The organism is Bacillus sp. K2I17, assembly GCF_002209985.1.
Classification (GTDB): domain Bacteria; phylum Bacillota; class Bacilli; order Bacillales; family Bacillaceae_G; genus Bacillus_A; species Bacillus_A wiedmannii.
In genome coordinates this window covers 170,145-227,815 of the sequence record NZ_NJGF01000005.1, presented here as the reverse complement: position 1 = coordinate 227,815, position 57,671 = coordinate 170,145, and the positions used below count along the sequence as shown (strand labels likewise).

Here is a 57,671-nt window from a genome sequence, read left to right as displayed (position 1 = left end):
CGTGCTTACGGTCAAATTGATCCACTTCGTGAGTATCAAATGGAAGGATTCGCAATGTTCGAGTCAATGATTGCTTCTATTGAAGAGGAAATTTCTCGTTACATTATGAAAGCTGAAATTGAACAAAACTTAGAGCGTCAAGAAGTTGTTCAAGGTGAAGCTGTTCATCCATCTAGCGATGGCGAAGAAGCGAAGAAAAAACCAGTTGTAAAAGGTGACCAAGTAGGCCGCAACGATTTATGTAAATGTGGTAGCGGTAAAAAATATAAAAACTGCTGTGGTATCGGGAAGTAATACAGGGCGGTAGCCCAGATTGCTTTGCAAAATTTTACATCAAAAATGTATAATTAAGAAAGTTTAAACTCTCTCCGTCATAAGTGGAGAGAGTTTCCCTTGTTCTCATAAGAAAGTAACAGCAATTACATAGAGGTGAAGGAAATGGAATTAGTAGAAATTAGACAAGAATTAGAGAAAATGGCTAAGAGATTAGCGGCTTTTAGGGGGTCTCTTTGACCTTCCTACTAAGGAGAAACAAATTGCAGAGTTAGAAGAGACAATGATGGGTGCAGGATTTTGGGATGACCAACAAGGCGCACAAGCTGTAATTAACGAAGCTAATGCACTGAAAGAGATGGTTGGAAAGTTCCGTCAGTTAGATGAGACCTTCGAAAATTTAGAAATCACGCATGAGCTTTTAAAAGAAGAGTATGATGAAGATTTACATGAGGAGCTTGAATCAGAAGTGAAAGGCTTAATTCAAGAAATGAATGAGTATGAGCTTCAGCTACTACTAAGCGATCCTTATGATAAAAATAACGCTATTTTAGAATTACACCCAGGTGCTGGTGGAACAGAGTCACAAGACTGGGGTTCTATGTTATTACGTATGTACACACGTTGGGCTGAAAAACGTGGGTTTAAAGTAGAAACGGTTGACTACTTACCAGGTGATGAAGCTGGTATTAAGAGTGTTACTTTATTAATTAAAGGTCATAACGCTTACGGTTATTTAAAGGCAGAGAAAGGTGTACATCGTCTTGTACGTATCTCGCCATTCGATTCTTCAGGCCGTCGTCATACATCGTTCGTATCTTGTGAAGTCGTACCTGAGTTCAATGATGAAGTTGAAATCGAAATACGTTCAGAAGACTTAAAAGTTGATACGTACCGTGCAAGTGGTGCAGGTGGACAGCATATTAATACGACAGACTCAGCAGTTCGTATTACACATACACCAACAAACACAGTTGTAACATGTCAGTCAGAGCGTTCACAAATTAAAAACCGTGAGCACGCGATGAAAATGTTAAAAGCGAAATTATACCAAAAGAAATTAGAAGAGCAACAAGCGGAGTTAGATGAAATTCGCGGTGAACAAAAAGAAATCGGATGGGGTAGCCAAATTCGTTCTTACGTATTCCACCCGTATTCTCTTGTGAAAGACCACCGTACAAATACAGAGGTTGGTAACGTGCAAGCAGTTATGGATGGAGAAATTGATCCATTTATTGATGCTTACTTACGTTCTCGCATCTAATAAGCGAAAAAAAGCCAACAAAGTTGTCGGCGTATGCTGAGGATAATCGAGGATATAAAGAATTTGATTTTATTTCTATAGATGAAGTAAAGAGGAAGAGAAGTTGGAAACGACAACTTCTCTTTTTGATGAGATTATATGTAGCATACAATGTTGTATATTGTATTGTAAAAAGTAGAGAATAGTAAAACAGAGCGGCAATAGAGTAAGACTTGAACAGAACTTTTCTGATTTTCTGTTCAACAAGAATTCTTTATAGAAGTTTTTATGTTGTTCACAGAATTGAAACAACTTATGAAAGCTTTATATTATCAGGGTTTTTACTGTATTTTTGAAAAATATGAAATATACCTTAGTTTTTCTATATAAAGATAATGCTTATAATGAAAATGAGTGTGTTAGGAATGAAAAGAATATCAACAATGGGGAGCGATAGAAGTGAAAAAGAAATTGTTGGCTATTGCGTTAGGAACATCAGTCGTTTTTGCTTTAGGAGCATGTGGAAATAAAGAAGAGAGTAAGCCTTCGAAACAATCTGCAAGCACAGATAGCGCAGAGCAAATTTACCAAAAAAGTTGTATAGGCTGTCACGCGAAAGATTTATCGGGAGCAACTGGACCGGATTTACGAAAAGTGGGACAGAAATATGATGCAGCAGAGATTGAAAAGATTATTGAAAAAGGTCGCGGTTCCATGTCACCAGGAATTATTCAAGGTGAGGATGCGAAAAAAGTAGCTGAGTGGTTAGCTGAACATAAATAAAAAGGGTGAACTGGACGGGTTGGTTATATAATCTTATCCCAAAATGATTTTGGGTAAGAACTATGACGACTCGTTTCCTTTTTTTTGATGTAACATAACTGTAACAAAAATGTATCCGAACTGGAAACCGTTTGATGTTACAATGAGGTTTGTAGAATTTTGCTGAAATATATTACATAGAGTAGCGCTGCTAATAAAAAGCATGAATGGAAGCTACCTTCAACAAGAGTGGTTAAGCGAGAATAAAAGGTTATCTTTTATTTTCAGATGTACAGAAAAGTATTTCGAAAAAAATCATTAAGTATTGGGTGATAAATAATGATAAAAATGACGAATGTTTATAAGGAGTACCCGAATGGTATGAAAGCCATTGCTGGTCTCACAGTTAACATTAAACAAGGTGAGTTTGTATACGTAGTTGGACCGAGTGGAGCCGGGAAATCTACATTTATTAAAATGATGTATCGTGAAGAGAAGCCATCTACAGGATCAATTAATGTAAATGGACTTGTTATTGAAACATTAGCAGAAAGAGATGTTCCATATTTCCGTCGTCAATTAGGCGTAATTTTCCAAGATTTTAAATTACTACCTAAGTTAACGGTATATGAGAATGTTGCGTTTGCTTTAGAAGTAATTGAAGAAGAAAAAGAAGCCATTCGTGAGCGTGTAACAGAAGTTTTAGGTCTTGTAGGTCTTGAGGATCGTGCAGACGCACTACCAAGTGAACTTTCGGGCGGAGAGCAGCAACGTGTTGCGATTGCGAGAGCAATTGTTAATAGACCGAAGGTTGTAATTGCCGATGAGCCAACAGGTAACTTAGATATTGAAACAGCTCTTGATATTATGAAGATTTTTACGCGTATTAACGAGCGTGGTACAACGATTGTTATGGCGACACATAACTCAGATATCGTAAATACAATTCGTCATCGTGTAATCGCGATTGAAGGCGGAAAAATTGTTCGAGATGAGATTGAGGGAGGATACGGATATGAAGGCTAAGACCCTTAGTCGACATTTGCGAGAAGGTGTAAAGAATCTATCACGTAACGGATGGATGACATTTGCTTCTGTTAGTGCAGTAACAGTTACATTATTACTTGTAGGTGTCTTTTTAACAGCGATAATGAATATGAACCATTTTGCGACGAAAGTAGAGCAAGATGTAGAAATTCGTGTACACATTGATCCAGCAGCAAAAGAAGCTGATCAAAAGAAATTAGAAGATGATATGAGTAAGATTGCAAAAGTAGAATCTATTAAATATTCTTCTAAAGAAGAAGAGCTAAAACGCTTAATTAAAAGCTTAGGTGATAGCGGAAAAACGTTTGAGTTATTTGAACAAGATAACCCACTTAAAAACGTATTCATTGTAAAAGCAAAAGAACCAACAGATACAGCGACAATCGCGAAAAAGATTGAGAAAATGCAGTTTGTAAGTAATGTTCAATACGGTAAAGGTCAAGTTGAAAAATTATTTGATACTGTAAAAACAGGACGTAATATCGGGATTGCGTTAATTGCAGGTCTTTTATTCACAGCGATGTTCTTAATCTCTAATACAATTAAAATTACAATTTATGCTCGTAGTACAGAAATCGAAATTATGAAACTGGTAGGTGCAACAAACTGGTTTATTCGTTGGCCGTTCTTATTAGAGGGATTATTCCTAGGAGTATTAGGATCAATTATTCCAATTGGCTTAATTCTAGCTACGTATAATTCACTACAAAGTGTGTTTAACGAAAAACTTGGCGGAACAATTTTCGAACTTCTACCATACAGTCCTTTCGTATTCCAATTAGCTGGTTTACTAGTGTTAATCGGGGCTTTAATCGGTATGTGGGGAAGTGTAATGTCAATTCGTCGCTTCTTAAAAGTATAAAAAGTTGCAAACATAATTCGTACAAGCTTATCATATAGTAGAAATAGGTAAAGGCATCACACACTGTGTGATGCCTTTTGCTACACCACCTGTGTGTTTTGGAAAGGGGAATTCCGCATTGAAACGTAGAGTTGCAATTATTGGAATGGTTGTTGCATTTTTAATTGGTGCTGGCGGAATGTTTGCAGGTATGTCTTTATTTGGGGTTAACCCAGCAGAAGTAACGCAAACAATTTCGAGTGGAAACGCTAGCACCTCACAAGGGAATTTGGCAAAAATTAATGAGGCGTATGCACTAATTGATTCACGTTATGTGGAAGACGTGAAGGATGACAAGTTAGTCGAAGGTGCAATACAAGGCATGTTGTCTACGCTGAAGGACCCTTATTCCACGTATATGGATAAAGAAACGGCTAAACAGTTTAGTGAATCACTTGATCCTGAGCTAGAGGGGATCGGGGCTGAGGTGAACAAAACGGACGGTAAGCTCATTATCGTATCTCCAATTAAAGGCTCACCGGCAGAAAAGATTGGAATTAAACCGAATGACCAAATTTTATCTGTAGATGGAAATAGTGTGAAAGATTTATCACGTGAAGAAGCAGTATTAAAGATTCGTGGTAAAAAAGGAACGACTGTCGCGATTGAAATTAAGCGTGCAGGAGTAGCTGATCCGATTGTATTTAAAATTAAGCGTGAAAAAATTCCAATCTTCACGGTGTTTAGTTCTGTGAAACAAGAGAGCGGAAAAGATATCGGTTATATGCAAATCACTTCTTTTGCTGAAAATACAGCGAAAGAATTTAAGGATCAGTTAAAAGAGTTAGAGAAGAAAAACATAAAAGGCTTAGTTATTGACGTGCGTGGTAATCCTGGTGGCTACTTAAATAGTGTAGAAGAGATACTAGGGGAAATTATGACGGATAAAAAGCCGATGCTACAAGTAGAGCAACGAAATGGTGAGAAAAAGAAATTCTCTACGGAACTGAAAGAGAAAAAGCCATATCCAATTTCAGTATTAATTGATAACGGAAGTGCTTCTGCTTCAGAGATTTTAGCGGGTGCGCTAAAAGAGGGAGAAGGATACGATTTAATTGGTGAAAAAACGTTTGGTAAAGGTACTGTTCAGCAAGCCGTTCCATTTAAAGATGGCAGCAACATTAAATTAACGATGTTTAAATGGTTAACACCGGATGGAAACTGGATTCATAAAAAAGGAATCGCGCCAACAGTAGAAGTGAAGCAACCAGATTATTATCATGCGACACCAATTCAAATTGAAAAGACACTTTCATACAATTCAAATGATGTGCAAGTAAAACACGCGCAAGAAATGCTTAAGAGTTTAGGATATGTACCAGGGCGTGAAGATGGATACTTTAGTAAAGAGACAGAATCAGCGCTGAAAGCATTCCAAAATGCGAATGAGATGGAAGCGACGGGACAGCTTGATAAAAAGACAGCTGAGGCGATTCAAACTAAAATTATTGAAAAAATCCGTTCTGGAGAAAATGATCTACAATTACAGTCCGCATTAAAATTAATAGTGAAATAAAGTGAAACTTTAATCAGTGGGGGTTTTCTTCATCCCCACTAATTATTAGTTGAACCAATCGGACTTTTATGGGCAGTGGATCCCCCACCTAAATCCTTTGCTTTCGCTGAATTTTGAGGTGGGGGTCTTACTGCCCATTAAAGCGAAATAAAAAGAAATACAGGCAGTTTGCTGCCTGTATTTTTTTGTGTTAAACAAACGTTTGTCCAGTTATGATAATATAAAAAGAAAGAATGATATAAATGGTGGTGAATGAGTTCGTGGAGGCATGGATTTTTGAAATAATGCGGGCAGTTGGACGTTTTTTCTTACACCCTGCTGTCTATGTATTTTTAATAAGTAGTATCTTCGTTGGATACTTACGTATGTTACGAGAACGAAAGGATTTTTCCTTTAAAGTTTATGATATTTGGTTTGAACTGCGAACATCTCTATTTGCGGGAGTTGGATACGGATTAATCGTATCTATTCTTACAATTGGACTTGGCCTTGTCGTTTCCAAAGCGAGCTTATGGGTCATCTTACTTTGGACGTTATTATTTGGATTAACTGCTATGTATCGATATTTATCAGCAGCTTATACATTTAGTATCGCAATTGTATGCGTTCTAGTATCTTCTAAGCTACCAGTTTCCTTCTTACAGCTTGGAGAAGGGGAAGAGAGTACGATTGTATCTCTTGCTATTTTACTAGGTGTCATGCTCGTTGTAGAGGGCTTGTTGATTTCTAAAAATGCAGTAGGATATTCTACGCCGAAGATTAGGAAGGGTAAGCGTGGGCTAAAGATTGGTTTACACGAATCAAAGCGTTTATGGATCGTTCCTATTTTTATTCTTGTACCAGGTGATGCAGTAACGCAGTTTATTTCATGGTGGCCTGTCGTTTCAATCGGTTCACATACCTATTCTCTATTCCTCGTTCCATTTTTAATTGGATTTATGAGAAAGATTAGAAGTTATGAGCCAACGGAAGCTTTATTATTTACAGGAAGGCGTGTCTACGGATTAGCAGGAATTGTACTTGTTTTAGGAATCGCAAGTTATTGGTGGCACGTACTTGCCATTATCGCAATGGGAGTCGCAATGCTTGGGCGTTTCACAATTTCCATGCAAGAAAAAATTGCCGATGAGACGAGACCGGCGTATTTCGCTGCACGTAATGATGGACTTGTTGTATTAGATACAATCCCGAATACAATTGGGGCGGAGCTGAATTTACTGCCTGGAGAAGTGATTACGAAAGTAAATGGAGTCATTCCAAGAAGCGCTGAGGAATTTTATGATGCGCTTCAAACGAAGACGACAGGAGCATTTTGTAAATTAGAAGTATTAGATACAAATGGAGAGCTTCGCCTTGCCCAAACGGCATTATACGCCGGAGGACATCACGAATTAGGAATTGTGTTTGTTCAGCAGGAGCATGAGTGGGATTCGGAAGCGATGTAATAGAGGAAAGGGTATCACCTTGTGGTGATACCCTTTTTGGTTGTGGGGGCGGGATTAGTAGTAAATGAAATTTATATCGGTGATTATTCAAATATATCGAATTTATGGAAAAAACGACAACCATCGCAAACATTCTTTTTAGTTTCATAGACGGATAACTTGAATAATTATTTGATAATGGTTATCATTTAGTGAGTCTTTTTAATTTTGGAAAATGGAGGTAAGATATGCTACGTAAATTTTTTTCTTACTATAAACCGTATAAAGGTTTATTTATACTCGACTTTTCTTGCGCAGTTGTCGCAGGGTTACTAGAACTTGGCTTCCCGCTTATCGTAAATCAATTTATTGATAAGTTATTGCCAGGACAAAACTGGACGCTTATTTTATGGGCTTGTTTCGGTTTACTTGCAGTGTATATATTAAATGCAGGCTTACAATATGTCGTTACATATTGGGGACATATGCTTGGTGTTAACATTGAAACGGATATGAGACAGAAATTATTTGATCACATTCAAAAGCTATCATTCAGATTTTTTGACAATAATAAAACAGGTCATTTAATTTCACGTCTTACAAACGACTTAATGGAAATTGGGGAAATTGCTCACCATGGGCCAGAAGATTTATTTATCGCTGTTATGACTTTAGTTGGGGCATTCTCATTTATGATGATGATCAACTGGAAGTTAGCGTTATTAACGTTCTTCGTTATTCCATTCCTATTGTGGTTGGCACTTTACTTCAATAAAAAAATGACAGGTACGTTTAGACGTTTATTCTCAGACGTTGCTGATTTCAATGCATGTATTGAGAACAACGTTGGCGGTATCCGTGTTGTACAAGCATTCGGAAATGAAAAGTTTGAGAAAGAGCAATTTGCTGTAAACAATGCTCGTTTCCGTACAACGAAATTAATGGCGTATAAAATTATGGCGTTAAATTCATCGATTAGTTATATGCTCATGCGTCTCGTAACGCTCTTCGTCTTAATATGCGGTACATGGTTTGTTCTGCAAGGTGAATTAACGTACGGTGGATTTATCGGATTCGTTCTATTAACGAATATTTTCTTCCGCCCAATTGAAAAAATTAATGCGGTAATCGAAAGCTATCCGAAAGGGATCGCTGGTTTTAAGAGATATGTAGAGCTTCTTGAAACAGAGCCAGATATTGTAGACTCTAAAGATGCGATGGAAGTTAAACATGTACATGGTGATATTCAATATAGCAACATTACATTCGGATATGAAAATAAAGAACCGATTTTAAATGATATTAGTTTGAAAATACATGCAGGTGAAACAGTTGCTTTCGTAGGACCATCAGGAGCTGGAAAAACGACGTTATGTAGTCTATTACCACGTTTTTATGAACAACCGTCTGGATCGATTCAAATTGATGGTATTGATACGAAAGATATGACGTTATCTTCACTTCGTAAGCAAATTGGAATTGTGCAGCAAGATGTGTTCTTATTCTCAGGAACAATTCGTGAAAATATCGCTTACGGAAACTTAAAGGCGTCAGAAGCTGAAATTTGGCAGGCAGTAAAACGTGCGCAGTTAGAAGACTTAATTTACTCACAACCAGACGGTTTAGATACCGTTATCGGTGAGCGTGGGGTGAAACTTTCTGGTGGACAGAAGCAGCGTCTAGCGATTGCTCGTATGTTCTTGAAAAACCCGCCAATTTTAATATTAGATGAAGCGACTTCCGCATTAGATACAGAGACGGAACTGGCGATTCAAAAATCACTTGCTGAACTATCTGTGGGCCGTACAACATTAGTTATTGCTCACAGACTTGCAACGATTAAAAATGCAGATCGTATCGTCGTTGTAAATAAAGATGGTATTGCAGAACAAGGTTCACATGATGAATTAATTGAACAAGGCGGAGGATACAGCAGGTTATACGAAGCACAGTTCAGTTCGTAAATATAATTTCTGCTGAATTAGTGCACCATAAGTAAGTGAAAATCTTATATGGGAGGCTATGAAGCATGATTGTAACAACAACGTCTACAATTCAAGGAAAAGAAATTATTGAGTATATCGATATCGTCAATGGAGAAGCGATTATGGGCGCGAATATCGTTCGTGACCTTTTCGCCTCTGTCCGTGACGTTGTCGGCGGTCGTGCGGGCGCTTATGAAAGTAAATTAAAAGAAGCGCGCGACATTGCAATGGAAGAGATGAAAACTTTCGCAAGACAAAAAAATGCGAATGCAATTGTTGGTATCGACGTGGATTACGAAGTAGTTCGCGAAGGAATGCTAATGGTTGCAGTGAGCGGAACTGCTGTCCGTATTTAAAGTGAAAAAGCCGTGCTGATGCACGGCTTTTTCACTTTTATTAATGCTATTCTATGTCGAAGTTCCAATATTTCTTGGGAAATGCGGAAGGCCCTGTCGATATATAGGGAAGACATTAGAGCGCTTCTTTACATTTCTGGATTTGAACTAATAATGTTTCGTATTCTTGTTCGAGAGATGGGATATCATCGTGATGATTTGGCATGGAAATTCGGCCGATAATTTCTGTTAATTTTGTTTGTAATCGTAATAATTCTTGTTCAGTTACGTTTACAGAATCCCCGGTGGTTCTTTTTGTGTATTGCTCGTAATTACCGTGGAATATTCTTGGTTCACTCTCATCTACTTGTAGAATATGGTCTGCAACAGAGCGAATAAAGGCACGGTCATGGCTAATGAAAAGTATTGTGCCAGGATATTCTTGTAACATGATTTCTAATTCTTCTTGCGTCGCTAAGTCTAAATAGTTTGTCGGTTCATCGAGCAGAAGCATATTATAGTTTCCTAAAAATACTTTTGCGAGTGCGACCTTCATTCGTTCGCCGCCACTTAAGACATGTACAGGTTTATGAACATCTTCACGGCGGAATAAAAGCCGTGCGAGTATTGTTCGAACGAATGCTTCTGTATAGTTGGTTTCTTCTAGAACGTTCTCTAAAATGGTTTTATCTGTTTTTAAAATTGATAGTGTTTGTTCAAAGTATCCAATTTTACAACTTTTCGAAAGCTGAATGCCACGCTCGTTTGCGAGAAGCATGTTGAACAAAGTTGTTTTGCCGCTTCCGTTTGCACCTAAAATAGCAAGTTTTGCACCAGGGGCAATGGTTCCATTCATATTTTTAAATAGTGTGCGGTCGCCTATTTTCTTTGTTGCTTTATTGAACTGTACTGCCACTTTACTATGAATGGGTGTATGGTATTGCACGTCAAACTGAGTCTGAGAAAGTTCCTTTGGCTTTTCTTTCTTTTCTAGTTTTTCGAGACGTGTTTCTAATGCTTTCGCTGCTTTGCTAACCTGTTCTTGGCCATGAGCCCCGCTTAACTTATAAAGTTTAGATTCAGATGAACTGAATCGAGTTGGGATTTTTGTCATATTAGAAGCACGTTGCTTTTTTTGTGAAATTGATTGCTCTAAACGATTTTTTTCTTGTATATATTGATCATATTCTGCTTGTTTTTGTGTTCGTTCACGTTCTTTTTGCTTTCGATAGTTGGAATAGTTTCCTTTATACTCTTGAATCGTCCCGTCTTCAATTTCAATAATTTTTGTACATATATTATCTAGAAATTCACGATCATGCGATATTAAAACAAGTGACCCTTTATAAGATAAAAGTGCCTTTTCTAATTGCTCTGTACCAACCATATCTAAGTGGCTTGTTGGTTCATCAGCAAATAAAATTCCTGCATCTTGTTCGAGAGCATGAGCAATCTTTAGCCGCATTCGTTCACCACCGCTCATTGCATCTGTAACGTTTGAAATACTCCATTTTCCTTTTGCGAGAGCAGAAGTGGTTTCCGGTAGTTCCTCGCTAAGTTGAGGAATGATGCTGATAGAACTATGATGAGTTACTATGCCTTTGTCAGCTTCTATTTCTTTACTTAATATTTGTAATAACGTAGATTTACCAGCTCCGTTGACTCCGACAATTCCTATGCGATCCTGTGCTTGAATTTCCAGTGACGGTAACGTAAATAGTGTGCGATCACCAAAGCTCTTTTCAATATTGCGTGCGAATAAAATAGTCATAAAAAAACCTCCCTAGTTTCACTAGAGAGGATAAACGTCGCCCTTGCATGTAAAAAATCGTACATAAATAAACGATTTTTTTACATGATCGTTTCGAAAGAAAGTATCGACAAATGGACAGACTAATCCCCTGCTAGTTTTCATCATTTTTTGTTCACTATTTGTGATGGATGAAATAAATAAGAGAATTAGAACTTCATTGGTCAAAGTACCTTCCTTTCATAATGTTACTTTTATTGTATGCGCATACAAAATGGTTTGTCAAACTTATTTCTATTTACTATTTTTGAACTTATTATTATACAATTGTACTTTTGCTAGAGCCTCAGCATCATTTTTGATTTCATCCAATCCATTCGCATCCCCAATAACATACCCTTCAAATGATGAACCAACAAAATCAAAGATATATTGGAACTGAGCAATAAGCGGTAATGCTTTCAGCTTTGGATTGTCTCCGCCAACGATGACAACGTACATTTTTTTACCTTTCATTTTTTCTTTGAAATGAAGAGATGTATCACGCAAGCTTTGTGACCAGCGATCGACGAAGTTTTTCATATGACCGCTCATTCCATACCAGTATAGCGGTGTAGCAAAGATAATTGTGTCGTGCTCTAACATACGCTCGATTAACTGCTCGTAGTCATCATTTACAGGTTGGAATCCTTCTGCATCATGGCGCTGATCTATGATTGGGTGGACGATATGATCACGCAAGTAAATTTGTTCTGTTTCAATTCCATCAATCACCATATGTGTTAAAGCTTCTGTATTTCCGTTTTGTCTTGAACTGCCATGTATAACAAACATGTAATCATCCCTTTTCTTTTGTTTGCTTTAGGAGTGAAACGTGTTTTTGCAAATTCGTTTGAATGCTAGAAAGTAATGAGATTTGCTTCGTTACTTCATTAAGTTTATCTTCATAAAGCGTAAGGATACTGCTGCAAGGATTTTCGTACAGGTGCGGCTCTATTTCGAGGCAGCGCAGCATCCTTGCCGTCTCTTCTAAATTTAAGCCAATTTGTAAGTACATTTGAATAAGCTCCACTTTTTCGATGGCACTTTCATCAAAGTCACGGTAGCCATTTGCGAGGCGCTTAGAAGGGAGTAATCCCTTTTCTTCATAATGTCTTAGTGATCTTTCGCTAACCCCGGTTTCTTTTGATAACTCTCCAATTCGCAATGTGTTTCACCCCTTGTACATGTATTGTAAACCTTCACACTAATGTGAAGGTCAATGCTGTTTTTTCGCAAAAGAGTCTACATAATTTAAAAACACCTGAATAGCTTTAGACGGGATGAAGTATTTGCCGCGCACGATGGAGAATGGACGGATGAGTTGTTCATTTGGAACTTCGACGTGGAATAGCTCTTTTGCCAGTAACTCTTTCCGTACAGTCCAATCAGAAAGTATAGCGATGCCAAGCCCGGCACTAACTGCTTCTTTCACGCTTTGGATACTACTGAATGTAAAGAAGCGCTTCAATTTTAAATGGTGTTGATGAATAAAGCGGTCACTATAAGCGCGTGTTCCAGAACCACTTTCTCTTAATACCCATACTTGATCTTGGAGTGTGCTTTCATTTATTTCATTTGTGCGGAGCAGTGGATGATTTGGCGGGACGACGAGCTTCATTTCATCTTGCATAAACGTTTCAACGTCCACGTCGGCGTATACGACTTGCCCTTCGACTAAGCCGATATCGATTTGATTAGAGCGAAGGCTTTGCAAAACGTCTTCTGTATTTGAGATAAAGGTATGAACTTCAACGTGTGGATTTTCATTCGCATAGTTAGCCAGTATTTTTGGAAGTAAGTATTCGCCAATTGTGAAACTAGCACCGATGCGAAGAGTTCCTGTTACAACGTTATGTAGCTCGTTAATTTCTTGCTTAGCATCTTCATAAAGAGAGAGCATTTGTTTTGCGTGTATATATAATATGTTTCCAGCTTCCGTCACTTGAACGTGCTTCGGAGAGCGCTGAATAAGTGTAGTGCCAAATTCGTTTTCTAAGTTGCGTATATGCATACTTACGCCAGGCTGTGAAAGGTTTAATAATTCTGCTGCACGGGAGAAATGCTTCTGTTCAACGACAGTAACAAATATTTTTAAAATGTCTACGTTCATGTAATGGGCTCCTTTCTTTTTCTATCATCTTATCATAAGTATTTCTGATGATAGAGATTCAATATTGATATTAAACTTATTATAGAAACTCTCTTATAATATAAGTAGAAAGAACATGCATGTTCCAATAAGATTATTGGAGTGGTACAAAGTGGAACAAACACTTGTTATACAAAAGAAGAAGGGCTTTGGATTTTCGCAAGGTATTGGGATTACGTTATTAATCGCAATTGCCGCGAAATATTTAGCAGAGCTTCCATTTTTAAATATTATGGGACAATTAGTAATTGCTATTCTAATTGGGATGGTTTGGCGTGCGGCAATTGGCGTTCCACAAGAAGCGATAGCTGGAACGAACTTTGCGAGTAAGAAGTTGCTGCGCTTTGGGATTATCTTACTTGGAATGCGGTTAAATCTTGTTGATATTGCGAAGGCAGGGCCGAAAGTATTGGTCATCGCTGCCGCTGTTATTACATTTACGATTTTCGTTGTATATGGGCTAACGAAAGTATTTAAGGTAGAAAAGAAACTCGGAATTTTAACAGCGTGCGGAACAGCAATTTGCGGCGCGGCTGCGGTCGTGGCAATTGCACCGCAAGTGAAAGCGAAGGATGAAGAAACGGCAGTTGGGGCAGCAATTATTGCAATTTTAGGTACAATATTTACACTTATTTATACGCTATTATACCCAGTGCTTGGCTTCTCACCGTACGGTTACGGTGTATTCTCAGGTGCGACGCTGCACGAAATCGCTCATGTCATCGCAGCTGCGGCGCCAGGAGGAAGTACGGCTGTAGACATCGCAGTTATCGTGAAATTAACGCGCGTTGCAATGCTTGTGCCAGTAGCGATTTTAATTGGATTATGGTTTGGTAAGAGTGAAGGTAGCGAGGAAAAAAAATCGTGGCGTGACCTTCCAATTCCGTGGTTCATCTTCGGATTTTTAGCGATGAGTGCAGTGCATTCGCTCGGGGTTATACCAGAAGTTGTTGCCGGATACATCGTTGTTCTTGCTTACATGCTTATTGCAATGGCGATGGCGGGGCTTGGTTTAAATGTAGAGTTTAAAACGTTCCGTAAGTTAGGAAGTAAGGCATTCGTGGCGGGGCTGATCGGCTCGGTTTTCCTTTCTATTCTTGGATACGTTCTTGTATATGCATTAGGATTTATGTAGTAGGACGAAGAAGCTGTTCCAAAAGATATTTTTGGACAGCTTTTTTTATGTTTATAGTGCTACGGGTGTCGATATATTAAAAAAATAGCTGATATAAATTTAATTACGCTTGTACTTTGTTAGAGAAGGTGATCAGTGAAACGTTTTTCTAAAATTTGTAAAGATATCTTCACTTATAACTGGAAAATATTTATAATTAAGGTAAAGATATCTTTACTTTCGAAGGTGGAGCCTATGGGTGTGAAAAATAAAATAAAAGAGTTAAGAAAGCAACATCATATAACGCAAGTTGAAATGGCAAAGGCGATGCAGGTGACGCGGCAGACGATTGTGGCGATTGAAAACCATCATTATAACCCGAGTCTAGAGTTATCCCTAAAAATCGCCAAATATTTTGGGGTGAAGGTGGAGGAAATATTTACGCTAGAGTAAGGGGAGAAAAAATGAACGATACTAAAAAGTTATTTATCGGTGCGACTTTTGGATTGTTTTTGGGAGACATTGTAGTTCATAGTATGAATCCGGCTATACCAATTTTACCGCTCGTAGTGAGTAACGTTTTAGCAATTGTATTTTTGATGGTGTATTCGTATTACAAAAAGCGTAAGTACAAAAAAGAAGAACTTCCAGATATAGATGAGCGAGTAAATGAAAATATAAAAAAATATGTAAATGTCTCATTTGTATTCGCGTTTCTATTGCTTATTGTTTATATTGTTGCGAGTAAAGCAATAGGCAGAGCTGTTATACCAGTGCAAGAAATATTTATGATATGTAGTTCCTTATTTGCGGGTAGTCTCATCATAGAAGTCATGATAGGGAAACGAGCATAGCGATAGGAGGAATGAAAAATGCAAGATGAGTTTGAGAGATTTCAGTCAGATAAAGCGTTTAAATATGTAGGGTTATTTTTTACGATTAGTTTAGCGATATGGAGTTTATATAATTTAATTGTTGACGGAAATGCTGGTATGCCATTTGTTTTATTTGTAATAGGGCAGTGGGTGTATTTTCTTGTGAACTATTGGCCGAAGTGGAAATATAGAAATCAAAAAGAGGCTGATCATGTATGAGTAAGTAAGATATTATACGGTTCATAGGAAGTTTGTTTTTAGCGGGTCTTGTTTTAAATATGAGTTTAATGATTTTAAGTATTTCGTGGGGAACAATCTTCATATCGAATGTAGCACTAGTCATTTTATATAAGTATTGCGGAATATAGAGAACAGAAGCGTTTGAAAGAAGAGGGAGTACCGTCGATTGATGAGCGAGTTGTGAATAAGATGAAGTCATATTTTACGATTAGTATTACAAGCTTCGTGTTCTTGTTCATTATGTATCTTTGTTTAAATAAGTATTTAGATAGGCAAGCAGTACATGTAAATGAGTTGTTATATATTGCTATTTTTGGCTTATTAATAAGTAGGGCATCGACGAGTGTGTTAGCAACAAGGAATAGATAGAAAAAGGGGAACTGGGATGGGATTACCGGTATTATGTGTCGCTACGGCTATTTTTGCTTTGTTTTGGGGAATGCAGAACTTCTCTCGTTATCCAGTGCCAAGCATTTGTATTATGATTGGCACTGTAGGTTTATCATATTATTTATTAGTTTCAGCTCATTATCATAAAACAGCAACGAGTGTTGTTGTTGGAGCACTTATTTTATTTTGTGGGCGCGCTATACAAAAGGGATTATTTCCGTAAAAGCTGTTTATACAAAGAGTATAAACAGCTTTTTGTATTTTTTTTACAAAAGTCTTGAAAGTTACGTAACGTCATCTTTTATAATGAAGGGGAAGAGGTGATGGTAGTGATTTCAATACAACAATTGACGAGAGAAACAGGGGTAACGGTACGTACATTACGTTATTATGATCAAATAGATTTATTAAAGCCGAGCGGGAAAACAGAAGGTGGGCATCGTTTATATAGTGAAGCTGACGTAATACGGTTGCAGCAAATTTTATTTTTAAAGGAAATGGGCTTTTCATTAAAAGAGGCTGCGAATATGTTAGTAAAAGGTGACCTTAACTTAAAGGGTTCTCTTGAAAAACAACTTCGGTTTGTACAGGAAGAACAAAAGAAATTTAATCGAATGGAGCGTGTTTTACAAGCTGTTGTTTATTCGGTAGATGTGGAAGGGGAACTTGATTGGAAAGTTATGTTTGAACTGATTCAGCTTTCGAAACAGTCGTCTCGTATACGTGAAATATTTCAAAATGAAGTATTTTCAAAGGAAGAACAAAAATTGCTTCATAACTTGCCAAATATGAGTGAAGAAGATCCGAATGTTTTAGAATGGGTAGATTTATTAAAGCAATTACGTACTTTTATGAAAGACGGCAAAGAAGCAGCGAGTGATGAGGTACAAGGGGCAACGAAGAGATTAATGCAGAAATGTTTAGAAATGGCCAATGGTGACGAAGCGTTTTTAGATAAGTTATGGGAAGTTAGAAAATCGAAGGAAGATTCACAGAAAATGAGCATGTATCCAATTGAAGAAGAACTTTTATTATATATGGAAGAAGCTTTTCGTATATATGATGAAAAGGAGATGGATAAATGAGTATACTTGCAGAATATCGTTGGTATTTTTTAATTGGGGCAGAGATTGTATTTTGGTTATCGGCTATCGGCTTCTTTTTACTTCGTTACGGATTCCGTTTGAAGAAGGCGAGCTTTATTATGGGGATTGTACTCCTCGTAAATGAAGTGTTTATTTTAACCTTAGGGGTAGTGGACTATTATCAAACAGGGAAGTTCTCTAACTTTCAAATCATTACGGTAATTATTTTATTGTATGCAGTTTTCTACGGGAAAAAGGATTTGAAGAAGCTTGATATGTTTGCGCAAAAGCTAGTTGCGAAATGGCGGAATGAACCAGCGCCAATTATGGAAGAGCACGTAGAATTAACAGGTATGGCCTATGCGAAACAGGAAATAAAAAATTGGTTATTACATCTTGTTTTATTCGTTGTTGTGCATATTTTCTTTTTCTTTCTGTACGGTTTTGTCCCGTTTGAACAATGGCATAATTGGTTAGAAACGGGGATTGTTTTAAATGAAAAAGCAAGTCGTGTTAGCCAAGTTTGGGCGATTATACTTTTAGTGGATACAGTTATTTCATTTTCATATGTTCTTTTCCCGAAGAAGGAAAAAGAAAAAGAGAAGCTACTTTCATAGAGGAAAGTAGCTTTTTCTAGTATACCAATAGTTTGTATAGGAGAGGATAACAATAGGAAAAACAGGTTTTATATGCTTATTTCTCTTTAGTTTAGTAGCATGCTCACAACCTAACATTGACATTGATAAGAAGAATGATGTCATTGTAAAGAGAGCAGGAATTTCCAATCTAGATAAATTTGAAAAGTTCGTTTTGAATGTTGACCAAGGGAAAGTTGATAAAATAAGAATTGTGCAGTATACCCATGAAGGTGATCCGATTTTTCAAACGGTAGAGCATAGTGAGAACGATATACTTTATGTGTTAGATAATAGAAAAGACCAATTTGCTGGTGAGCATAAAGGATTACATAAAGGTAGTTGCAAAAGTATTGTTAAAGAGCAGGGAGAATTAGAAATCACTTATAGGTTAATAGATTGTACGAGTAAAAATGGGCGCAATGGATATGATTTATTATATGTACCTAAAAAATAGAGTTAGTAGAGGAAGGAAGTTTTTACTCCTTCCTTTTTCTATGTATATATTGTCGAAAATTTTACCGAATATCTGTTCGTTTTCTTGGTTTTTTTATGAGCATTCGTGGTAAAATGGGAATACAGATTTTTTACGAGGAGGTCGGTTTTGTTTGGAACATCAATTTGAAATTATCTCAGCTTATTCCCCGCAAGGTGATCAGCCGGTAGCTATAGAAAAGCTTGTAGAGGGAATTAATAGTGGGAAGAAAAAGCAAGTGTTGCTTGGAGCAACAGGAACGGGTAAGACATTTACGATTTCAAATGTCATTAAAGAAGTGCAGAAGCCAACACTTGTTATGGCTCATAATAAAACGTTAGCAGGACAGTTATATAGTGAGCTGAAAGATTTTTTTCCGAATAATGCAGTTGAATATTTTGTTAGTTATTACGATTATTATCAGCCAGAAGCGTATGTGCCTCAAACAGATACGTTTATTGAAAAAGATGCGCAGATTAATGATGAAATCGATAAATTGCGTCACTCAGCAACATCTGCACTATTTGAACGGGATGATGTGATTATTGTTGCGAGTGTTTCGTGTATATATGGTTTAGGTTCTCCAGAAGAATACCGCGAGTTAGTTGTTTCACTTAGAGTTGGTATGGAAAAGGACCGCAATCAATTGCTTCGTGAACTTGTTGATGTGCAGTATGGACGTAATGACATTGATTTCAAGCGTGGTACATTCCGTGTGCGCGGAGATGTAGTTGAAATCTTCCCAGCATCGCTTGATGAGCATTGTATTCGAATTGAATTTTTTGGCGATGAAATCGATCGTATTCGCGAAGTAAATGCGTTAACAGGTGAAGTATTAGCAGAACGTGATCATGTAGCAATCTTCCCAGCATCTCACTTCGTTACACGTGAAGAAAAGATGAAGGTCGCTATTGAAAATATAGAAAAAGAATTAGAAGAACGTTTAAAGGAATTAAATGATAATGGCAAGTTGTTAGAAGCGCAGCGTATAGAACAGCGTACACGTTATGATTTAGAAATGATGCGCGAGATGGGCTTTTGTTCAGGGATTGAAAACTATTCCCGTCATTTAACACTTCGTCCAGCGGGTGCAACGCCGTATACGTTATTAGACTATTTCCCGAAAGATTTCTTAATCGTTATGGATGAGTCGCACGTATCAGTACCGCAAGTAAGAGCGATGTATAACGGGGACCAAGCACGTAAACAAGTGCTTGTAGATCATGGATTCCGTCTGCCATCAGCTTTAGATAATAGACCGCTTACGTTTGATGAGTTTGAAGGGAAAACGAATCAAGTTATTTACGTTTCAGCAACGCCAGGACCGTACGAGTTAGAGCAGGCACCGGAAGTAATAGAACAAATTATTCGTCCAACAGGGCTTTTAGATCCACCAATTGATATACGACCAATTGAAGGGCAAATTGATGATTTATTAGGAGAAATTCAAGATCGCATTGTAAAAAATGAACGTGTATTAATTACGACTTTAACGAAGAAGATGTCAGAGGATTTAACAGACTACTTAAAAGATGTAGGAATTAAAGTGAACTATCTTCACTCTGAAATTAAAACGTTAGAACGTATTGAAATTATCCGTGATCTTCGCCTTGGTAAGTTTGACGTACTTGTCGGTATTAACTTATTACGAGAAGGATTAGATATTCCAGAAGTATCACTTGTAGCTATTTTAGATGCTGATAAGGAAGGGTTCTTGCGTTCAGAGCGTTCATTAATTCAAACAATCGGTCGTGCAGCACGTAATGAAAACGGCCGCGTTATTATGTATGCAGATCGTATAACAAGATCAATGGGAATTGCAATTGAAGAAACGCAGCGTCGTCGTACTATACAAGAAGCTTACAATAAAGAGCATGGTATTACGCCGAAAACGATTCAAAAAGGCGTGCGTGATGTTATCCGTGCAACGACAGCTGCTGAAGAGCCGGAAATGTATGAAGCGGCACCAGCTAAGAAGATGACGAAAAAAGAGCGTGAAAAGACAATTGCGAAGATGGAAGCAGAGATGAAAGAAGCAGCAAAAGCGTTAGATTTCGAGCGTGCAGCTGAATTAAGAGATTTACTATTAGAATTAAAAGCGGAAGGGTGAACAGAGTGAGCATAAGCAAGGATTTTATTGTCGTAAAAGGTGCTAGAGCACATAACTTAAAAAATATTGATGTAACCATTCCGAGAAATCAGCTTGTTGTTGTGACGGGATTGTCTGGTTCAGGGAAATCATCATTAGCGTTTGATACGATTTATGCAGAAGGGCAGCGCAGATATGTAGAATCGTTATCTGCGTATGCGCGTCAGTTTTTAGGACAAATGGATAAGCCGGATGTAGATACGATTGAAGGATTGTCACCAGCGATTTCAATCGATCAAAAAACAACGAGTCGTAATCCACGTTCAACAGTCGGAACGGTCACGGAGATTTATGATTATTTACGTTTATTATTTGCGCGAATTGGTACGCCAATTTGTCCGAATCATGGTATTGAAATTACGTCACAAACAGTAGAGCAGATGGTAGACCGTGTACTTGAATATCCTGAACGTACGAAATTACAAGTGTTAGCTCCTATCGTTTCTGGGCGTAAAGGTGCACATGTGAAAGTGCTTGAAGATATTAAGAAGCAAGGGTATGTTCGTGTACGTGTTGATGGTGAAATGTTAGATGTATCTGAAGATATTGCGCTAGATAAAAATAAGAAGCATTCGATTGAAGTTGTAATTGACCGTATTGTTGTAAAAGAAGGGATTGCAGGCCGTCTTGCGGATTCTCTTGAAAGTGCATTAAAGCTTGGCGGGGGCCGAGTGTTAATTGATGTAATGGGAGAAGAGGAACTTCTATTTAGTGAACATCATGCTTGTCCGCATTGTGGTTTTTCAATCGGAGAATTAGAGCCGCGCATGTTCTCATTCAACAGTCCATTCGGGGCATGTCCTTCTTGTGATGGACTTGGTTCAAAGTTAGAGGTAGATTTAGAACTTGTCATTCCGAATTGGGATTTATCATTAAATGAACATGCGATTGCGCCTTGGGAACCGACAAGCTCACAATATTATCCGCAGCTTTTACAATCTGTATGTAATCATTACGGCGTTGAGATGGATATGCCTGTGAAAGATATACCGAAAGATTTATTTGATAAAGTGTTGTACGGAAGCGGAGAAGAAAAAGTTTATTTCCGCTATGTAAATGAATTTGGTCAAGTAAAGGAAAATGAGATTTTATTTGAAGGTGTTATTCCAAATATCGAACGTCGTTATCGTGAAACGAGTTCTGATTATGTTCGTGAGCAAATGGAGAAATATATGGCAGAGCAAGCTTGTCCGAAGTGTAAAGGTGGACGCTTAAAGCCAGAGAGTTTAGCTGTTTTCGTTGGTGATAAAACGATTGCTGATGTAACGAAGTATTCTGTTCAAGAAGTACAGGAATTCTTCTCGAATGTGGAGCTAACGGAGAAGCAACAAAAAATTGCTCATTTAATTTTAAGAGAAATCCAAGAGCGCGTTGGGTTCTTAGTGAACGTCGGTTTAGATTATTTAACGTTAAGTCGTGCCGCAGGAACTTTATCAGGTGGTGAGGCGCAGCGTATTCGTTTAGCGACACAAATCGGTTCTCGTCTTACTGGCGTACTTTACATTCTTGATGAGCCTTCAATCGGCTTGCATCAGCGCGATAACGATCGTCTTATTCGTACGTTGCAAGAGATGCGTGATTTAGGGAATACGTTAATTGTCGTTGAACATGATGAAGATACGATGATGGCTGCTGATTATTTACTTGATATCGGACCTGGTGCAGGTATTCACGGTGGCCAAGTTGTATCAGCGGGTACGCCAGCTGAAGTGATGCAAGATGAGAATTCTCTAACAGGGAAGTATTTAAGCGGTAAAGAGTTTATTCCGGTTCCACTTGAAAGACGTAAAGGTGACGGACGTAAAGTGGAAATTGTCGGTGCAAAAGAGAATAACTTAAAGAATGCAAAGATGTCATTCCCGCTTGGTACGTTTGTAGCGATAACGGGTGTATCTGGTTCCGGTAAAAGTACGATGATTAATGAAGTACTATATAAATCATTAGCGCAAAAGTTATATAAAGCGAAAGCGAAGCCAGGTACTCATAAAGAAATTAAAGGTCTTGAGCATTTAGATAAAGTAATCGATATCGATCAATCGCCAATCGGGCGTACACCACGTTCTAATCCAGCGACGTATACAGGTGTATTCGATGATATTCGTGATGTGTTTGCACAAACGAATGAAGCGAAAGTGCGTGGATATCAAAAAGGACGTTTCAGCTTTAATGTAAAAGGTGGACGTTGTGAAGCGTGCCGTGGTGATGGAATTATTAAAATCGAAATGCACTTCTTACCAGACGTATACGTTCCGTGTGAAGTTTGTCATGGTAAACGTTATAACCGCGAAACGTTAGAAGTGAAGTATAAAGATAAGAACATTTCTGAAGTGTTAGGGATGACAATTGAAGATGGAGTAGAGTTCTTCGCTAATATCCCAAAAATTAAGCGTAAACTTCAAACGCTTGTAGATGTAGGTCTTGGTTATATGAAATTAGGACAGCCAGCTACGACGTTATCTGGTGGTGAAGCGCAGCGCGTGAAGCTAGCTTCTGAATTACACCGTCGTTCTACTGGGCGTACGTTATATATTTTAGATGAGCCAACGACTGGTTTGCATGCACATGATATCGCGCGTCTTCTAGAAGTGCTGCAACGCCTTGTTGAAAGTGGCGAGACAGTTCTTGTTATTGAACATAATTTAGATGTAATTAAAACAGCTGACTATATCGTTGACCTTGGACCAGAGGGCGGAGATAAAGGTGGGCAAATCGTTGCTTCAGGAACGCCAGAGCAAGTAGTAAAAGAAGAACGTTCGTATACAGGTAAGTATTTAAAAGAGATTTTAAATCGCGATAAAGCAAGAATGAAAGAGAAAATAAAAGAAGTAGAGTTATCTCAATAAGTGTATTACGAAAAACCGAGTGGAAATGACACTCGGTTTTTCGTTCATAGGGGGAAAAGATGGAGTTTACAGATGTTTTAAGAAAGAAAAACATGAAGGTAAGAGAGTTTCAAAGTTGGGGTGTTTATTTTCGGAAGCGCTGGGAGGATAACTTTGCAAATCATGTAAGTGATGAGGAAAAGGAAGACATCTTTCTGTATGGTGATAAGTATGCATGTGGGTTTCTTTGGCACATATTTAGTTATGAGAAAAAGAAGTGTTTAGAGGGTGAAGAAGCAGAGAATGCGTTTCATAATGAAGTGAAAAAGGATTGCTATATATTCTATCAACATTGTGATGATGTACTGCTAATAAAAGATACGAGTTTATTACATATGGAGGATATATTGTGTGAGAGGGACGATATGTATAAAGGCGATATCTATATTGTAGATAAAGAGTTCACTTGGACTTTTGTAAAAACTCATGAACATAGATGGTATGGCCCTTATTTTGCGAGGAAATGTTAGTAGGTATACAAGCAGGAAGAGTAGAATAAGTTGATATAAGTGTTTGTATGATACTTGCGTTTATAATCTATTAGCGTATGATGAAATATATATGTCAAAAGGATGTGTAAGAAAATGAGATGGATTGTATCACTTCTTGTAAATAGCGTTGTGTTAATCGCTGTATCGGGACTTTTAAAAGGGATTGCGCCAGACGCGTTTTACGTAGCAAATATACAGACTGCAATTATTGCGAGTATTATCTTAGCTGTTTTAAATGTGTTCGTAAAACCGTTTTTAATTTTAATTACGCTACCAATTACTCTTGTAACTTTCGGGTTCTTCTTAATTGTTATTAATGCGATTACGTTAAAAATAGCAGATTCATTATTAGGAGATGCGTTTAATATATCAGGGTTTGGTGTAGCAATCGTTGCGGCAATTTGTATTTCAATTTTTAATATGATTATTGAAAAGGCAATTGTGGAACCTTTATATGAAAAAAAGAGAAAATGACAAAAAGAAAAACATTTCATGATGTGTATGAAATGTTTTTTTCTATTTATTAGAAACCGTATTTCTTGTTTCCAGAAAAAAATGGTACAATATCCGGTAGAATGGAATTTTACATCAAATGAGACTGAACCCGCAGCGGAGTGGAGGTTTATACATATGCCGAAAGTAAGGACAAAAGATTTAATTGAACAATTTCAATTGGAGTTAATAAGTGGTGAAGAAGGAATTCATCGTCCGATTGATACAAGTGATTTATCACGACCTGGAATTGAAATGGCAGGATTTTTCACATATTATCCAGCTGATCGCGTGCAGCTTCTTGGAAAGACGGAGCTTACGTTCTTTGACACATTAACGTCAGAGCAAAAACAAGAGAGAATGAAAGCGCTTTGTACTGAGGAGACGCCATGTATTATTATAACTCGGAATCAAGATGTACCAGATGAGTTATTGCAAGCATCACGTGAATCAGGCATGCCTTTATTACGTTCTGCTCAAACGACAACAAGATTATCAAGTCGTTTAACAAATTATTTAGAAGGTAAGTTAGCACCAACAACAGCTGTACATGGTGTGTTAGTAGATATTTACGGTGTTGGTGTTTTAATTACAGGTCAAAGTGGTGTCGGTAAAAGTGAGACAGCTCTTGAGCTTGTAAAACGTGGTCACCGTCTTGTTGCGGATGATAGTGTAGAAATTCGCCAAGAAGATGAAGACACATTAGTAGGAAGCTCACCAGATTTAATTGAGCATTTATTAGAAATTCGTGGTCTAGGTATCATTAACGTTATGACGTTATTCGGTGCAGGGGCAGTGCGAAATTATAAGCGTATTACACTTGTTATTAATCTTGAAATTTGGGATCAAAAGAAAAATTACGATCGCTTAGGTCTTGATGAAGAGAAGATGAAGATTATTGATACAGAGCTTACGAAGATTACACTTCCAGTTCGTCCTGGTCGAAACTTGGCTGTTATTATTGAAGTAGCAGCGATGAACTTCCGTTTAAAACGTATGGGAGTCAATGCAGCACAACAGTTCTCTGAACGATTAATGAGTGCGATTGAGTTAGGAAATCAGGAGTAAACTTTGGAGAGGGAGGTCATACATATGCTGTTAGGTTCTGTACCACAGCTTGACCGTGTAGCGATCCAACTTGGGCCGTTTCCTGTATATTGGTACGGGATTATTATCGGTACAGGCGTGCTATTAGGTCTTTGGCTAGCAACTCGCGAGGGAGAAAGACTAGGTATTCCAAAAGATACATTTGTTGACCTTGTATTAATTGCAGTACCGATCGCTATTCTATTTGCGAGAATGTACTATGTTATTTTTGAATGGGAATATTACGCGCAAAACCCGAGTCAAATTATTAATATTCGTCAAGGTGGCTTGGCGATTCATGGTGGTTTAATCGGGGCTGTTATTACAGGGATTCTTTTTGCGAAACGACGCGGGGTTTCATTCTGGAAGTTGGCTGATATTGCTGCGCCAAGTATTTTACTAGGACAAGCAATTGGTCGATGGGGAAACTTTATGAACCAAGAGGCGCATGGTGATGAAGTAACGAGACAGTTTTTAGAAGGACTTCATTTACCGGATTTCATTATTAATCAAATGTATATTGAGGGTGTGTACTATCACCCAACGTTTTTATATGAATCATTATGGAATTTTGCAGGTGTCATTTTATTACTTGCATTACGAAAAGTGAATTTACGACGCGGGGAATTATTCTTCACATATTTAATTTGGTATTCAATAGGGCGCTTCTTCGTAGAAGGCTTACGTACAGATAGTTTAATGTTAGGACCACTTCGTATCGCACAAGTAATGTCAATTGGACTTGTCGTTATTTCTATTATTTTCATTATCGTGAGACGAAAAATGGGGCAAGCTGATAAAAGATATTCGGAAAATTAGAGAAAAGTAGCATCTTATTATAAGATGCTGCTTCTTTCATATTCAGGAAAGAGAAGGGACTAAGGCAATGAGAATAAATACAGTGTTATTTGATTTAGATGGAACTTTAATTAATACAAATGAACTTATTATTTCTTCTTTTTTACATACGTTACATACATATTATCCAAGTCAATATAAGCGTGAAGATGTATTGTCATTTATTGGCCCTTCTTTACATGATACTTTCAGCAAGATTGATGAAAACAAGGTTGAAGAGATGATTACATGTTATCGTCAATTTAACCATGATCATCACGATGAATTAGTGGAAGAATATGAAACTGTATATGAAACAGTTCAAGAGTTGAAGAAGCAAGGTTATAAAGTTGGTATTGTTACAACGAAAGCGAGACAAACAGTTGAGATGGGATTAAAGTTGTCAAAGCTTGATGAATTTTTTGATGTGGTCGTGACAATTGATGATGTGGAGCATGTGAAACCACATCCAGAACCACTTCAAAAAGCGCTTGAGTTATTAGATGCGAAACCAGAAGAAGCATTGATGGTTGGGGATAATCACCATGATATTGTTGGCGGACAAAATGCGGGCACGAAAACAGCTGCTGTCTCATGGACGTTGAAAGGTAGAGCGTATTTAGAGGCTTACAAGCCGGACTTTATGCTAGATAAAATGAGTGATTTGCTACCAATTTTGTCTGATATGAACCGTTCATAAAGGTCCAAGTAAGTTAGTAGAGGAGCGAGTTAAGTGCGACGGACAACGCGCTATCCTGTTTCGGGAGAAAATTCATTATGGAATGTGTATAAAACAGTGTCTTTTTGGAAGGTAATGAAAAACTTTATTATTATCCAAATTGCGCGTTATACACCATTTTTATCCGTCAAGAATTGGTTATACCGTACGTTTTTACGGATGAAAGTCGGAAAGAAAACATCATTTGCACTTATGGTAGTGCCGGATATTATGTTCCCAGAAAAGATAACTGTGGGAGAGAATTCAATTATCGGCTATAATACAACGCTTTTAGCACATGAATATTTAATTCGCGAATATCGACTTGGAGAGATCGTCATAGGAAATGAAGTGATGATTGGAGCAAATACGACTATATTACCAGGTGTGAAAATTGGGGATGGCGCGATTGTTTCAGCTGGCACACTTGTTCATAGAGATGTCCCAAGTGGTGCTTTCGTGGGTGGAAATCCAATGCGTGTTATTTATACGAAAGAAGAAATGGATGCTAGAGAAGGTTGATGCTAAAAATGTAACATTTCTCTTCTTTTTTAATGAATAAAAAGGAAATAATTGAGTATAATATACTGTTTTGTTTTTTACGGAATCGTTTATACTTATAGATAGAAGAATGTGTGAACGAAGAAAACAAAAAACTGGAGGATATATGGGGAAAAATCAAGGAATATATAAGGAGAACGGACAAGTTATCTCTTTTAATCAATTATCGGACTTCTTTTATAAAAAAGGGATGAGGGCTTACAAAGGACAGAAATTGCAAGATGCAATTAAATATTTTCGAAGAGCGGCACAAAGTGAGAAGGAGCCGTTTATTTTATGCCAATTAGCAACAGTATTATCTGAGGCTGGTGAATATCAAGAGTCGAATCAAATCTTCTTTAAGCTTGTTAGATCTAATCCAGAACTTGAACAATGCTATTATTTTATTGCAAATAATTATGCATATATGGGGCTATTTCAGCAGGCGAAAAAGTATGCGGATCGCTATTTAGAAGTTGCAGAAGAGAAGGAATTTGTAGAAGATACATTAGAATTACTTGAAATTATGGAAGAAGAAGCGATGGGTGAGGAAGAGATTGAGGATGAAGACGATCTAATTGTTATGCAAGAAGAAGCGAATCGTTATATTCGTAACGGACAATTGGAAGAAGCAATTGCTACATTGGAAATTGTTACAAAAGATTATCCGGAATTTTGGTCGGGTCATAATAATTTAGCCATTGCACATTTTCAATCTGGTAATGTAGATAAAGCTCTGAAGTTAACGGAAATGATTTTAGAGAAAAATCCTGGTAATATACATGCGCTTTGTAATACGCTTATTTTCCTATATTCAATTGGAGAGCATAAACAAGTAGAAGCGTTAGCGGAGCAGTTAGTTTCAGTATATCCGATTTCGTTCGAGCATCGTTTGAAACTTGGAACGACACTTGCAACAATTGGTCATTTTGAGCCTGCATATAAATGGTTCAAAGTATTAAAGCGTCAAGGATATGAGGGAGACGTTAGTTTTTATTATTGGTTTGCATATTCTGCTTATATGGTGAAAAATCAGCAAGTAGCTGAAAAAATGTGGCAGCATGTTGTAGAATTGCACCCTGATAAAAAGGGAAAAGAACCGTGGAATGCGCTGAATTTAGCAGATGAAGGACAAAACGTATTATTTGAAGAATTACGAAAATCATTTCAACAAAGTGCGACGCTAGAGGAACAAATGCTAGCTTTATATTTAATGAATGAATTGTCAACGCCAGAGAAGGTGGGATTTTTCTTTGATGTAACGCAGGCGAAGAACGGTGTTCCAATCGTATCGCAACTTGCAAAGTATTTCTTTTTACTTAATAGCCATAAGAGCATTCCAGCTGATTTACAGCAATTTGAACAGTGCGCGCAAATTGCGGATGCTTTATATAATTATACGAAAAAAGATGATGAATTAATCGAAGAGTGTTTACAATTTTGGTTTTGTACGTTCATACGTTTATATACATCTGGGGCAGTTTTTACAAATGTATACGGCTGGTCAGCTGCTGTTGAATATATTGTACGCAGTGAACAAGGAAATAAGATGACACAGTCGGAGCTTGGGGATGTATATAATGTATCTGTAGCGACTGTTCGAAAGTATGTGCAGGCTGTTAAACGTACGCACACATAGGGTAAGCAAATCATTGGGAAAAAAATGATGCTAACAGTATAATGAGGGTAACTTAATTGTGTAGGAATGAATAGGAGTGAATAGTGTGTCAGAAGAAAAAATTTATGATGTCATTATTATTGGTGCAGGACCAGCTGGTATGACAGCTGCAGTATATACATCTCGTGCGAATTTAAGCACATTAATGCTTGAGCGTGGTATCCCAGGTGGCCAAATGGCAAACACAGAGGATGTAGAGAACTACCCAGGTTATGAGTCTATTTTAGGACCAGACTTATCAAATAAAATGTTCGAGCATGCGAAGAAATTTGGTGCTGAATATGCATACGGTGATGTGAAAGCAGTCATCGATGGTAAAGAATACAAAACAATTATTGCTGGTAAAAAAGAATATAAAGCACGTGCAATTATCGTTGCAAGCGGTGCAGAGTATAAAAAAATTGGTGTGCCAGGCGAAACAGAACTTGGCGGCCGTGGTGTATCATATTGTGCAGTATGTGATGGGGCTTTCTTTAAAGGAAAAGAACTTGTAGTTATTGGTGGTGGAGATTCTGCTGTTGAAGAGGGTGTATTCTTAACACGCTTCGCATCAAAGGTAACAATCGTTCACCGTCGTGACACTCTTCGTGCACAGAAAATTTTACAAGATCGTGCTTTCCAAAACGAGAAAGTTGATTTCATTTGGAATCACACTATAAAAGAAATTAACGATGCAAATGGTAAAGTGGGAAGCGTAACACTTGTAGACGTAAACAGTGGAGAAGAGAAAGAAGTCAAAACTGATGGCGTGTTCATATACATCGGTATGTTACCACTATCAAAACCATTTGTTGAACTAGGTATTACAAATGAAAATGGTTACCTTGAAACAAATGAGCGTATGGAAACGAAAGTTCCTGGTATTTTCGCAGCTGGAGATGTTCGCGAAAAAATGCTACGTCAAATTGTAACTGCAACAGGTGATGGTAGTATCGCAGCACAAAGTGCACAACATTACGTAGAAGAATTATTAGAAGAACTAAAAACAGTATCAGAAAAATAAGGGATAATATGCCTTTTGAGAAGAAAGCTACCGATAGGAGCTTTCTTTTTTTTATGAAAATGTCAAAGTTTTGTCAAAAAATATTGGGATTATAAGCTTTCTTATTGATATACTGGACTTTACGGAAAAATCACTATAAGAAATGAGGAATTTATTCAGTATGGAATGGCGTAATATATATCGTGGATTTTGTATGGGCGTTAGTGATTTAATTCCTGGTGTGAGCGGCGGTACAATCGCTGTTGTGTTAGGGATTTATGAACAATTGCTTGCGGCAATTAGTGGATTCTTTAGTCGCGAATGGAAAAAACATTTAGGGTTTTTAATTCCCCTTGCAGCTGGTGTGGCAGCAGCGTTTTTAACGTTAAGTCACGTTATTAAATATTTACTTGCAAATCATTATGAACCGACTCAATTTTTCTTCCTCGGTTTAATTATTAGTATATTACCGATGTTAATGAGAGAAGCTGATGCAAAGTCGTCGTTTAAAGGTAAGCACATTGTTTTATTAATAGTTGCAGCAATTCTTGTTGCGATCACAGCTTTCTTTAAACCAGATAAGGCAGCAGATCCAATTACGACGTTAACAATTTTAAATGCAATTGGTTTATTTTTCGCGGGCTGGATGGCTAGTATGGCTATGTTGCTTCCTGGAATTAGCGGATCATTTATTTTATTAATTATTGGTGTGTATCCGACAGCAATTAATGCTTTAACTACACTGAACTTACCTTTAATCGTAGTTATCGGTGCTGGTGTTATGGCGGGGTTTGTTGTAAGTAGTAAAGGAATTAGTTTCTTGTTAGATCGTTATAAAAGTATGACATTTGCGGCAATTATTGGACTTGTTATCGGCTCGATTGTAATTGTGTTCCCTGGTATTCCAACTGGAGGATTTTCAATTATAAGTTCAATTATTACCTTTATTTTAGGATTTGCGATTGTTACTTATTTCGGTAAGAAATAAGGACTTTAATCCCCTTGGCGATAAAAATCGTTAAGGGGATTTTTCATGCTATTCATTGAAAGTCTAGGCATTTACATTGCTTGTTCTAGAAAGCTTTTTTAAAATTGTTGAGTAGCATGTGCTTAGCGAAAGAGGACTGGCTCCTTCGTTGTAGCAAACTGTTTTTGATAGTATAATGAAATGAGTATGCAGTGAGAAATTTACTGCAAGTAGCTGAGGTGAAGAAACATGCAAAGAGTGACAAACTGTGTGTTAATTAGAGATAATGAAGTACTCTTACTCCAAAAACCTCGCCGAAATTGGTGGGTTGCACCAGGCGGGAAAATGGAGCGTGGTGAGACAGTAAGAGATTCCGTTGTTCGCGAGTATCGTGAAGAAACAGGTATTTATTTAAAGAACCCAGCGTTAAAAGGGGTCTTCACCTTTGTCATCCAAGAAGGTGATAAAGTTGTTTCTGAATGGATGATGTTCTCCTTTTTAGCGACAGATTTTGCAGGAGAAAACAAACTAGAGAGCGAAGAAGGCATCATTGGTTGGCATACATTTGACAAAATTGATGATTTAGCAATGGCACCAGGAGATTATCACATTATTGATTATTTAATTAAAGGAAATGGCATAATCTACGGTACATTTGTATATACCCCAGATTTTGAGTTGCTTTCATATCGATTAGATCCGAGTTAAACCGTCAAGGAGAGGATACGATGACAGAGAATAATGATATAAAAATGGTAATTATTACAGGAATGTCTGGAGCTGGAAAGACAGTAGCTTTACAAAGTTTTGAAGATTTAGGATATTTTTGTGTAGATAATTTACCACCGATGTTATTGCCGAAGTTTATTGAACTTATGGCGGATTCAAAAGGGAAAATGAATAAAGTGGCACTTGGCGTTGATTTACGTGGCCGAGAGTTTTTCGAACATTTATGGGGAGCACTTGATGATTTATCAGAACGTACATGGATTATTCCTCATATTTTATTCTTAGATGCGAAAGATGGCACGCTTGTAACTCGTTATAAAGAAACGAGACGTTCGCATCCACTTGCACCAACTGGTTTGCCGTTAAAGGGAATTGAGATGGAGCGTGGCTTATTAACTGATATGAAGGCACGAGCGAATATTGTGCTGGATACATCGGATTTAAAACCGAAAGAATTACGTGAAAAAATTGTTCATCTGTTTTCAACTGAAACTGAGCAAGCATTTCGTGTAAATGTTATGTCGTTTGGATTTAAGTACGGTATTCCAATTGATGCAGATTTAGTATTTGATGTTCGTTTTTTACCAAATCCATATTACATTCCACATATGAAGCCATTAACAGGACTAGATGAAGAAGTTTCATCGTATGTGCTGAAATTTAATGAGACACATAAGTTTTTAGAAAAATTGACGGATCTTATTACTTTCATGCTGCCTCATTATAAAAGAGAAGGCAAGAGTCAACTTGTAATTGCAATTGGATGTACAGGTGGACAGCATCGTTCTGTTACGCTTACAGAATACCTTGGGAAACATTTGAAACCAGAGTATAGCGTTCATGTATCTCATCGTGATGTGGAGAAGAGAAAGGGCCATTAAGGGATGAAAAAAGAGAGAAAACCTAAAATTGTTATCATGGGAGGCGGTACTGGACTCTCTGTTTTATTAAGAGGATTAAAACAATATCCGGTTGATATTACAGCAGTTGTTACAATCGCTGATGATGGTGGCAGTTCAGGTAGATTACGTGATGAGCTCGAAATTCCACCCCCAGGTGACATTCGTAACGTACTTGTTGCGTTATCAGATGTAGAGCCGCTGGTGGAAGCTTTATTTCAGCATCGTTTCACAACGGGAGACGGGCTGAAAGGTCATGCGTTAGGAAATTTATTATTAGCGGGTATGACCTCGATTACAGGAGACTTCTTCCATGCGATTACGGAAACGAGTAAAGTGTTAAATGTCAGAGGACGTGTGTTACCTGCAGCGAACCAAAGTGCGGTACTTCATGCGGAACTAGAAGATGGAGAAATTGTAACAGGTGAATCAAAGATTCCTTATTCTGGGAAGAAGATTAACCGCGTCTTTTTAACTCCAGAAGATGTAGAGCCGTTACATGAAACGTTGGCTGAGATTAAACGAGCTGATTTACTTGTTTTTGGTCCAGGAAGTTTGTATACGAGTATATTACCGAATTTAGTTGTTAACAAAATCGGGGATGCTGTTCTTGCTGCAAAAGCGAAGAAGGTATATGTGTGTAATGTTATGACGCAAGCTGGTGAAACGATGGGATATACTGCGTTTGACCATGTGCAGGCGTTACATGATCATTTAGGTAAACCATTTATCGATACTGCAATTGTAAATAACCGTGATATTCCTTGTGAATTACGTCAGTTGTATGAGGAAGAAATGTCGGCACCAGTTGTAGTAGATGAAGAGCGTTTTACAGAGAGCAATATTGATGTCATTCAAGATCAATTAGCGAAGTATGATGATCGTGTTGTAAGGCACGATACATTAAAACTAGCTTCTATTTTATATTCACTGTTGTAGATGTGCGTTGCCTCGTTTGAGGTAACGCTCATCATTTCATATAGGACAAGATTTTTGTTCCAAAGTAATCGTATAAGGAGGTGTTGACTGTGTCATTTGCATCAGAAACAAAGAAAGAGCTAACGAATCTTGAGGTGAAGGAATGCTGTGAGAAAGCAGAATTATCAGCGTTACTTCGAATGAACGGATCGCTTTCTTTTTCAAACCGTCGTCTATCTATCGATATTCAAACGGAGAATGCGGCAATCGCAAGAAGGATTTATACGCTTTTGAAAAAAGGATATGACGTGACGGTAGAATTACTTGTTCGTAAAAAAATGCGATTGAAGAAAAATAATGTATATATTGTGCGGCTTGTTGAGAAGTCTCGCGAAATATTAGCTGATCTTCATATTGTTCGAGATGACTTTTCGTTAATTCGAAATATATCCCAGGAATTAATCGAGAAGAAATGTTGTAAACGATCGTATTTACGAGGTGCATTTTTAGCAGGTGGTTCAGTAAATAACCCAGAAACATCATCTTATCATTTAGAGGTCTTTTCGTTATATAAGGAACATAATGATGCTATATGTGAATTGATGAACGGATTTGATTTAAATAGTAAGACGTTGGAAAGAAGAAAAGGGTACATTACGTATTTGAAAGAAGCAGAAAAGATTACGGAGTTTTTAAATATTATAGGCGCTCATAATGCACTTTTAAGATTTGAAGACATTCGAATCGTTCGCGATATGCGTAATTCAGTAAATCGTTTAGTGAACTGCGAAACAGCCAATTTAAATAAAACAATTGGTGCAGCGCTAAGGCAGATTGAAAATATCCGTTATATTGATGAGACAGTTGGTCTTGATATATTACCAGATAAACTGCGAGAAATTGCACAATTACGAAGAGATTATCAAGATGTAACATTGAAAGAGTTAGGCGAGATGGTATCCGGGGGGAAAATTAGTAAATCGGGTATTAATCATCGTTTGCGTAAAATCGATGAGATTGCAGAGAAATTACGCGCGGGGGAAGCGGTAGCAAAAAAATAAGAGGTTAAAGGGGAAATGGAGCTGTGGTTCAAAAACGAGTTAAGGTTTCATTAAAAAACGGTTTACAAGCACGTCCGGCTGCGTTGTTTGTACAAGAGGCCAATCGCTTTCATGCGGATATCTTCATCGAGAAAGATGGAAAGACAGTGAATGCAAAGAGCATAATGGGGATTATGAGCTTAGCAATTGGAACTGGTAGCATGATAACAATTACAACAGAAGGTTCAGATGCAGAAGAAGCTTTAGAAGCATTAGCTGCATATATACAATAAGAAGCTATCGCGCATGTGCGATAGCTTTTTTGTTTTGTTATTTGGTGTTGAGAGTCGGGTATGTAGGGGGTGCATGCTTGTCGAGGATTGTCGGTAAGTCGATAAGTTGTGTCGAATCGTCGATATATTAAAATAATCGCCGATATAATTGGAGTTACGGTCGATATATTTGAAAAATCGCCGATATATTTAGGGGTATACTAGGTGGGGTATGTGAGCGGGGAACAATATATAAAAGAAGCGCCCAATTATAGGGCGCTTCCGCTTTTAATCTATCCAGCTCCAGCGGCTAGAATGGTCGGTGGCTTCGCTTCTTCCGACGAGGTAAAAAGCACCTCTTTGTCAGAAGCTCCATCCTCCTCCGATTCTGAATGAGCCGCTTCCGCTTTTAGTTATATCCAGCTCCAGCGGCTAGAATCTCCGGTCGTTTCGCCCCTTCATTCGAGGCAAAAAGCGCCTCGGAATCAGGGGCTCCATCGCCCTGCGATTCTGAACGAGCCGCTTCCGCTTTTAAGTATTAACGATTTGTAAAGATCTTATCGATTAAGCCGTATTCTAGAGCTCTTTCAGCTGTCATGAAGTTGTCGCGGTCTGTGTCGCGTTGTAGTACTTCAAGTGGTTGACCTGTGCGGTCAGCAAGAATTTGGTTTAGTTTTTCACGTAAGAATAGGATACGTTTTGCAGCGATTTCGATTTCAGTCGCTTGACCTTGTGCTCCGCCAAGTGGTTGGTGAATCATTACTTCACTGTTTGGAAGTGCATAACGTTTTCCTTTTTCACCTGCTGCAAGTAAGAATGCACCCATAGATGCAGCCATACCGATACAGATTGTTGATACTTGTGGTTTAATAAATTGCATTGTATCGTAAATTGCCATACCTGCTGTGATAGAACCACCAGGGCTATTGATGTAGATGTGAATATCTTTTTCTGGATCTTGAGATTCCAAGAATAAAAGCTGGGAAACGATTGAGTTAGCTACGTTGTCATCAATTGCACTACCAAGCATAATGATGCGGTCTTTTAATAGTCGAGAGTAAATATCGTAAGCGCGTTCTCCACGATTTGTTTGTTCAATTACTGTAGGAATTAAATTCATCTGTTATTTCCTCCTTCTAAAGCTTTCTTAGTCTTATAATACAATTATGGTCAATAAAGGTCAAACGAAACCACTTTAAATCAAAAAAATATGTAGTTGTACCATGAATTATTCGCTATGTTTTTGAAATTCCCTGCTTATGTATCTTCAACATCATAACCGAATTACATAAATTTAAACGTCATGAAATCTGTAGTAAAAAGAAAAGAACGCCTTTTTACTGAAGCGTTCTTGTGATATCTATTCTTTTAAAAGATAGGTTACTTTATTTAAAATCTTTTCGATGTGTTTCGCGTTTTTACTATACATTTCGCTTGCTGATTTCGACTTTGTTTCTAGGGAAAATAGTTCAAAATCAGCATGACATTTTTTTAAAGATGCTAATAATAAAGGCTTGTTTTGAGGAGAAGGCATTTGTAGTTTGTCATTATAAATGTCGATAGTAAGTTGTCCGTATGAATCCACTTGACCGAGAAAGACATTTTCAATAACAACACCGAGCTTTTCTAGTTCAGAATGTAACCAAGCGCGGTTATGTCCACTAGAGGATAGAGGTTCATCTAAGACATTGCCATCCATAATAACGGTTTGTGGTTCTTTTTCATTCGGTACTTTTAAGCCAACGTCTTTTGCTGTAAGTGGTTGGCGATCTTTCTTTAATAATACATTTAATTCTCCGCTCGGTTCTAGTACGGCAAATTCAACATCAGCTACGCTGAAAGCATTTTTTCCACGGAGTAGTTCCAGTAATTCGTCACTTGTATATTTTTCTTTCTTTAAGTTATCTTCGAGTATTTTTCCATCTTTTATTAATACGGTAGATTTCCCTTCAAAGAAGTCGCGAGCTGTTTTGTTCTTTAAGGAGAGGATTCCTGTGAAAAAAGGTACCACAGCGAAAATGAGTATCGCAAAGACGCCGTGGAAAAATTTTGAATCGAGCCCTGTAGATACTTGGGCAGCGATGTCACCGATTGTCATTCCGGCTATGTATTCAAAAAAGGAGAGCTGAGAGATTTGTCTTTTCCCTAACCATTTCGTAATAGCGAATAAAATAATTAATATGAATACAGAGCGAAGAATGACAAGTGTCCATTCCGGCAGGTGAGACATAGTCATTTCCTCCAGTCTACTTAAAACCCTTTATATTGAGGTTCTTCACGTTCTAATAATGAAACTCTATTCTGTAAATCAGCGATGATGCTGTCCATTTCTAACATACATTCATGAAATACGCGTTTTGATTCCGCGTCCTGTGAATGTAGTGAAAGGGAGCTTAAACTTGCTTGAGCGCCCCTTACACTAGCAAGGCAGGTTTTAACGCTAGCGATAACTGTCATACAAACACCTCTTATCCTTTCGGTTTGAATAGTAATGCACCAATGAATCCGAATATGATAGCAGCAGAAATACCAGCGCTTGTTACTTTAAACATTCCGGTAATGACGCCAACGATGCCGTGTTTTGCAGCTTCTTCCATTGCGCCGTGAACGAGGGCATTACCGAAACTTGTAATAGGTACAGTTGCCCCGGCTCCAGCAAAGTCGATTAATGGTTCATACAGGTTGAATCCGTCCAGTATAGCACCGGCAACAACGAGTGTTGCCATTGTATGAGCGGGTGTTAGCTTGCCAACATCAAACATAAGTTGGCCAATTACACATATGAGTCCGCCGATGACGAAAGCCCAGAAAAAAATCATTGCGTTGCACCTCCAAATTCAATCGAAACGGCGTGAGCGATACACGGAATCGTTTCTTCTTGTTGGAATGTAAGTGGAGATAGTAAAGCGCCTGTCGCAACGACAAGTATTTTTTTGAACTCTCCTCTTTTCATTCGGTTTAATAAATGACCGTACACGACTGTTGCGGAACATCCCGGTCCGCTAGCACCAGCTATGACAGGTTGCCCTTCTCTATAAATGAGTATGCCGCAGTCTTGAAACTGTTCGCTCGTTACTTTCGTTCCGTGTTTATGTAGTAAGTCATAAGCAATTTCGCGACCGACATGTCCAAGATCACCTGTTACAATTAAGTCGTAATAAGAGGCGTCAATTTGTCGTTCGCGTAAATGGGCCTCAATCGTATCGACAGCTGCTGGGGCCATCGCACCACCCATATTAAAAGGATCTGTTAATCCCATATCAATCACTCGTCCGATTGTTGCAGATGTTACTCTAGGACCATGTCCAGTGTCGCTTAAAATAGCTGCGCCAGCTCCAGTTACTGTCCATTGTGCGGTAGGAGGTTTTTGACCGCCGTATTCAGTTGGATATCGGAACTGCTTCTCTACAGCGGCGTTATGACTAGATGCCCCGGTTAATAAATATTTTGCGCCTTTTGCATTTACAATACTTGCCCCGAGCGCTAATCCTTCCATGGAAGTAGAACATGCTCCGAATAATCCGAGATATGGTGTTCCGAGTGTACGGCAGGCAAAGCTTGTTGGAGTGATTTGATTAATTAAATCTCCTGCAAGTACGAATTGAATATCGTCTTTACGAAGCTTGGCTTTTTCAGTAGCGCGGCTACAAGCTTCTTCGAATAAAATTTTATGGGCTTTTTCATAGGAATCCTGGCCGAGCCATAAATCTTCATGGAGGATATCGAAGTCTTCTGGAATGTTTCCTTTTGCTTCAAATGGCCCGCCAACGACTCCTGTCGAAATAATAACTGGTTTGTTTTCAAATACCCACGTTCGGTGTCCTTGTAACATTTATAGCCCTCCCCATTGAACGAGAATCGTTTTAATAAGTGCGATGACGAAAGCTGAAAATACACCAAACAAAATAACAGAGCCGGCTAATTTAAACATATTTCCTCCAACGCCGAGTACGAACCCTTCTGTTCGGTGTTCGATACATGCGGCAATAACAGAGTTACCAAATCCAGTAACGGGTACAGCTGTGCCTGCTCCAGCAAACTGCCCAAAGCGGTCATATATACCGAAACCAGTTAGTAACATGGAAATGAAAATGAGAGTTGCGACTGTTGGATTTCCTGCTGAACGCTCAGTGAAGTCAAAATATGTGATATAAAACGTAGAAATGAGTTGACCGATGAAGCAAATAAAACCACCGACGAAAAAGGCTTTAATACAATTTTTCAAGACAGGACGCTTCGGTTCGCGTTCTTGCTCGAATTTTTTATACTCTTGTTGCACAGGGGTTAAGTTCTTATCTTTACTAGACATTACGATCCTTCCTTTTCTATTAAAAAGCGTTAAGTGTTAGACTCCATTTTTTCCCCAATGAGTTTTAATTGCTTATTGATCTCGTCTTTAGATACTTCTTTTTTCTTAATTTTGCTCTCAAGCTTTTCGAGTAACATAAAGATTTTTTTATCAGTACTTACACGAACATCGAAAGTAGGATGCTCATCACTTAGCTGCTTTTGAACCTTCTTACGCAGAGGCTTTAATCCAAACCTTTCGTGATGCTCAGGTAGAACTGCTATGTAGAGATCCAAATTTGAATTCACTGCTGTGCTTTTTGTAATTTCATCCATAGCGAGAGCCCTTTTCTTGGCTCCTTGTGATATAGATTGATTAAAGGATTCCGTACTCGTCTTCGTTAGTTTGGGACCTTTTTCTTTCTCCGTTCGTTTTGCTTCTTCTTTCACTTTTTTATCTAAGGGACTATTATCACATCCGGTAAAAGAGCTAAATAGAAGGGCAAATAATGCGGTTATGAGACCGAGTTTTCGCATGATTATCATTCCATTTCTATTGCAATATGTAATGTGATAGAAAAAGGATGACTGCATATCATCCTTTTTCTATTTCACAGCATGACTAATCTGTTATTGCTGTGAGTATTGTGGTTCTTCTTGTTGGACTTCTTCAACGCGTGGATTTAAAGAATCGATAATCGTTTGCGTTTGCTCTGCAGCTGTTTGGAAAAGTTGCTTTGCTTGTTGGTTATCCGTATCAAGAGCGAATCCCTCTAAGCTAGCTTGTGCACTTTTTAATCCAGAAACAGTTTGCTTTAGTTTTGTAATTACAGTCATTGAATGAAGCCCCCTTTGGAATATCAATTCAAAGATTATAATTTGTGAGTTGGGATGAATTTATGATTGGAAAATTTAGGGGATAGTACTTTGTTAATATATTCCTAACTAAGGTGCATAAAGGATTACTGGGATATTTTTATTGATTTAGATGGATTTTATTGCTATTATTATGAAAAGAAAATGAACTATTTTCTATAATCATGCGCCCATAGCTCAGTCGGATAGAGCGGTGGTTTCCGGTACCACGTCTGCCGGGGGTTCGAATCCCTCTGGGCGCGTTATGTATTGTTGGTGTTACGTGTTGAAAATAAATAGTAAATTTAAAACAACCTCTTGTATGTGATTAGAAATAATCGTGTATAGGGGGTTTTTGTTATGGTCCTACAAGGTACTTCTGTTAATTTTGTAATGAGTTTATACTAAAATTATCTAAAAATTATAGTATGAGGGGATTGCAGGTGCGTAAAATTAGTGGATATTTAAGTGTTTTAGGGGATAACGAACGTAGAACCGTTGCTGTGTCTGATTCTGGTGAAATTACAGGCGATGAAATGTTGAAATTCATGTTAAATATGGAAGTGCACTATAAAGAAATTGATAGGGATTGTTTTGGACCTAGTCACTATTTGCCTAGCGGAGACTACCATAAGGATTTAATAGCGATTGTCTTTACGGCTGAATTGATGTTAGACGACATGGAATTAGAAGGTGAATGGCCTGCTGAAGAAGGGGATGTTATATTTAACGAAGCATAATGAATCTATCTGCATAAAAAGGTCTGCACTTACAAATATAAGTGCAGACCTTTTTTATTAATACTTGTTATATCTGATAATAAGATTTACTATTAGTATGTGGTGATAATTTTTATCGCGCTATTATTTTCTTTCAATATTATTCAAATTTCGGTTGTAAGTTGTAAATCTCATTAATACATATAAATTAATAATATTTTGGAATGGGTGTCTGTGATAGCATTCTCCTTTTACCAAACTTATTGTACAATAGAAACAAGGGGGAGATTAGTTTGAAGGCAAGTCTTTTACAAGAACAAAGCTTACGTTTGGCAATGACACAAGAGTTAAGGCAAGCGATTACAATGCTCCAGTATAATGTACAAGAATTATCGGAGTTTTTGTATGAGCAATCGTTAGAGAATCCCCTTATTGAGTTAGGTGGTTTTGAGAGGGAGAAGAAAAAGAGCTCTAACAACAGTAAAAGTACCAGCAAACAAATCGAGAATCAGATGGAAATCTACAGTGTGGATTCAACAACGATTCAGCAACATTTATTAAATCAAATACAGTATTATAAAATAGATGAAGAAGAGCGAAAAATAGCTTCTTTCATTATTATGAACATGGATGGAAATGGGTATTTACAAGAAACGAACGAAGAGTTAGCGGATCTCCTTTCCGCACCGATTCATGAAGTCGCCCGCTTTGTAGAGCTTGTCCAATCACTCGAGCCAGCAGGGGTAGGAGCGCGTAATATTCAGGAATGTCTAACTTTACAATTGAAGCGCTTACAAAGACGGAATGGATTAGCGGAAGAGGTTATAGAGGATCACTTCGCTTATTTCGTGAAGAAAGATTGGCGAAAGCTCGTTCAAGTGTTGAAGTGTAGTAATGAAGAATTGCAATCGGCGGTGAACTGTATTACGTCATTACAGCCGAAACCAGGTCTTGCGTTTTCTTCTGATAAACCGCTTTATATTGTGCCTGATATGGCGGTGAAAAAAGATGGTGATCGTCTCGTTTTACAAATGAACGAGAGAAATATGCCGAGAATTGAAATTCATTCTGAGTATAGTGCGCTTCTGAATAATAGTGAAAGTGAAGTAGCATCTTATGTATCAGAAAAGTATCAGCATGTGCAGTGGATTATGCGCAGTTTAAAACAGAGAAAACAAACGCTTCTGCAAGTGATGACTATTATTATGGAAAAACAACGTGATTTCTTCTGGGAAGGTCCAGAATATTTAAAACCGCTTGCTTTAAAAGAGGTAGCGGAAGAGTTAAGTGTGCATGAATCTACAATTAGTCGTGCAACGCGAAATAAATATGTGCAAACACCACATGGTTTATTTGAGATGAAATCTTTCTTTAGTAATGCTATTTCGACTACTGAAGATGAAGCAGTTTCTACAAAGCGTGTGAAACGATTTATCCAAACGCTTGTTGAGGCGGAGAATAAGAAAAAGCCACTTTCAGATCAAAAGATTTCAAAATTATTAGAAGAAGAGCATGAAATCGTTATTTCTCGAAGAACAGTGGCGAAGTATAGAGAACAAATGCACATTCCAGCGTCATCATTACGAAAAACGATCGGATAGGTGAAGAATATGAAAGTTGTACTGTATACAAAAAAAGATTGTGGCCTTTGCGTGCAGGCGAAACAAGTTTTAGAGGAAGTACAATGTGAATATTCTTTTCAAATCGAGGAAATAAATATATATGAAGATAATGACCTTTTAGAAAAATATCACCTAATGATTCCGGTGGTAGAAATAGGCGGAAAACAAGTAGAATATGGTAACATTCACAAAGGTGTCATAATAAACTATATAAAGAATGCAGTTAAGAGTTGAATAAGTTTCTATCTCCTGTTACAATAATACACGTAGCAGGGATTATTTTTTTAACCTATGTGGGACACAAAATGTCACTACGGGACGTAAAGTGACCACGAGGAAAAATGAACCAATGTAGTGAGGAGAAAAGATATGCGCTCATGGATTCAGAACACAAAAAAATTATTACCTGATCTGCTACCTGTTATGCAAACGAGAATGCAAATTCTTCAATACATTAGGCTCATGCAGCCGATTGGAAGAAGAAACTTGTCAGCAAGTCTCGGTATGACAGAACGAGTATTGCGAAGTGAAGTTCAAGTTTTGAAAGAACAAAACTTAGTTCACGTCGCTTCTTCTGGAATGACTTTGACAGAAGAAGGAACAGCTTTAGTTCTTGCTTTGGAAGACTTTATGAAAGAAATTTCCGGGTTAAAGGTTTTAGAAAAGCAACTTAAGGAAACATTAGACTTGGATGAAGTTTTCGTTGTCCCTGGTGATAGTGATGAATCACCTTGGGTCAAACTGGAGATGGGCCGTGCTTGTGTGACTTGTATAAAAGACCGTCTGACAGCGAATAATATCGTTGCTGTGGCTGGAGGAACTACGCTAGCTGCTGCTGCGGACATGATGCAGCTTGATTGCAAAGATTTACATATGCTATTTGTCCCAGCGCGTGGTGGAATTGGAGAGGGTGTCGAATTAGAAGCCAATACCATTTGTGCCAAGATGGCACAAAATACGATGAGTAATTATCGCTTATTGTATGTTCCAGACCATGTTAGTAGCGAAGCATATGCGTCTATTGTGACAGAGCCTTCCGTGAAAGAAGTTCTTGAGTTGATTCGATCTTCCAATATCGTCATTCATGGAATAGGTGATGCGTTAACAATGGCACGTCGCAGAAATACTTCAGAAGCAGATTGGTTAAAGATTCAAGCAAGCGAAGCAGTAGGCGAAGCTTTCGGTTACTACTTTAATGAACAAGGAAATGTTGTTCATAAAGTAAGAACAGTTGGTATGCAACTTGAGGATTTACAACATGTATCTCACGTTGTTGCAGTCGCTGGAGGTTCTTCAAAGGCAAAGGCAATACAGGCTGTAATTAAACAAGGGCACACTTCAATTCTAATTACAGATGAAGGTGCAGCAAAACAGTTAACAAAGGGTATTACCCTTTAATATAATCCCCCAAGGAGGAAATTCAAATGACTAAAATTGGTATTAATGGATTTGGACGTATCGGACGTAACGTATTCCGCGCAGCTCTTAACAACTCTGAGGTAGAAGTAGTAGCAATCAACGACTTAACAGATGCTAAAACATTAGCTCACCTTTTAAAATATGACACAGTTCACGGAACTTTAAATGCAGAAGTATCTGCTAACGAAAACAGCATCGTTGTTAACGGTAAAGAAATTAAAGTTATCGCTGAGCGTGACCCAGCTCAATTACCATGGAGCGACTACGGAGTAGAAGTAGTAGTAGAATCTACTGGCCGTTTCACTAAAAAATCAGACGCTGAAAAACACTTAGGTGGATCAGTTAAGAAAGTTATCATCTCAGCTCCAGCTTCTGACGAAGATATCACTGTAGTTATGGGTGTTAACCACGAACAATACGATGCAGCTAACCACAACGTAGTATCTAACGCTTCTTGTACTACAAACTGTCTAGCTCCATTCGCTAAAGTATTAAACGAAAAATTCGGCGTAAAACGCGGAATGATGACAACAATTCACTCTTACACTAACGACCAACAAATCTTAGACTTACCACACAAAGATTTACGTCGTGCTCGTGCAGCAGCTGAAAACATGATCCCAACATCTACTGGTGCAGCTAAAGCTGTAGCATTAGTATTACCAGAACTTAAAGGTAAATTAAACGGTGGCGCTGTACGTGTTCCAACTGCTAACGTTTCTCTTGTTGACTTAGTTGTTGAACTTGACAAAGAAGTAACAGTTGAAGATGTAAACGCAGCATTCAAAGCAGCAGCTGAAGGCGAATTAAAAGGTATCCTTGGATACAGCGAAGAGCCATTAGTATCTATCGACTATAACGGATGTACAGCTTCTTCTACAATCGATGCATTATCTACAATGGTAATGGAAGGTAACATGGTTAAAGTACTTTCTTGGTACGATAACGAAACTGGTTACTCTAACCGCGTAGTAGACCTAGCAGCATACATGACTTCTAAAGGTCTTTAATTCTTAATTATATAAGTAATCAATGACAAAACGAGGGAGAGGGTTTGTTCCCTCTCTCTCTTCTTTCGTTTTAAAAGCAAATGTGTTAAGCTTTTGAGTGGGTTTTGTCAATCCTAACTAGTAGTCGGAGGGAAATCCAATGAACAAAAAATCAATTCGTGACGTAGATTTAAAAGGTAAGCGTGTATTTTGCCGCGTTGATTTCAACGTACCTATGAAAGAAGGCAAAATTACAGATGAAACTCGTATCCGTGCAGCTCTTCCTACAATTCAATATTTAGTAGAGCAAGGTGCGAAAGTTATTTTAGCAAGTCACTTAGGCCGTCCAAAAGGTCAAGCAGTAGAAGAATTACGTCTTACTCCAGTAGCAGCACGTTTAGGCGAGCTTCTTGGTAAAGATGTTAAAAAAGCAGACGAAGCATTCGGACCAGTTGCACAAGAAATGGTTGCAGCAATGAACGAAGGCGACGTATTAGTTCTTGAAAACGTACGTTTCTATGCGGGCGAAGAAAAGAACGATGCAGAACTTGCGAAAGAATTTGCAGCTCTTGCTGATATCTTCGTAAACGATGCATTCGGTGCAGCTCACCGTGCTCACGCTTCTACAGCAGGTATCGCAGACTACCTACCAGCAGTATCTGGATTATTAATGGAAAAAGAGTTAGATGTACTTGGAAAAGCACTTTCTAACCCAGAACGTCCATTCACAGCTATCATCGGTGGTGCGAAAGTAAAAGATAAAATCGGTGTAATTCGTCATCTATTAGACAAAGTAGATAACTTAATCATCGGTGGCGGACTTGCTTACACATTCGTTAAAGCTTTAGGTCATGAAATTGGTCTATCTCTATGTGAAGACGACAAGATCGAACTAGCTAAAGAATTTATGCAACTTGCAAAAGAAAAAGGCGTAAACTTCTACATGCCAGTTGATGTTGTAATCACAGAGGAATTCTCTGAAACTGCAACAACTCAAATCGTAGGTATCGACTCTATCCCTTCTACTTGGGAAGGCGTGGACATCGGTCCTAAAACACGTGAAATTTATGCAGATGTAATTAAAAATTCTAAGCTTGTTGTATGGAATGGACCAATGGGTGTATTCGAAATGACTCCATTCGCAGAAGGTACAAAAGCAGTAGGACAAGCATTAGCAGATGCAGAAGATACATACTCTGTTATCGGCGGTGGTGACTCTGCAGCAGCTGTTGAAAAATTCGGTATGGCTGATAAAATGAGCCACATTTCTACTGGCGGCGGTGCGTCATTAGAATTCATGGAAGGCAAAGAGCTTCCAGGTGTAGTTTGTCTTAACGACAAATAAGTAGCAGCCAAAGAAAAAGGACGGTGCAAAGCATGCGTAAACCAATTATCGCAGGTAACTGGAAAATGAATAAAACTCTATCTGAAGCAGTTAGCTTCGTAGAGGAAGTTAAAGGTCAAATCCCAGCAGCTTCAGCTGTTGATGCAGTAGTTTGCTCTCCAGCTCTATTTTTAGAGCGTTTAGTAGCAGCAACTGAAGGAACTGATTTACAAGTAGGTGCACAAAACATGCACTTCGAAAAAAATGGTGCATTCACTGGCGAAATTAGCCCAGTAGCACTTAGCGACTTAAAAGTAGGCTACGTAGTACTTGGCCACTCTGAGCGTCGTGAAATGTTTGCTGAAACAGATGAGTCAGTAAACAAAAAGACTCTTGCAGCATTTGAACATGGTTTAACACCAATCGTATGTTGTGGTGAGACTTTAGAAGAGCGCGAAAGCGGAAAAACATTTGATCTAGTAGCAGGTCAAGTGACAAAAGCACTTGCAGGTTTAACAGAAGAGCAAGTTAAAGCAACTGTTATCGCTTATGAGCCAATCTGGGCTATCGGTACAGGTAAATCTTCTTCTTCTGCAGATGCAAACGAAGTATGTGCGCACATCCGTAAAGTTGTTGCAGAAGCTGTTTCTACAGAAGCTGCAGAAGCTGTTCGTATTCAATACGGCGGTAGCGTAAAACCAGAAAACATTAAAGAGTATATGGCACAATCTGACATCGACGGCGCTTTAGTTGGCGGTGCTAGCTTAGAGCCTGCTTCGTTCTTAGGTCTTCTGGGGGCGGTAAAATGAGAAAGCCAACAGCTTTAATCATTCTTGATGGTTTCGGACTACGTGAAGAAACTCATGGGAATGCTGTAGCACAAGCTAAGAAACCTAATTTTGATGGTTACTGGAACAAATTCCCTCACACAACGCTTACAGCTTGTGGTGAGGAAGTAGGTCTTCCAGAAGGTCAAATGGGTAACTCTGAGGTTGGTCACTTGAATATCGGTGCTGGCCGCATTGTATATCAAAGCTTAACACGCGTAAACGTTGCAATTCGTGAAGGTGAGTTCGATCAGAACGAAACTTTCCAAAATGCAATTAAAAGCGTAAAAGAAAAAGGTACTGCTCTTCATTTATTCGGTTTACTTTCTGATGGTGGTGTGCACAGTCACATGAACCATATGTTTGCTCTTCTTCGCTTAGCAGCAAAAGAAGGCGTGGAGAAAGTTTATATCCATGCATTCTTAGATGGCCGCGATGTTGGACCACAAACAGCAAAAGGTTATATCGATGCAACAAATGAAGTAATTAAAGAAACAGGAGTAGGACAATTCGCGACTATCTCTGGTCGTTATTACTCTATGGACCGTGACAAGCGTTGGGATCGCGTAGAAAAATGTTACAGTGCTATGGTGAATGGTGAAGGCCCTACTTATAAATCAGCAGAAGAGTGTGTAGAAGACTCTTATGCGAACGGTATCTATGATGAATTCGTATTGCCGTCTGTAATTGTTAACGAAGATAACACGCCAGTTGCAACAATCAATGATGATGATGCAGTTATCTTCTATAACTTCCGTCCAGACCGTGCAATTCAAATTGCTCGTGTATTTACAAACGAAGACTTCCGTGAGTTCGATCGTGGTGAAAAAGTACCTCACATTCCTGAATTCGTTTGTATGACACATTTCAGTGAAACTGTAGATGGTTACGTGGCATTCAAGCCAATGAACCTTGATAACACATTAGGTGAAGTTGTTGCGCAAGCGGGATTAAAGCAACTTCGCATCGCGGAAACTGAAAAGTATCCGCACGTTACATTCTTCTTTAGCGGTGGTCGTGAGGCTGAATTCCCAGGAGAAGAGCGTATTTTAATTAACTCACCGAAGGTTGCAACGTATGACTTGAAACCTGAAATGAGCATTTACGAAGTAACGGACGCTTTAGTAAATGAAATCGAAAATGATAAACATGATGTTATCATTCTTAACTTTGCAAACTGTGATATGGTTGGCCATTCTGGGATGATGGAACCAACAATTAAAGCAGTAGAAGCAACTGACGAATGTTTAGGAAAAGTTGTAGAAGCGATTCTTGCAAAAGATGGTGTAGCACTTATTACTGCTGACCATGGTAATGCTGATCAGGAGTTAACTGCTGATGGTGGACCAATGACAGCTCATACAACTAACCCGGTTCCTTTCATCGTTACAAAAAATGATGTAGAGCTTCGTGAAGGTGGTATTTTAGGAGATATCGCTCCAACAATGCTTACGCTTTTAAATGTGGAACAACCGAAAGAAATGACAGGTAAAACAATTATTAAATAATTTGCTTATATAAAAAGGAGAGAATTTATTATGTCAACAATTATTGATGTTTATGCTCGCGAAGTCCTTGACTCTCGTGGTAACCCAACTGTAGAAGTAGAAGTTTACACAGAAAGCGGCGCTTTCGGACGCGCTATCGTACCAAGTGGTGCATCTACTGGTGAGCACGAAGCAGTAGAATTACGTGACGGTGACAAATCTCGTTACCTTGGTAAAGGTGTTCTAAATGCAGTAAACAACGTTAACGAAGCAATCGCTCCAGAAATCGTTGGTTTCGACGTAACTGACCAAGCTGGTATCGACCGTGCTATGATCGAATTAGATGGCACTCCAAACAAAGGTAAACTAGGCGCTAACGCTATCCTTGGTGTATCTATGGCAGTAGCTCACGCAGCAGCTGACTTCGTAGGTCTTCCATTATACCGTTACCTTGGTGGATTCAATGCAAAACAATTACCAACTCCAATGATGAACATCATCAACGGTGGTTCTCACGCTGATAACAACGTAGACTTCCAAGAGTTCATGATCTTACCAGTTGGTGCTCCAACATTCAAAGAATCAATCCGTATGGGTGCTGAAGTATTCCATGCACTTAAAGCTGTATTACATGACAAAGGTCTTAACACTGCAGTAGGTGACGAAGGTGGATTCGCTCCAAACCTTGGTTCTAACCGTGAAGCATTAGAAGTAATCATCGAAGCTATCGAAAAAGCTGGTTACAAAGCTGGCGAGAACGTATTCTTAGGAATGGACGTTGCTTCTTCTGAGTTCTACAACAAAGAAACTGGTAAATATGACCTTGCAGGCGAAGGCCGTACTGGCTTAACTTCTGCAGAAATGGTTGATTTCTACGAAGAGCTTTGCAAAGACTTCCCAATCATCTCTATCGAAGATGGTTTAGACGAAAACGACTGGGATGGTCACAAATTATTAACTGAGCGTATCGGTGATAAAGTACAATTAGTTGGTGACGACTTATTCGTAACTAACACTCAAAAACTTGCTGAAGGTATCGAAAAAGGTATCTCTAACTCAATCTTAATTAAAGTTAACCAAATCGGTACTTTAACTGAGACTTTCGAAGCTATCGAAATGGCTAAACGTGCTGGTTACACAGCAGTTGTATCTCACCGTTCTGGTGAAACTGAAGATGCTACAATCGCTGACATCGCAGTTGCAACTAACGCTGGCCAAATCAAAACTGGTTCTATGAGCCGTACTGACCGTATTGCTAAGTACAACCAATTATTACGCATCGAAGACGAACTAGGCGAAATCGCTGTTTACGATGGTATCAAATCTTTCTACAACATCAAACGATAATTGTAGAAAATAACGACAGACCGTGAGAAATCACGGTCTGTTTTTTTATGTTAAAATTGCTCACCCGTCATAAGTGACATGAAATGTTTAAAGAAGCGGTTATAATCAAAATCAATTGCGATTTGATGACTCGGCCAATCAATAAATGGCTTAGATTCTCCTAAAGAACGAAATTCCCCTATGCTTGTTCCTTGTGCATAAGATTCTGTCATGACAACGATAGGTGACTTGTGATATGTAAACATAGAGTTATCAAGTAAAGCGAGTATTGGCATTGTGTCATGGAAGGGGCTCCCCTTTAAATGCGGTAAGGCGTCTTTATAATATCCGTAGTAATAATGATTGAATAACGGTTTGACGAGTGGGGCTTTTCCTTTTGCTTCAATATATTCAGCCATTTCTGGTGTAATGATGGAATACTGAGTGACGTTTAATGGATAGATGTACATGTTAGGTGAGGATTGAAGGACTATATTAGCAGCAGTAGGATCGCCATAAAAGTTTGCTTCGGAAATAGGGGTAACATTACCAGGATGTAAAAAGGCACCGCCCATTACGTAGTAAGATTTAACTTGCTTCATGAGCTGTTTACATAAGATGAATAAAATTGCTAGGGAGGTAAGTCTGCCTAAACTAACAATGGTTAATTCATCTTTATACTGTTCAATAAGAGGAATGACTTCGAAAAAATTCTCCATTTCTCCGTTAGTCACATGTCCCTTTGGAATAATTGGCCCGAGCCCTTGTTTCCCGTGTACTTCCGTAAAGAAAGCAGGAGGGGCGCCAGTAAGTGGGCGTTCTGATCCACCAAATATCTTGATATTTCTATCCTTTGCTTCGTTCTTAAGAAAATGAGCGTTTTGTACGGCCATTTCTTTTGGAACATTGCCGTAATCAGCAACAATGCCGACGATTTCTATTTCATCAATAAAGAATGCTAAGAGGAGAGCCATCGTATCATCAATCCCAGGATCACAAAAAATAAGAACTTTTTTTGGCATATGTTCACCACCTATCTTGTTTATCCCGTAAAAGCCTGATTGTAGGGATGAAGAAAACCACCACTAATGAAAGTTTCACTTTATATATATGTAAGCTTAAGGATAAAAAGATTATTTTATTGAAATAACAACGTTATAAATTCAGAAAATAAAAACTTTTTATATTAGGTCAAGGTTTTTGACTTAATTTCTATGCGGAAATCCAGTCATATCAAGGTTGTAAGCGTCTAACATAAGCTGTTTTTGCTGTCAAGTTGATAAATTGCAGCTTTTTACAATTTATACTATGATAAAGATATTAAGAGAAGATCGTATAAACATGAGGGATGATGAACATGAAATTTACAAAGATTCTTGTCCAAATTGCTGCTCTTTACGTCTTGTATATGGTTGGAACTTGGTTACAAGAAGTGTTAAATATTCCGATTCCAGGAAGTTTGATTGGAATGTTCCTCTTACTTGTTTTACTTAGCCTAAAAGTCCTTCCAGTGAAATGGTTCGATTTAGGAGCAGAAACACTCGTTGCTATTATGCCGTTTTTATTAATTCCGCCAACACTTGGCCTAATGAATTACGGTGCTTTTTTTATGAGTAAAGGAATTTCTCTTTTCATTACAATTGTAGCGAGTACATTTTTAATTATTATTGTCGCAGGGCATACAGGACAATATCTTGCGAATAGAAAGGAAAGAGAGTCGCGATGAGCCAAATATTAATCGGAATCGGTTGGGTTCTTTTTACGGTGCTATTATACCAATTATCTAAAAAAATCTATAAATTATTTCCAACACCATTCACCATTCCAATGCTTGTAGCAACAGGATTAATGGCTTTCTTATTTATCATGCTTGATATACCATATCAACATTATATGGAAAGCGGTGGTGGCTGGATTGCAAAACTGCTCGGACCCGGTGTTGTAGCATTTGCAATTCCTCTTTATAAGCAACGTCACGTTCTGCAAAAATATGTTGTACCGATTGCTGGTGGCGTATTAGTAGGGACAACAGTTGCAATCGCAAGTGATTTTGCCATTGCATCACTTATGGGAACAGATAAAAGCTTAATTTTATCTTCTTTACCAAAATCGGTGACAATGCCAGTTGCGATGAGTGTTTCAGAGCAAGTTGGTGGTGTACCGTCATTAACAGCAGCTTTCGTTGTTATCGCAGGTATTACTGGAACGATTACCGGCCCACTTTTATTAAAATGGAGCCGCGTTACAAACTCAGTTGGTAAAGGTATCGGATTTGGATGTGCTTCTCATATTATGGGTGTAATGAGAGCGATGAAAAATAATGAACATGAAGGTGTTATTGGATCGGTAACAATGACATTAACAGCAATTTTGACATGTTTGCTTGGGCCGTTATTTGCAATGATGTTTATGTAATAGAAGAAAAGCGAGAGCGACTCTATAGCTCTCGCTTTTCTATAGAATTTATGCTACAGTTAAAATAACTGAATCTTTGTAGGAGGTACGCCAAGTGCATACGTTATTATCCGTTTTACTTATTATTGTATCGATTTTAATGATTGTTATGGTACTTATGCAGTCTAGTAATAGCTCAGGCCTTTCAGGTGCAATTTCAGGCGGTGCAGAGCAATTATTTGGTAAGCAAAAAGCACGTGGAATTGAAGCGGTATTAAACCGTATTACAATTGTTTTAGCTGTTCTATTCTTCGTATTAACAATTGCTGTTACGTACTTAAATTTATAGAATTGAAAGAAGAAGCGTTAGTAAGATGTACTAATGGTTCTTCTTTTTTTATTTTGCCATTTGAAAGATGTTTCTAATTAGATTATAGAAATATAAATATGGTACACTAGATATAGAAAGAATACGACTAGATTACAGAAGAGAAAGAGGAGAAGTACATGATGAAATTAGCATCTCCGAAACCATTTACATTTGAGGGTGGAGACCGCGCTGTTTTATTACTACATGGTTTCACAGGAAACTCAGCTGATGTACGTATGTTAGGGCGTTTCTTAGAGAAGAAAGGCTACACTTGTCATGCGCCAATTTATAAAGGGCACGGTGTACCACCAGAAGAGCTTGTTCATACAGGTCCTGAAGATTGGTGGCAAGACGTAATGGAGGCATATCAGCTTTTAAAAGATAAAGGCTTTGAGAAAATTGCTGTTGTTGGATTATCACTTGGCGGCGTATTTTCTTTAAAATTAGGTTATACAGTACCTGTTTTAGGTGTAGTACCAATGTGTGCACCAATGTATATTAAGAGTGAAGAAACGATGTACCAAGGTATATTGGCATATGCCCGCGAATATAAAAACCGTGAGCAAAAATCACCAGAGCAAATCGAACAAGAAATGTTGGAATTCCAAAAGACACCGATGAATACATTAAAAGCATTACAACAATTAATTGCTGACGTACGTAACAATGTGGATATGATTTATGCACCTACATTTGTTGTACAAGCACGTCATGATGAAATGATTAATACAGATAGTGCTAACATTATTTATAACGGTGTAGAATCTACGTTAAAAGACATTAAATGGTATGAAGACTCTACGCATGTCATTACACTTGATAAGCAACGTGACGAGCTACATGAGGATGTATATAACTTCTTGGAGCAACTAGATTGGTAAGATCTAGTTGCCTCTTTTTTTCATAAGGAATTTTTTGTGAAAACTGTAAAAATCATTAGGGGAGTATTAAATTTTCGCTTTATACATCCCCAGTCTTTCGGATACACTAAATAATATAAGGGTTTAAAGGAGGTATTTCTGCTTGGAAGAAATCATACAAGAAAATATTGATAAGTTGTTGTTATTTATGAGAGAAGAAGCGTATAAACCGTTAACAATACAAGAGTTAGAAGAGGCATTTGGAATTGAAGGGTCTGAGGGCTTTAAAGATTTTGTAAAGGCACTTGTAATGATGGAAGAGAAGGGACTTGTTATTCGCACACGTAGTAACCGTTACGGTCTTCCTGAAAAGATGAATTTAGTACGCGGTAAATTAATTGGACATGCACGTGGCTTTGCATTCGTTGTACCAGAAGAGAAGAAAACGGGAGATGATGATCTTTTCATCCCACCTACAGAGTTAAACGGTGCACTTCATGGCGATACAGTATTAGCGCGTGTTAGCGCACAATCAAGTGGATCACGCCAAGAAGGTTCAATTGTACGTATTTTAGAGCGCGGCACGAAAGAACTAGTTGGTACATATACAGAATCGAAAAACTTTGGATTTGTTGTACCTGACAATAAGCGCTGGACGAGTGATATCTTTATCTTGAAAAGTGCATCAATGGGTGCTGTAGAAGGCCATAAAGTAGTTGTGAAAATTACGAGCTATCCAGAGAATCGTTTAAGTGCAGAAGGTGAAGTTATTCAAATTCTAGGTCATAAAAATGATCCAGGAGTAGATATTTTATCAGTTATTCATAAACACCATCTACCTTTAGCATTCCCTGAAGAAGTGATGGAGCATGCAAACAGTGTACCAGAAACGATTTCAGAAGAAGATTTAAAAGATCGCCGTGATCTGCGTGACCAAATGATTGTAACGATTGACGGTGCAGATGCGAAAGATTTAGATGACGCTGTTACAGTAACGAAGCTCGAGAACGGTAACTACAAGCTTGGCGTTCATATTGCGGATGTAAGTCATTACGTTCAAGAAGGTTCTCCAATTGATGTAGAAGCAGCGGAAAGAGCAACGAGTGTATATCTTGTTGACCGTGTAATTCCGATGATTCCGCATCGTCTATCTAACGGTATTTGTTCGTTAAACCCGAAAGTAGACCGTCTGACGTTATCTTGTGAAATGGAAATCAACAACTTAGGTGATGTTGTAAAGCATGAGATTTTCCAAAGTGTGATTAAAACGACAGAGCGTATGACGTATGCTGACGTAAGAAGCATTTTAGAAGATGAGGACGAAGAGTTAATCAAACGCTATGAGCCGCTCGTACCGATGTTTAAAGAGATGGGTCAATTGGCACAGATTTTACGTGAAAAACGTATGCGCCGCGGTGCAATCGACTTTGACTTTAAAGAAGCGAAAGTATTAGTAGATGAAGAAGGTAAACCGACAGATGTTGTCATGCGTGATCGTTCTGTATCAGAGAAGTTAATTGAAGAATTTATGCTTGTTGCGAACGAAACAGTAGCAGAGCATTTCCACTGGATGAACGTACCATTCATGTACCGTGTCCATGAAGATCCGAAAGAAGATAAGCTGGAACGTTTCTTCGAGTTTGTAACAAACTTCGGATATGCAGTAAAAGGACGTGCGAATGAAATACATCCTCGTGCGCTGCAACAAATTCTTGAAATGGTTCAAGGACAGCCTGAAGAAGTAGTTATTTCAACAGTAATGCTTCGTTCAATGAAGCAAGCGCGTTACGATGCGGATAGCTTAGGACATTTCGGTTTATCAACTGAGTTCTACACACATTTCACATCACCAATTCGTCGTTACCCAGATACAATCGTTCATAGATTAATTCGTGAATACATCATTAACGGTAAAGTTGACAACGAAACACAAGCAAAATGGCGTGAAAACTTACCTGAAATTGCAGAGCATTCTTCTAATATGGAACGCCGTGCAGTTGAAGCAGAACGTGAAACAGACGAAATGAAAAAAGCAGAGTATATGGTTGATAAAATCGGCGAAGAGTATGATGGTATGATTAGCTCTGTAACAAACTTCGGTTTATTCGTAGAGCTTCCAAATACAATTGAAGGTCTTGTACATGTTAGCTACTTAACAGATGATTACTACCGTTATGACGAGAAACATTTTGCAATGATCGGAGAACGTACAGGTAACGTATTCCGCATCGGAGACGAAATTACAATTCGCGTTATTAACGTAAATAAAGACGAGCGTGCAATCGACTTTGAAATCGTTGGCATGAAAGGTACGCCTCGTCGTAAGTTCAAAGATCGTCCAGTCGTTATCGAACAGCCAAGAACAGGCAGAAAGAAACGCGGTGGACGTAGCGAGCGCAGTGATGAGCGCGGCGGAGAACGTGGTACAGGTAGAAAATTCGACCGTGGTGGCAAAGGAAAAGGAAGAGGATCAGCTTCTGCTTCCACTTCCACTTCCACGTCCGCTAGTCAGCCAGGGAAAAAAGATGGTAACGGTAAGAAGAAAAAAGCATTCTTCGAAAATGTACCAGGATTCAAGAAGAAAAAGAAAAAGCGTAAGTAAGAAAAGGAGGGCTTCGCTTTGATGAAAAGCGGGGCTTTTTCTTTTTTATTGGTGGCTTGAGAGCGGGCCACTTTCGCTTTTTGTTGGAATCCAGCTACAGTGGCTAGAATGTTCGGCGGCTTCGCTTCTTCTCGAGAGGCAAAGAGCGCCTCAAGGTCAGAAGCTCCATCCACCTTACATTCTGAGCGAGCCACTTTCGCTTTTTATTAACATTTGTTACAATAGTAAAAATAGAGGAGGGACGTTATATGCCAAAGGGTACAGGTAAGGTTATTGCACAAAATAAAAAAGCATTTCATGATTATTTCATCGAAGAAACATACGAGGCAGGGCTTGTCCTTCAAGGAACGGAAATTAAGTCGATTCGCGCTGGACGCGTGAACTTGAAAGATGCGTTTGCACGTGTGCATAATGGTGAAGTATGGGTACATAATATGCATATTAGTACATATGAGCAAGGGAATCGTTTCAACCATGATCCGCTTCGCACGAGAAAGTTACTTCTTCATAAAAAAGAAATTGAGAAGTTAACGGGTGCTTCAAAAGAAACAGGCTATGCATTAGTTCCAGTTAGAATTTATTTAAAAAATGGATTCGCGAAAATGGCACTTGGTTTAGCAAAAGGTAAAAAGCAATATGATAAGCGTAACGATTTAAAAGAAAAAGAAGCAAAACGTGAAATTGCACGCGCGTTCCGTGATCGTCAAAAGATGTAATACAGATATTTACATTTGTAAAACGACGCGCGTATGTTATAATAACTTATGTAAGATTGTTGCACATTGAAAAACAGCTCTTAGTAGCTATCACGATATTTCTTCGTATGCTCCATTTTTATCATGGGGACGTTACGGATTCGACAGGGATAGTTCGAGCTTAGGTTGCGAGTCGAGGGGATCGGCCTCGTTAAAACGTCAAAGCCTATAATTGGCAAACAAAACAATCTTTCTTTAGCTGCTTAATTGCACTAAAGGTTCCTCCCTCCATCGTCCATGTGGTAGGGTAAGGGACTCAAACTAAGTGGACTACGCCGGAGTTCGCCGTCTGAGGGCGAAGGAAGAGAACAATCAGACTAGCAACTTGGAAGCCTGTCGATAGGCCGAAGAGTTCGCGAAATGCTAATATATCGACTACACTCGTAGAAGCTTAAGTGCCGATATTTTTGGACGTGGGTTCGACTCCCACCGTCTCCACCAATACATATTTGGTGGTTTTTTTATTTTGTATGATATGAACCATAACTTTTCCAAATTGGCGAGGTTATGGTTCTTTTTGTTTTGTGGTTTTATAAAATGCTTAAGTTGATGAGGGGGAGGGCGGTACCCCTGAAACAGAAAATGAAGAAATAGTTATTGCTGATAAACAGGTATATACTATAGCTACCTTTAATGATTACATAATATGTATTTAAATCTTCATATCCTTTGTGTTTCTATTCACATCTATTGTAAGATTATATAGAGTTCTCCTAATAAGCTGTTACAATGGCCTTTTTTAGGGGTTTCATATTTATAAATTTAAAAATGTTTTTTTGAGATAAATTGAAGTAGAGGTGAACCATCGGTGAGGCAGGTGTTAGTAATTAAGAATGAACGGTCTTTAGCAAAAAAAATCGTAAGCGGTTTAACGCAAGAGGGCCATTTCATTTTAAAACTTCACAATGAAAACC

63 protein-coding genes, 1 tRNA gene, 1 other RNA gene and 1 pseudogene (2 of these 66 cut by a window edge) are annotated in these 57,671 nt (G+C 38.3%); 53 read left to right on the top strand and 13 right to left on the bottom strand.

Going from position 1 to position 57,671, the window contains the following annotated elements; all coding sequences use genetic code 11:
* The 9 genes from secA to CER22_RS09195 form a co-directional block, all read left to right on the top strand.
* Nucleotides 1-294, top strand: partial view of a preprotein translocase subunit SecA gene (gene secA / locus CER22_RS09240; protein ID WP_048542521.1) — the end only. Its footprint begins 2,214 nt before the window's first position; only the last 294 of its 2,508 coding nucleotides appear in the window; its start codon lies beyond the left edge, outside the window; it ends in the stop codon at nt 292-294.
* A 144-nt stretch (nt 295-438) separates the two neighbouring features.
* Nucleotides 439-1,537, top strand: a protein-coding gene (gene prfB, locus CER22_RS09235; RefSeq protein ID WP_096001656.1) for a peptide chain release factor 2 whose coding sequence is annotated in 2 segments (ribosomal slippage) — nt 439-510 and nt 512-1,537 — 1,098 coding nt in all. Because the reading frame shifts where the segments join, the coding sequence is not laid out codon by codon here.
* A gap of 438 nt (nt 1,538-1,975) precedes the next feature.
* Nucleotides 1,976-2,299 (top strand): cytochrome c551, encoded by a 324-nt coding sequence (gene cccB, locus CER22_RS09225; protein WP_000727965.1) that lies wholly within the window; start codon nt 1,976-1,978, stop codon nt 2,297-2,299.
* A gap of 318 nt (nt 2,300-2,617) precedes the next feature.
* The gene (ftsE, locus tag CER22_RS09220) at nt 2,618-3,304 is read left to right on the top strand and encodes a cell division ATP-binding protein FtsE (RefSeq protein WP_000594325.1); all 687 of its coding nucleotides are present in this window, start codon (nt 2,618-2,620) and stop codon (nt 3,302-3,304) included.
* Complete coding sequence (gene ftsX / locus CER22_RS09215; protein WP_087983949.1) at nt 3,294-4,187, top strand: permease-like cell division protein FtsX; 894 nt, start codon at nt 3,294-3,296, stop codon at nt 4,185-4,187. Before ftsE ends, ftsX begins: the two co-directional genes overlap by 11 nt.
* A gap of 118 nt (nt 4,188-4,305) precedes the next feature.
* Nucleotides 4,306-5,742 (top strand): S41 family peptidase, encoded by a 1,437-nt coding sequence (locus CER22_RS09210; RefSeq protein ID WP_000830301.1) that lies wholly within the window; start codon nt 4,306-4,308, stop codon nt 5,740-5,742.
* Nucleotides 5,743-6,002: 260 nt separating this feature from the next.
* Nucleotides 6,003-7,187 carry a PDZ domain-containing protein gene (locus CER22_RS09205; RefSeq protein ID WP_137035902.1) on the top strand — a complete coding sequence of 395 codons (1,185 nt, stop codon included), beginning with the start codon at nt 6,003-6,005 and terminating at the stop codon, nt 7,185-7,187.
* A gap of 227 nt (nt 7,188-7,414) precedes the next feature.
* On the top strand, nt 7,415-9,130 hold the full coding sequence (locus tag CER22_RS09200; RefSeq protein WP_088608602.1) for an ABC transporter ATP-binding protein: 1,716 nt from the start codon (nt 7,415-7,417) through the stop codon (nt 9,128-9,130).
* A gap of 65 nt (nt 9,131-9,195) precedes the next feature.
* On the top strand, nt 9,196-9,507 hold the full coding sequence (locus tag CER22_RS09195; RefSeq protein WP_000637523.1) for a heavy metal-binding domain-containing protein: 312 nt from the start codon (nt 9,196-9,198) through the stop codon (nt 9,505-9,507).
* A gap of 115 nt (nt 9,508-9,622) precedes the next feature.
* Here CER22_RS09195 and abc-f read toward each other — a convergent pair whose 3' ends face one another.
* From abc-f to CER22_RS09175, 4 genes are all read right to left on the bottom strand, one after another.
* Nucleotides 9,623-11,257: a ribosomal protection-like ABC-F family protein gene (abc-f, locus tag CER22_RS09190; protein WP_088064795.1), complete on the bottom strand. Its 1,635-nt coding sequence runs from the start codon at nt 11,255-11,257 to the stop codon at nt 9,623-9,625.
* A gap of 273 nt (nt 11,258-11,530) precedes the next feature.
* The gene (locus CER22_RS09185; protein WP_088064794.1) at nt 11,531-12,070 is read right to left on the bottom strand and encodes a flavodoxin family protein; all 540 of its coding nucleotides are present in this window, start codon (nt 12,068-12,070) and stop codon (nt 11,531-11,533) included.
* 4 nt (nt 12,071-12,074) lie between these two features.
* Complete coding sequence (locus CER22_RS09180) at nt 12,075-12,443, bottom strand: MerR family transcriptional regulator (RefSeq protein ID WP_046955576.1); 369 nt, start codon at nt 12,441-12,443, stop codon at nt 12,075-12,077.
* A gap of 51 nt (nt 12,444-12,494) precedes the next feature.
* Nucleotides 12,495-13,388: a LysR family transcriptional regulator gene (locus tag CER22_RS09175; protein ID WP_087983943.1), complete on the bottom strand. Its 894-nt coding sequence runs from the start codon at nt 13,386-13,388 to the stop codon at nt 12,495-12,497.
* A gap of 151 nt (nt 13,389-13,539) precedes the next feature.
* Here CER22_RS09175 and CER22_RS09170 point away from each other — a divergent pair, with 151 nt between their 5' ends.
* The 26 genes and pseudogenes from CER22_RS09170 (at nt 13,540) to CER22_RS33015 (ending at nt 35,317) form a co-directional block, all read left to right on the top strand.
* On the top strand, nt 13,540-14,562 hold the full coding sequence (locus tag CER22_RS09170; RefSeq protein WP_141522828.1) for a YeiH family protein: 1,023 nt from the start codon (nt 13,540-13,542) through the stop codon (nt 14,560-14,562).
* A 234-nt stretch (nt 14,563-14,796) separates the two neighbouring features.
* Nucleotides 14,797-14,994, top strand: a complete 198-nt coding sequence (locus tag CER22_RS09165; protein ID WP_000538359.1) for a helix-turn-helix transcriptional regulator — start codon at nt 14,797-14,799, stop codon at nt 14,992-14,994.
* A gap of 11 nt (nt 14,995-15,005) precedes the next feature.
* The gene (locus CER22_RS09160; protein ID WP_088608600.1) at nt 15,006-15,395 is read left to right on the top strand and encodes a hypothetical protein; all 390 of its coding nucleotides are present in this window, start codon (nt 15,006-15,008) and stop codon (nt 15,393-15,395) included.
* Nucleotides 15,396-15,413: 18 nt separating this feature from the next.
* A complete protein-coding gene (locus tag CER22_RS09155) occupies nt 15,414-15,635 on the top strand; it encodes a hypothetical protein (RefSeq protein ID WP_088064793.1) in 222 nt (73 codons plus the stop codon).
* 59 nt (nt 15,636-15,694) lie between these two features.
* Nucleotides 15,695-16,025, top strand: a pseudogene (locus tag CER22_RS09150) (ATPase).
* A 16-nt stretch (nt 16,026-16,041) separates the two neighbouring features.
* On the top strand, nt 16,042-16,269 hold the full coding sequence (locus CER22_RS09145) for a hypothetical protein (protein WP_000524128.1): 228 nt from the start codon (nt 16,042-16,044) through the stop codon (nt 16,267-16,269).
* Nucleotides 16,270-16,369: 100 nt separating this feature from the next.
* Nucleotides 16,370-17,131 (top strand): MerR family transcriptional regulator, encoded by a 762-nt coding sequence (locus tag CER22_RS09140; RefSeq protein ID WP_141542771.1) that lies wholly within the window; start codon nt 16,370-16,372, stop codon nt 17,129-17,131.
* A complete protein-coding gene (locus CER22_RS09135; protein WP_075309658.1) occupies nt 17,128-17,748 on the top strand; it encodes a hypothetical protein in 621 nt (206 codons plus the stop codon). The genes CER22_RS09140 and CER22_RS09135 overlap by 4 nt, the downstream gene beginning before the upstream one ends.
* A gap of 46 nt (nt 17,749-17,794) precedes the next feature.
* Nucleotides 17,795-18,223: a DUF4362 domain-containing protein gene (locus tag CER22_RS09130; protein ID WP_088064791.1), complete on the top strand. Its 429-nt coding sequence runs from the start codon at nt 17,795-17,797 to the stop codon at nt 18,221-18,223.
* Between the two features lie 151 nt (nt 18,224-18,374).
* Entirely contained in the window at nt 18,375-20,351 is a 1,977-nt protein-coding gene (uvrB, locus tag CER22_RS09125; protein WP_088608599.1) for an excinuclease ABC subunit B, read from the top strand.
* A gap of 11 nt (nt 20,352-20,362) precedes the next feature.
* A complete protein-coding gene (gene uvrA / locus CER22_RS09120) occupies nt 20,363-23,233 on the top strand; it encodes an excinuclease ABC subunit UvrA (RefSeq protein WP_142293452.1) in 2,871 nt (956 codons plus the stop codon).
* A 59-nt stretch (nt 23,234-23,292) separates the two neighbouring features.
* Complete coding sequence (locus tag CER22_RS09115; RefSeq protein ID WP_088608597.1) at nt 23,293-23,742, top strand: DUF4275 family protein; 450 nt, start codon at nt 23,293-23,295, stop codon at nt 23,740-23,742.
* 114 nt (nt 23,743-23,856) lie between these two features.
* Nucleotides 23,857-24,237, top strand: coding sequence for a phage holin family protein (locus CER22_RS09110; RefSeq protein ID WP_001267307.1), 381 nt, complete (start codon nt 23,857-23,859; stop codon nt 24,235-24,237).
* Nucleotides 24,238-24,393: 156 nt separating this feature from the next.
* Nucleotides 24,394-25,323: an HPr(Ser) kinase/phosphatase gene (gene hprK / locus CER22_RS09105; RefSeq protein ID WP_001127247.1), complete on the top strand. Its 930-nt coding sequence runs from the start codon at nt 24,394-24,396 to the stop codon at nt 25,321-25,323.
* 24 nt (nt 25,324-25,347) lie between these two features.
* A complete protein-coding gene (gene lgt, locus CER22_RS09100) occupies nt 25,348-26,160 on the top strand; it encodes a prolipoprotein diacylglyceryl transferase (protein WP_000924234.1) in 813 nt (270 codons plus the stop codon).
* A 67-nt stretch (nt 26,161-26,227) separates the two neighbouring features.
* Nucleotides 26,228-26,878: a pyrophosphatase PpaX gene (gene ppaX, locus CER22_RS09095; RefSeq protein WP_048542493.1), complete on the top strand. Its 651-nt coding sequence runs from the start codon at nt 26,228-26,230 to the stop codon at nt 26,876-26,878.
* Nucleotides 26,879-26,911: 33 nt separating this feature from the next.
* Nucleotides 26,912-27,418, top strand: a complete 507-nt coding sequence (locus tag CER22_RS09090; RefSeq protein ID WP_088608596.1) for an acyltransferase — start codon at nt 26,912-26,914, stop codon at nt 27,416-27,418.
* A 145-nt stretch (nt 27,419-27,563) separates the two neighbouring features.
* Complete coding sequence (locus CER22_RS09085; protein ID WP_088608595.1) at nt 27,564-29,075, top strand: tetratricopeptide repeat protein; 1,512 nt, start codon at nt 27,564-27,566, stop codon at nt 29,073-29,075.
* Nucleotides 29,076-29,160: 85 nt separating this feature from the next.
* A complete protein-coding gene (gene trxB / locus CER22_RS09080; protein WP_001288065.1) occupies nt 29,161-30,117 on the top strand; it encodes a thioredoxin-disulfide reductase in 957 nt (318 codons plus the stop codon).
* Nucleotides 30,118-30,277: 160 nt separating this feature from the next.
* Nucleotides 30,278-31,084 carry a DUF368 domain-containing protein gene (locus tag CER22_RS09075; protein WP_000455195.1) on the top strand — a complete coding sequence of 269 codons (807 nt, stop codon included), beginning with the start codon at nt 30,278-30,280 and terminating at the stop codon, nt 31,082-31,084.
* A 228-nt stretch (nt 31,085-31,312) separates the two neighbouring features.
* Nucleotides 31,313-31,771 (top strand): NUDIX hydrolase, encoded by a 459-nt coding sequence (locus tag CER22_RS09070; protein ID WP_001190080.1) that lies wholly within the window; start codon nt 31,313-31,315, stop codon nt 31,769-31,771.
* A gap of 20 nt (nt 31,772-31,791) precedes the next feature.
* Nucleotides 31,792-32,673, top strand: coding sequence for an RNase adapter RapZ (rapZ, locus tag CER22_RS09065; RefSeq protein WP_000138461.1), 882 nt, complete (start codon nt 31,792-31,794; stop codon nt 32,671-32,673).
* 3 nt (nt 32,674-32,676) lie between these two features.
* Nucleotides 32,677-33,630 (top strand): gluconeogenesis factor YvcK family protein, encoded by a 954-nt coding sequence (locus CER22_RS09060; protein WP_000712182.1) that lies wholly within the window; start codon nt 32,677-32,679, stop codon nt 33,628-33,630.
* Between the two features lie 89 nt (nt 33,631-33,719).
* Nucleotides 33,720-34,670, top strand: a complete 951-nt coding sequence (gene whiA, locus CER22_RS09055) for a DNA-binding protein WhiA (protein ID WP_000006569.1) — start codon at nt 33,720-33,722, stop codon at nt 34,668-34,670.
* 23 nt (nt 34,671-34,693) lie between these two features.
* Nucleotides 34,694-34,942, top strand: coding sequence for an HPr family phosphocarrier protein (locus tag CER22_RS09050; protein WP_000250305.1), 249 nt, complete (start codon nt 34,694-34,696; stop codon nt 34,940-34,942).
* A gap of 204 nt (nt 34,943-35,146) precedes the next feature.
* Nucleotides 35,147-35,317, top strand: a complete 171-nt coding sequence (locus CER22_RS33015) for a hypothetical protein (protein WP_176546142.1) — start codon at nt 35,147-35,149, stop codon at nt 35,315-35,317.
* A gap of 142 nt (nt 35,318-35,459) precedes the next feature.
* Here the strand turns inward: CER22_RS33015 and clpP are convergent, their stop codons facing one another.
* From clpP to CER22_RS09010, 8 genes are all read right to left on the bottom strand, one after another.
* Complete coding sequence (clpP, locus tag CER22_RS09045) at nt 35,460-36,041, bottom strand: ATP-dependent Clp endopeptidase proteolytic subunit ClpP (RefSeq protein ID WP_001049163.1); 582 nt, start codon at nt 36,039-36,041, stop codon at nt 35,460-35,462.
* Nucleotides 36,042-36,281: 240 nt separating this feature from the next.
* Complete coding sequence (locus tag CER22_RS09040) at nt 36,282-37,151, bottom strand: DUF421 domain-containing protein (protein WP_088608594.1); 870 nt, start codon at nt 37,149-37,151, stop codon at nt 36,282-36,284.
* 20 nt (nt 37,152-37,171) lie between these two features.
* Nucleotides 37,172-37,378: a DUF1657 domain-containing protein gene (locus CER22_RS09035; RefSeq protein ID WP_000215899.1), complete on the bottom strand. Its 207-nt coding sequence runs from the start codon at nt 37,376-37,378 to the stop codon at nt 37,172-37,174.
* Nucleotides 37,379-37,389: 11 nt separating this feature from the next.
* Entirely contained in the window at nt 37,390-37,740 is a 351-nt protein-coding gene (gene spoVAE, locus CER22_RS09030) for a stage V sporulation protein AE (RefSeq protein WP_000575918.1), read from the bottom strand.
* On the bottom strand, nt 37,737-38,753 hold the full coding sequence (gene spoVAD, locus CER22_RS09025) for a stage V sporulation protein AD (RefSeq protein WP_046955591.1): 1,017 nt from the start codon (nt 38,751-38,753) through the stop codon (nt 37,737-37,739). Before spoVAD ends, spoVAE begins: the two co-directional genes overlap by 4 nt.
* The gene (spoVAC, locus tag CER22_RS09020; RefSeq protein WP_000095399.1) at nt 38,754-39,230 is read right to left on the bottom strand and encodes a stage V sporulation protein AC; all 477 of its coding nucleotides are present in this window, start codon (nt 39,228-39,230) and stop codon (nt 38,754-38,756) included. It abuts the gene before it with no gap.
* 29 nt (nt 39,231-39,259) lie between these two features.
* On the bottom strand, nt 39,260-39,745 hold the full coding sequence (locus tag CER22_RS09015; protein ID WP_088608593.1) for a YhcN/YlaJ family sporulation lipoprotein: 486 nt from the start codon (nt 39,743-39,745) through the stop codon (nt 39,260-39,262).
* A 93-nt stretch (nt 39,746-39,838) separates the two neighbouring features.
* Entirely contained in the window at nt 39,839-40,045 is a 207-nt protein-coding gene (locus tag CER22_RS09010) for a DUF1657 domain-containing protein (protein ID WP_000216160.1), read from the bottom strand.
* Nucleotides 40,046-40,250: 205 nt separating this feature from the next.
* Here CER22_RS09010 and CER22_RS09005 point away from each other — a divergent pair.
* The 10 genes from CER22_RS09005 to eno all read left to right on the top strand — a co-directional run bounded on the left by CER22_RS09005 (nt 40,251) and on the right by eno (nt 49,797).
* A tRNA-Arg gene (locus tag CER22_RS09005) sits at nt 40,251-40,326 on the top strand.
* A 180-nt stretch (nt 40,327-40,506) separates the two neighbouring features.
* Complete coding sequence (locus CER22_RS09000; RefSeq protein ID WP_088608592.1) at nt 40,507-40,803, top strand: hypothetical protein; 297 nt, start codon at nt 40,507-40,509, stop codon at nt 40,801-40,803.
* A 272-nt stretch (nt 40,804-41,075) separates the two neighbouring features.
* Nucleotides 41,076-42,383, top strand: a complete 1,308-nt coding sequence (gene rpoN / locus CER22_RS08995; RefSeq protein WP_088064784.1) for an RNA polymerase factor sigma-54 — start codon at nt 41,076-41,078, stop codon at nt 42,381-42,383.
* 9 nt (nt 42,384-42,392) lie between these two features.
* Entirely contained in the window at nt 42,393-42,638 is a 246-nt protein-coding gene (locus tag CER22_RS08990; RefSeq protein WP_000869731.1) for a glutaredoxin family protein, read from the top strand.
* Nucleotides 42,639-42,773: 135 nt separating this feature from the next.
* On the top strand, nt 42,774-43,802 hold the full coding sequence (cggR, locus tag CER22_RS08985) for a gapA transcriptional regulator CggR (RefSeq protein ID WP_001258183.1): 1,029 nt from the start codon (nt 42,774-42,776) through the stop codon (nt 43,800-43,802).
* A 26-nt stretch (nt 43,803-43,828) separates the two neighbouring features.
* Entirely contained in the window at nt 43,829-44,833 is a 1,005-nt protein-coding gene (gene gap / locus CER22_RS08980) for a type I glyceraldehyde-3-phosphate dehydrogenase (RefSeq protein ID WP_000161234.1), read from the top strand.
* 139 nt (nt 44,834-44,972) lie between these two features.
* Nucleotides 44,973-46,157, top strand: a complete 1,185-nt coding sequence (locus CER22_RS08975; protein ID WP_001036333.1) for a phosphoglycerate kinase — start codon at nt 44,973-44,975, stop codon at nt 46,155-46,157.
* Between the two features lie 32 nt (nt 46,158-46,189).
* Nucleotides 46,190-46,945 (top strand): triose-phosphate isomerase, encoded by a 756-nt coding sequence (tpiA, locus tag CER22_RS08970; RefSeq protein ID WP_001231043.1) that lies wholly within the window; start codon nt 46,190-46,192, stop codon nt 46,943-46,945.
* The gene (gene gpmI / locus CER22_RS08965) at nt 46,942-48,471 is read left to right on the top strand and encodes a 2,3-bisphosphoglycerate-independent phosphoglycerate mutase (RefSeq protein ID WP_001231145.1); all 1,530 of its coding nucleotides are present in this window, start codon (nt 46,942-46,944) and stop codon (nt 48,469-48,471) included. The genes tpiA and gpmI overlap by 4 nt, the downstream gene beginning before the upstream one ends.
* A 30-nt stretch (nt 48,472-48,501) precedes the next feature.
* Complete coding sequence (gene eno / locus CER22_RS08960; protein WP_000103948.1) at nt 48,502-49,797, top strand: phosphopyruvate hydratase; 1,296 nt, start codon at nt 48,502-48,504, stop codon at nt 49,795-49,797.
* Nucleotides 49,798-49,847: 50 nt separating this feature from the next.
* Here the strand turns inward: eno and CER22_RS08955 are convergent, their stop codons facing one another.
* On the bottom strand, nt 49,848-50,798 hold the full coding sequence (locus tag CER22_RS08955) for a nucleoside hydrolase (RefSeq protein ID WP_088608591.1): 951 nt from the start codon (nt 50,796-50,798) through the stop codon (nt 49,848-49,850).
* A gap of 335 nt (nt 50,799-51,133) precedes the next feature.
* Here CER22_RS08955 and CER22_RS08950 point away from each other — a divergent pair, with 335 nt between their 5' ends.
* The 8 genes from CER22_RS08950 to CER22_RS08915 all read left to right on the top strand — a co-directional run.
* Nucleotides 51,134-51,502: a CidA/LrgA family holin-like protein gene (locus CER22_RS08950; RefSeq protein ID WP_075309614.1), complete on the top strand. Its 369-nt coding sequence runs from the start codon at nt 51,134-51,136 to the stop codon at nt 51,500-51,502.
* On the top strand, nt 51,499-52,191 hold the full coding sequence (locus CER22_RS08945; protein ID WP_000078299.1) for an LrgB family protein: 693 nt from the start codon (nt 51,499-51,501) through the stop codon (nt 52,189-52,191). The genes CER22_RS08950 and CER22_RS08945 overlap by 4 nt, the downstream gene beginning before the upstream one ends.
* Nucleotides 52,192-52,285: 94 nt before the next feature.
* Nucleotides 52,286-52,519, top strand: coding sequence for a preprotein translocase subunit SecG (gene secG, locus CER22_RS08940; RefSeq protein ID WP_000557263.1), 234 nt, complete (start codon nt 52,286-52,288; stop codon nt 52,517-52,519).
* A gap of 161 nt (nt 52,520-52,680) precedes the next feature.
* On the top strand, nt 52,681-53,421 hold the full coding sequence (estA, locus tag CER22_RS08935) for a carboxylesterase (protein ID WP_000761972.1): 741 nt from the start codon (nt 52,681-52,683) through the stop codon (nt 53,419-53,421).
* 142 nt (nt 53,422-53,563) lie between these two features.
* Nucleotides 53,564-56,002: a ribonuclease R gene (gene rnr, locus CER22_RS08930; protein ID WP_088608590.1), complete on the top strand. Its 2,439-nt coding sequence runs from the start codon at nt 53,564-53,566 to the stop codon at nt 56,000-56,002.
* Between the two features lie 248 nt (nt 56,003-56,250).
* Nucleotides 56,251-56,718 (top strand): SsrA-binding protein, encoded by a 468-nt coding sequence (smpB, locus tag CER22_RS08925; protein WP_001123922.1) that lies wholly within the window; start codon nt 56,251-56,253, stop codon nt 56,716-56,718.
* Nucleotides 56,719-56,843: 125 nt separating this feature from the next.
* Nucleotides 56,844-57,198: a transfer-messenger RNA gene (gene ssrA, locus CER22_RS08920) on the top strand.
* Between the two features lie 367 nt (nt 57,199-57,565).
* Nucleotides 57,566-57,671 carry the 5' end (the start) of a response regulator transcription factor gene (locus CER22_RS08915; protein WP_087983994.1) on the top strand. 572 nt of this gene lie beyond the right edge of the window, so 106 of the gene's 678 nt are visible here — the first part of the coding sequence; the start codon lies at nt 57,566-57,568; its stop codon lies off the right edge, out of view.

Bases quoted from the DNA above. Each gene is read 5' to 3' on its own strand.
- CER22_RS09135 (WP_075309658.1), top strand. From the start codon at position 17,128: ATGAGTATACTTGCAGAATATCGTTGGTATTTTTTAATTGGGGCAGAG.
- CER22_RS09185 (WP_088064794.1), bottom strand. From the start codon at position 12,070: ATGTTTGTTATACATGGCAGTTCAAGACAAAACGGAAATACAGAAGCT.
- CER22_RS09060 (WP_000712182.1), top strand. From the start codon at position 32,677: ATGAAAAAAGAGAGAAAACCTAAAATTGTTATCATGGGAGGCGGTACT.
- CER22_RS09110 (WP_001267307.1), top strand. From the start codon at position 23,857: ATGAGATGGATTGTATCACTTCTTGTAAATAGCGTTGTGTTAATCGCT.
- CER22_RS09070 (WP_001190080.1), top strand. From the start codon at position 31,313: ATGCAAAGAGTGACAAACTGTGTGTTAATTAGAGATAATGAAGTACTC.
- spoVAE (WP_000575918.1), bottom strand. From the start codon at position 37,740: ATGATTTTTTTCTGGGCTTTCGTCATCGGCGGACTCATATGTGTAATT.
- CER22_RS09165 (WP_000538359.1), top strand. From the start codon at position 14,797: ATGGGTGTGAAAAATAAAATAAAAGAGTTAAGAAAGCAACATCATATA.
- CER22_RS09155 (WP_088064793.1), top strand. From the start codon at position 15,414: ATGCAAGATGAGTTTGAGAGATTTCAGTCAGATAAAGCGTTTAAATAT.
- spoVAC (WP_000095399.1), bottom strand. From the start codon at position 39,230: ATGTCTAGTAAAGATAAGAACTTAACCCCTGTGCAACAAGAGTATAAA.
- CER22_RS09015 (WP_088608593.1), bottom strand. From the start codon at position 39,745: ATGCGAAAACTCGGTCTCATAACCGCATTATTTGCCCTTCTATTTAGC.
- spoVAD (WP_046955591.1), bottom strand. From the start codon at position 38,753: ATGTTACAAGGACACCGAACGTGGGTATTTGAAAACAAACCAGTTATT.
- CER22_RS09115 (WP_088608597.1), top strand. From the start codon at position 23,293: ATGGAGTTTACAGATGTTTTAAGAAAGAAAAACATGAAGGTAAGAGAG.
- ftsE (WP_000594325.1), top strand. From the start codon at position 2,618: ATGATAAAAATGACGAATGTTTATAAGGAGTACCCGAATGGTATGAAA.
- CER22_RS09160 (WP_088608600.1), top strand. From the start codon at position 15,006: ATGAACGATACTAAAAAGTTATTTATCGGTGCGACTTTTGGATTGTTT.
- CER22_RS08990 (WP_000869731.1), top strand. From the start codon at position 42,393: ATGAAAGTTGTACTGTATACAAAAAAAGATTGTGGCCTTTGCGTGCAG.
- CER22_RS09040 (WP_088608594.1), bottom strand. From the start codon at position 37,151: ATGTCTCACCTGCCGGAATGGACACTTGTCATTCTTCGCTCTGTATTC.
- eno (WP_000103948.1), top strand. From the start codon at position 48,502: ATGTCAACAATTATTGATGTTTATGCTCGCGAAGTCCTTGACTCTCGT.
- CER22_RS09075 (WP_000455195.1), top strand. From the start codon at position 30,278: ATGGAATGGCGTAATATATATCGTGGATTTTGTATGGGCGTTAGTGAT.
- CER22_RS08945 (WP_000078299.1), top strand. From the start codon at position 51,499: ATGAGCCAAATATTAATCGGAATCGGTTGGGTTCTTTTTACGGTGCTA.
- CER22_RS09145 (WP_000524128.1), top strand. From the start codon at position 16,042: ATGGGATTACCGGTATTATGTGTCGCTACGGCTATTTTTGCTTTGTTT.
- CER22_RS09140 (WP_141542771.1), top strand. From the start codon at position 16,370: ATGGTAGTGATTTCAATACAACAATTGACGAGAGAAACAGGGGTAACG.
- abc-f (WP_088064795.1), bottom strand. From the start codon at position 11,257: ATGACTATTTTATTCGCACGCAATATTGAAAAGAGCTTTGGTGATCGC.
- estA (WP_000761972.1), top strand. From the start codon at position 52,681: ATGAAATTAGCATCTCCGAAACCATTTACATTTGAGGGTGGAGACCGC.
- CER22_RS08955 (WP_088608591.1), bottom strand. From the start codon at position 50,798: ATGCCAAAAAAAGTTCTTATTTTTTGTGATCCTGGGATTGATGATACG.
- smpB (WP_001123922.1), top strand. From the start codon at position 56,251: ATGCCAAAGGGTACAGGTAAGGTTATTGCACAAAATAAAAAAGCATTT.
- rapZ (WP_000138461.1), top strand. From the start codon at position 31,792: ATGACAGAGAATAATGATATAAAAATGGTAATTATTACAGGAATGTCT.
- tpiA (WP_001231043.1), top strand. From the start codon at position 46,190: ATGCGTAAACCAATTATCGCAGGTAACTGGAAAATGAATAAAACTCTA.
- ftsX (WP_087983949.1), top strand. From the start codon at position 3,294: ATGAAGGCTAAGACCCTTAGTCGACATTTGCGAGAAGGTGTAAAGAAT.
- CER22_RS09035 (WP_000215899.1), bottom strand. From the start codon at position 37,378: ATGACAGTTATCGCTAGCGTTAAAACCTGCCTTGCTAGTGTAAGGGGC.
- CER22_RS09175 (WP_087983943.1), bottom strand. From the start codon at position 13,388: ATGAACGTAGACATTTTAAAAATATTTGTTACTGTCGTTGAACAGAAG.
- lgt (WP_000924234.1), top strand. From the start codon at position 25,348: ATGCTGTTAGGTTCTGTACCACAGCTTGACCGTGTAGCGATCCAACTT.
- ppaX (WP_048542493.1), top strand. From the start codon at position 26,228: ATGAGAATAAATACAGTGTTATTTGATTTAGATGGAACTTTAATTAAT.
- cggR (WP_001258183.1), top strand. From the start codon at position 42,774: ATGCGCTCATGGATTCAGAACACAAAAAAATTATTACCTGATCTGCTA.
- CER22_RS08975 (WP_001036333.1), top strand. From the start codon at position 44,973: ATGAACAAAAAATCAATTCGTGACGTAGATTTAAAAGGTAAGCGTGTA.
- CER22_RS09195 (WP_000637523.1), top strand. From the start codon at position 9,196: ATGATTGTAACAACAACGTCTACAATTCAAGGAAAAGAAATTATTGAG.
- clpP (WP_001049163.1), bottom strand. From the start codon at position 36,041: ATGAATTTAATTCCTACAGTAATTGAACAAACAAATCGTGGAGAACGC.
- CER22_RS08950 (WP_075309614.1), top strand. From the start codon at position 51,134: ATGAAATTTACAAAGATTCTTGTCCAAATTGCTGCTCTTTACGTCTTG.
- hprK (WP_001127247.1), top strand. From the start codon at position 24,394: ATGCCGAAAGTAAGGACAAAAGATTTAATTGAACAATTTCAATTGGAG.
- gap (WP_000161234.1), top strand. From the start codon at position 43,829: ATGACTAAAATTGGTATTAATGGATTTGGACGTATCGGACGTAACGTA.
- CER22_RS09200 (WP_088608602.1), top strand. From the start codon at position 7,415: ATGCTACGTAAATTTTTTTCTTACTATAAACCGTATAAAGGTTTATTT.
- CER22_RS09010 (WP_000216160.1), bottom strand. From the start codon at position 40,045: ATGACTGTAATTACAAAACTAAAGCAAACTGTTTCTGGATTAAAAAGT.
- gpmI (WP_001231145.1), top strand. From the start codon at position 46,942: ATGAGAAAGCCAACAGCTTTAATCATTCTTGATGGTTTCGGACTACGT.
- CER22_RS09085 (WP_088608595.1), top strand. From the start codon at position 27,564: ATGGGGAAAAATCAAGGAATATATAAGGAGAACGGACAAGTTATCTCT.